Source organism: Salinigranum halophilum, from assembly GCF_007004735.1.
GTDB lineage: Archaea > Halobacteriota > Halobacteria > Halobacteriales > Haloferacaceae > Salinigranum > Salinigranum halophilum.
Window position 1 is genome coordinate 767,076 of the sequence record NZ_SSNL01000003.1, and the last position, 45,371, is coordinate 812,446.

Consider the following 45,371-nt stretch of genomic DNA (forward strand, 5'->3'; position numbering starts at 1 on the left):
ACGCGGCTGACGCTGATCATACGCATGCCGATATCACAAAAGCCGCCAAGCTCATTGGATACGACCCTAACCACACGATTTCGGAGGGCGTAACGAAATTCATCGAATGGTACCAGGCGAATCGAGACTGGTATGAGCCACTCGTGTTGTCGTCGTAAGACGACTGCTGTTGTTGAATTTGTCACGGTTGTTGATTCAGACAGCGTCGAGCGCGACCGTCTAGTTCTACGACACTCTCCACAATTTATAATAAAACGCGACGTCTTTGATGACGAGGAAAACTATCGATGTAGGAACACGGGAGAAAGTCGTCTTACTTGAAGCGGCCTCCAAATAGATTGAACCGTCTTATCCGCTGTAATTCGTCTATGAACAGCGGAGTCGATATCGTTCCCAGGATGTAATTTTGGCCTTCTGAATAGTATCGTGTCCAGATGTCCGGTTAGAATCATATAATAAAATTTTGTAATCAGTCAGCTGATTCGAATTTCCAGCGACTAGAAAACGTATTTATGTGATTACTATCTAGGTGAAGGAAATGCAACACGAGGAGCGCGTATTAGTGACAGGAGGGTGTGGCTCACTCGGTTCTGCTATCGTCGATGAGTTTCTTACGCGCCGCGATGTCGAGCAGGTCTACGTCTTCGATCACGACGAACGGGGGCTGTTCAACGCGGAACAGGACCTCAAGGAGTACTCCGACCGTCTCACGTTCGTTCTCGGCGACGTCCGTGATCAGGAGGCACTCGAACAGGCGTTCGCCGACGTCGACTGTGTGGTTCACGCGGCCGCTCTGAAACACGTCCCGGTCAGCGAACAGAACCCGTACGAGGCGATCAAGACGAACGCCCTCGCCACGCAGAACGTGATCGACGCGGCCCGAGCAACGGGAGTCACGCGCGTGCTCGGCGTGAGCACCGACAAGGCCGCACAGCCGACGTCGACGATGGGTGCGACGAAGATGCTCGCCGAGCGCCTGCTCATGGCGGCCGACCGCGAGACTGACGATGTCGTCTTCGGCGGCGTCCGACTCGGCAACGTCCTCGGCAGCAGCGGGTCCGTCGTCCGCATCTTCGAGAAACAGATCGCAGACGGCGGCCCGGTGACCGTGACCCACTCTGACATGACTCGCTTCATGTTCACCCCGTCGGAAGCAGCCGAGTTCATCGTCGACTCACTCGATACGCTGTCCGGTGGTGAGATGCTCGTGCCGAAGATGGAGTCGGTTCGAATCATGGACCTCGCGGACGCGATGATAGAGACCACAGCGCCCGCTGAACCCGGTTCGGCAGACATCGATATCGACCTCATCGGCATGCGACCGGGAGAGCGACTCCACGAACGGTTGCTCACCGAGACGGAGGCACGAAGTGCGATCGAACTCGAGGACTCGTTCCTCATCCCACCGCAGTCCGAGGCCGGGAACGAACTGGTCTCAGATGGCGGTGCAGAACTCGAGACCCCGTACCGCTCCGACCGCGCGACTCACCTCTCCCGTGACGAGGTCGCTGAACTGCTCTCCGGCCTGTAACGTTCGATGAGCGACAACATCTCTCCCCAGGTGAGCAACGGGACTCCGTCGCCGATCCCGCTCTTCGAGATCGACTGGGATCGAGCCGAGATACAGAACGCCGTCGACTCCATCACCCGCGGTGGGTACTGGGCGAACGGACCGTACGTCGACGAGTTCGAGCACGGCCTGGAGTCGTCGCTCGGCGTCCAACACGCCGTCGTCTGCAACTCCGGAACCACGGCACTCACCGCTGCGCTCGAAGCGTGTGGTATCGGCCACGGCGACGAGGTCATCGTGCCGTCGTTCACCTTCATCTCGACGGCGAACGCCGTCGTCGCCACCGGTGCGACACCCGTGTTCGCCGACATCGAGCCCGAACGGTACGGTCTCGACCCCGACTCGGTCGAAGCCCGACTCACCGCCGACACCGCGGCGATCGTCCCCGTCCACTACGCGGGGCGGGCGTGTCGAATCCACGAGCTCGCGCGGCTCGTCGACGACCACGACCTCACCCTCATCGAGGACGCCGCCGAGGCGCAAGGTGCGCGGGCGGCCGGTGAGTACGTGGGAACCATTGGCGACGTGGGAATGTTGAGCTTCTGTCAGAACAAGATCGTCGCGACCGGTGAGGGCGGTGCAGTCGTCACGGACGACGACGAACTCGCCGAGCGCGTCGGCCTGCTCCGGTCGCACGGCCGCGTCTCGGGGGACTACTTCGGCTCGACCGGCGGCGGCGAGTACACCACGCTCGGGTCGAACTACCGGATGCCCGACATCGTGGCCGCGCTCGGCGTCGCCCAGCTCGACCGGATCGAAGACCTCGTCGCTCGACGTCGTGCCGTCGCCCACGCGTACACCGAGCGTCTCGCGGCAGTCGACGGCGTGACGCCGCCGGCCGACGGCGCGGGTGACGAACGCCACGTCTACCAGCTGTACACGGTCCGGTTCGCCCCGTGGGTCGACCGCGACGCGGTCGCAGAACGGCTGGCCGAACACGACATCGCCTCGAAGGTGTATTTCGACCCGGCCCACCTCTCGACGTACTACCGAACCGAACACGACTGTGAGCCGGGGACGCTGCCGGTGACTGAGGACCTCTCCTCGCGGGTGCTGTCGCTTCCGATGCATCCGAACCTCTCCGAACCGGCGGTCGAGCGCGTCGTGACCACGCTGTCGGCCGCGCTCGACGAACAGCGGTGACGGTGGCTGAAGGGCCACTCGACGGTCGCGCGCGTCGCTGCGGTGCCCAGGCTGACGTTTCGATACGCTGTCGGAACGACTAACTGACAGAGCGGCCGTGGTTCTCACATGACTGAAACCGGTGTCGGCGAGGCCGACAGCGTCGGGACCCTCGACGGTTTCCTCCCGAGTAACGGAGCGTACTTCATCGCGGAAGCGGGCGTCAACCACGACGGCGATCTGGCGCAGGCTCGTGAACTCGTCGATGCAGCGGCCGACGCCGGTGCCGATGCGGTCAAGTTCCAGACGTTCGCTGCGGACCGACTGGTCTCGCCGGACGCGCCCAAAGCCGAGTACCAAGAGGAGACCGACGAGGCCGACTCGCAGTACGAGATGCTCCGGCGACTCGAACTCCCGCCGACGGCACACGACGAACTCATCGAGTACTGCGCCGACCGCGGTATCCAGTTCCTCTCGACGCCGTTCGACCCCGAGAGCGCCGACCTGCTTGACGATTTGGACCTGCCCGCAATCAAACTCGGGTCGGGCGAACTCGACAACGTCCCGCTGTTGCGACACGTCGCCGGGTTCGGCCGACCGCTGCTCATCAGCACGGGCATGGGAACGCTCGAAGAGGTGCAGAGCGCACTCGACACCGTCCGCGAGGCGGGGTCGCCACCGGTCGCGCTGTTTCACTGTACGTCGGCGTATCCGGCCCCGCTCGAAGACGTGAACCTCCGCGCGATGCAGACGATGGACGAGGCGTTCGACGTCCCGGTGGGATACTCCGACCACACGACGGCGGTCGAAACGCCCGCACTGGCAGTCGCGGCCGGCGCGCGCCTCGTCGAGAAACACTTCACGCTCGACAAGACGCTTCCGGGCCCCGACCACGCCGCGTCGCTCGAACCGGACGAACTCGCGCGGGCCGTGTCGCTTGTCCGGGACGCGACAACCGCGCTCGGTCGTCCGGAGAAACGGCCGACAGAGACGGAGACCGCGAACCGCGACGTCATCCGCAAGAGCCTCCACGCGACGACCACGATCGAGCGCGGCGAGCACTTCGACCGCTCGAACGTCTCGGTCGTGCGGCCGGCCGACGGTCTCGCACCGGGCGAACTGGACGCGCTCGTCGGACACCGCACGGCGACGACGCTCGAAGCCGGCGACCCGGTCACCGCCGACACCGTCGAGGGGTGGGACCGGTGAGCGACCGGACGGTCCTCGCGGTCGGCGCGCACCCCGACGACGAGGTACTCGGTCCGGGAGGGACGCTCGCCCGACACGCCGACGCGGGCGACGAGGTGCACCTCCTCATCGTCACCGAGGGGACGACGGCGCAGTACGACGACGAGTCGCTCATCGAGACGAAACGCCGGGAGGCACGGGCGTGTGCCGAGACGCTCGCGGCGACCGACGTCCACTTCGGTGACCTCCCCGACATGCGTCTCGACGACGTACCGCACGTAGAGGTCAACGCCGTCATCGAGTCCGTCGTGGACGAGGTCGCCCCGGACATCGTGTACACGCACGCGCGAAACGAGGTGAATCGGGACCACGTCGCCGTCCACGAGTCGACGGTCGTCGCGACGCGGCCCGGTTCGGGCGTCACGCGAGTGTTGGCGTACGAGACACCGTCCTCGACGGAGTGGACCGGTGGGTCGACGCCGCAGTTCAACCCTTCGGCGTACGTCGACGTGAGCGGCGTCCTCGACAGGAAGATCGAGGCGTTCGGCGCGTACGAGACCGAGACACGGTCGTACCCACATCCGCGCTCCGCCGAGGCGCTCCGCGCGCGCGCACAGACTCGCGGGACGGAAGCCGGGTTCGCGGCCGCGGAGGCGTTCGAGGTCGTCACTGAACGGCTGGAGGTGCCCTAATGGCACCACCACGACGTATCGCCGTCGTCACGGGCACCCGCGCCGAGTACGGCCTTCTCGAATCGTCGATGCGGGGTATCGACGCGCACCCCGAACTCGAACTGCTCACGGTCGTCACCGGGATGCACCTCTCGCCACGTCACGGGATGACCGTCGACGAGGTCGAAGCGGACGGCTTCACCGTCGACGAGCGCGTCCACATGCAGGTCGACGGTGACTCGGGGTTGACGATGGCGAAGTCACTCGGCCTCGGCCTCTCGGGACTGGCCGAGTCGTTCGGTCGGCTCGATCCCGACGTCGTGCTCGTCCTCGGCGACCGCGACGAGGCGTTCGCCGCGGGTGTCGCGGCCGCGCACATGAACATTCCCATCGCGCACGTCCACGGCGGTGACTCGATGGACGGCGCCATCATCGACGACAGTATTCGACACGCGCTGACGAAGTTCGCTCACCTGCACTTCCCGGTCTCCGAGCAGAGCGCCGCGCGCATCGAACAACTCGGTGAAGAACCGTGGCGAGTCACGACGGTGGGCGCACCCGGGCTCGACGACATCCTGGCGGGAGAGTACACGTCTCCGGAGGCGGTCCGAGAGCGATACGGACTCGACACCGCGCGACCGCTGGCACTCGTCGTCCAGCACCCCGTCACGACGGAGGCCGAGGCAGCGGGCGACCAGATGCGGGCCACGCTCGACGCGCTCGAGACGTTCGACGAACTCCAGGTGGTGCTCGTGTATCCGAACTCGGATGCCGGTGGCCAACGCGCCATCGAGGCCATCGAGTCGCACCCGCTCGGCGCGCGTGCGATGACCACGCGGAGCCTCCCCCGACGTGACTTTCTGGGTGTGATGGCCGCCGCGGACGTGATGGTCGGCAACTCCAGCAGCGGGATCATCGAAGCGCCGTCGTTCGGCCTCCCGGTCGTCGACGTCGGGCCGCGTCAGTCAGGCCGACAGCGGGCGGAGAACGTCGTCTCGGTGAGTCACGAGGCGGACGCTGTACGAGAGGCCGTCGAACGCTGCCTGACCGACGACGCGCTGCGTCAGCGCGCGGCGACGTGTGAGAGCCCCTACGACTACGGTGGGGCTGGCGAGCGCATCGTCGACCGCCTCGCCACGGTCGACCTCGACGAGCGTCTCGTGCGGAAGCGCCTGACGTTCTGATTTCGGTCGGCGGCAGACTGCTCGCACGATTTTATATTTTGAATAATAAGTATATTTATCGCGGGGGTTCGGTCAGGCTGACACGCCCAAGGAGTCCCCTCGGCAACAGGCGAGCAACACTATACCACTGCACTACGCACTCTTCCAGGTATGCGAACGGTCTTCGTGAGCCACAACGACCTCGGGCTGGCCTGTCTGGAGGAACTCGATCGAGCGGGTGCGGACCTCCAGGCAGTCCTCACTCGACCGGAACTGGACCGAATCGCCGACCAGACGGACTTCGCGGGGTTCGCCGCGGAGCGTGACGTCGACCTTCACCGCGTCGAGTCGCTCAACACCGACGAGTGGGTCGACCGCCTCACCGACTACGACCCTGACCTCCTGTTCGTCGTCGGCTGGTCGCGACTCGTCGAAGCGCGGATTCTCGATATCCCCTCCGTCGCCGCGTTCGGGATGCACCCTGCGCCACTCCCCCGCGGACGAGGCCGCGCCCCCATCGCGTGGAGTCTCATCAAGGGGCTGGACGAGACGGCACTCACGATGTTCCACCTCGTCGAGGCGGCAGACGCGGGCGATATCGCGGGACAGGTGTCGATTCCGATCGACGAGCGCGACGACGCAGCCTCGCTGTACGAGAAGGTCGTCGATGCCGGTCGAACGCTCGTCCGGGAGGTGTATCCGCGACTCGCCGCGTGCGAGGTTCCACGGACGCCGCAGGACGAAGACGAGGCGACGTGGTGGCCGCGGCGGCGGCCGGAACACGGACGGATCGACTGGACGAAGACACCGCGAGAGATCTACGACTGGATTCGCGGGCAGTCACACCCGTACCCCGGAGCGTTCAGCTTCCTCGACGGCCAGCGGGTGACGATCTGGGCGGCGAACCCGCCATCGGATGAACCGACGTTCGTCAGACCCGGCACGATCCGCTATGTCGATGGAGACGCACTCGGGGTGGGTGCGTGGGAAGGCGTCGTCGAACTCACTCGCATCGAAATCGAGAGGAGCGAACGGCCGGCGAGCGCGCTCGTGACGGAATGCGGTTTCGACGTCGGCGATCGGTTCGAACACGACCTCACAGAGAAGACCTGACCGTAACTTTGTATCGGCTATCAGGTATCCGGTTCCTGTTGGTACACTTCGACTCCCCCGGGGTATCCCTTCGGGTTTCGATTACCAACAAGTCTCCCACCTTTTGGTGTGGTGTAGAACGCATAGAGGAGGTCGTTTATTATATAGTACCGAACCCGCTGTGCGTCGGTGCCGCTCGGGTCAGGGTACGCACGATCTCCGCCCGTGGCTCTTAGAACCTTATCGCGAGTGTCGATATCAAGAGCACCGAGCGGCTTCCCAGTCTCCCGTCTACTCGTCCGCTGTACGACCCGTAGCGCGGATTTTAGATTGGCAAGTCGCTCACCATCTGAACGGTACCGTCCGACAACGTACGCTTTGATAAACTCTCGTGAGGGTTCGACGACTGACGGATACAACACCTCCGCTAGCTGAACAAGCGTGTCGATATCCGTATCTGAAAGTTCTTCGTCCAGCGTGTCGGAACTAAGTACCATCGATGCGACAATTCCCCCGCTGGCGAGCGCGAGTAAGGCGTCTCGCCTCGTCAACTCCATACTTGCTAGTAACATAGTTTTGATTTAGTAAATAAGCGTTGTTAGCCAGTGCGTACCCGGACCACCGATGAGGAGTGAGTCTGTGCGTGGTAAGGACGCTGTTAAGCTAGTTAGAAGAATCCAGTTCGAATCGAAGTGCAGTAAACAGTGCAACGAGTGCGATAAGCCCCAGAAGGAACACTGCGTACTGCCCCTGGGGGCCACCGAGCCTGACGACACCCTCTACGGAATCGCCGAGACGCCGGCCGAACAGTTCAATGGGGACTGTATAGGCTGCTTGATATAAAAAGCTCCCGACATATCCGCCGATGATCCATAGCGAGAGGATGCCCAATACGAGGAGCCGCTCGCTCATCGAGATTGCACGCGGAGGTCTCAACTCTCCCCACCGCCTCCCGATATCAGCGACTGCCCACGCGACTGGGGCCCCGAGTAATGCGAAAACCAGATTTGCAGTGAACGACTGGCTGACCACGATTGAGAACTGCGCGATATTAAACGCGTCAGCAAGCCAGGCAGTGGCTGCAGCGAGTGTAAGCGTCGAGACGAGTGCGACGAACCCGTAATGGGTGAGCCAGCGATACCAGACTAAGTTCTCGTGGTCGGAAACCCACAGTTGACTGCCCACGACTGCTGCGATGAACACGGCGAGCCCGCTTGCAACACCACCGGACCAGTCACCAGCGATTATTCCAGACAAAAGTACACCAAACGAGAGTCCCCATCGCGCGTGAGCTCCAATGGCTACCACTCCGAGGGTGACGAGGAACGCGAACGGTTGGATGAAGACACTTAGTACAGCAGCAAGCGCCCACGAGACTACCGTGTCGAATAGAAGTGCGCTTCCTACTGTCACGGCGATCGTGATGATTCCAGTCGGAAATAATTCGACTGAAAATCTCTCGCGGATGTCTGTGCTACCCATGAGCACAGCCCCCGTGGGTGCACATAGCCGAGACACTCATTTCATTCATCCATCTCTAGATGAGGCATGGTTCGTCGGTAATTAAATTATTCTGAATCGAACGTATTTGAGCTCGCTAGTGGGACAGGGAGATCGCGTTCCCGACTGAGCCTCATCTCCAACATATCGTGGCAACTTGTCATACCTTGATTGGACAGAGGGGGCTAAGGAAGTTCGAAGGTCGCACTACCGTAGTCGAACTCGTTACAGTCACGTCGGGGGAGAGAGAACATCTCTGCTTCTCGATGACGTCCGGCAAGTGTACCTGATTCTGTTGTGAACGCGTACTCACATCCTGCATAGGCGAGTGCACCGACTGTCGTATCGGTGAACGTATCCTCTCCACCGTATGGATACGCAAACGTCGTCACGGGTTGAGAACCTACCAGATTATCCAGCCAGGTAACCGACGATTCGATTTCTGACCGCTGTCTCTTCTCGTCAAGCCGTGCGAGCACTGGATGGGTAACCGAGTGTGCCCCGAGAAGCATTCCAGCATCCACCATCTCTAGTAGTTGTGTCTCTGAGAGATAGTATTCTGACACAGTCGGTGGTTCGTAGTCTGTGAGTCTACCCTCCAGTCTATCGAGCACGCCCTGAACGTCTTCGGGTGCCACGACGAAGTTTAACAGCCGCTTGAACTCGCTCACAGTAGCGCTTGAAGATTGTTCGTCGTACGCGTCTGTGACGCCTCTCGACTCGCCGGATATCGATGGCTCCGTATCCAAGACAGACTCCAGTTCATAGTGAAGTTCATTCGCGGGAAGCGATCCGACAAGCGCGTGAATCCGATGAACTGGGAGGATGCGGTCGTTCACGAACGGGCCAGTCGGCACGAAAAACAACCCCCACAGATTACGTCGCTGAAGTTCCGGAAGGACCCACTCGTGATGGTCGAACAACGCGTCATCGAACGTCAAGACGATGCCGTCGGGTGTGTCTCGGTTACCGCGGAGGAAGTTGATGAACGAATCGCGATCGACGAACCCATACTCTTCTTCGAAGTAGCTGAGTTGTCGTTTAAAATCGTCGAGGGAGAGGTGATAGTAACCGTGCGGAGGGCGATTTGGTGTCGGCCGCACGTAGTGGTACATCACCGCGTTCATCTCGGACATTTTCGTCCCGTGCTGGTAGAGCAATGGTCTTGAGAGTTATCTTCAGTAAGATGACAGTGTTCCGTACGTGTCTTCGGCCTCGTCTTCACCGTCGGCTGCAGTTCTGATATCGATATCTACGTAGTACTGCTCACCGTTAATCTCGATGCGCGCGTTGTCGAACGGGGGGAACGTGAGCGCGCGCAGGCGATTAAGGAAATCGACGGCACGCACTTGTTCGTCGGGGTCGAGCTCACACAGCTCGATGAACTCCTGTTTCCGATAATAGTTCTCTCCAGCCTCGTCCTGCTCTCTCGATTCGACGGTGCCCGCCTCGACTTCCGGCCACACTTCACAAAAGAGTTCGACACATGCTCGCTCGACTCGCTGATAGACGTCCTTGCCGGTGTCGGCGAACGACGTCTCCACTGCTCGTGTCGCGATGACGTCTCCGGTGTCGATACCTTCGTCCATGTAGTGAACTGTTGCACCGGCAGGGAGGTCGTCGACGATACTCCAGACGTTTGGGTTGAACCCTCGTGTCGCAGGGAGAACCCCTGGATGCACATTGAGACAGCCCTTCTCGGGAATCGAAAGGACCTCCGGCGGGACGACATGAGTGAACCCGGCCGCGACGATGAGATCCGGCCCGATTGTCGAGATGAGGTCGAGCTGATTGCTCTCCGTCAGCATCGCCCGCACATTAACTCCGTCGCGGTCGCAGAGCCAGTCGTAGATGTCGCGGCCGTAGTTGTTTGTGCCGAGAAAGACGACGTCCATGTAGGCTGTATTGTCTCCCGGATAATCGGTCTACTGGTCGCACCTCAGATTTCGATACTATCGAGTTTGACGTGGTCACCCGTCTCTATCGCTCGCTGTCCCGCGATAGCGACGCGCATCGTCTTCAGGGTTTCATCTGGGTGAATCGCTGGCTCGCCCGTCTCGACCTGTGTGATAAACTCGGAGAGTAACCGTCGAAACGCACGGAAGTTGTCTCGAATCGGATGACGTGTTGTCTTCTCGGTCCCATAGAAGTCCACATCGAATGCCATCGCCGCGTCACCGAGCGTGTCGATTTGCACGAGCGGGCCATCTGTTTCGATAGCGACCGAACCATGGGGAGCATCGGCCGCCCGGACAGCGACAGGGTCTGCATCAATAACGTTGAAGATCGCATCGAGCATGTGGACGCTGTACCGGTCCCAGTCTTTGATCACCGTCCCACGAACGAGTGTCATCTCCCCGTAGTCGTCGATGTTCGCCCGTGGGGTGTCGAGCTCACGCGCATAGCGCATCCCAGAACACGACATGAGTCGACCGGCTTCGAGGTGGGGGCGCATCCACGCGAGTTCGTCGGTGTCGAGCGACAGGGGTTTGTCGACGAACGTCGGGACCCCCGCCTCGAGGAAGGGTCGGGCGAATCTGGCGTGTGTCTCGTAGTCGTCGCGAGCGATGACGACTGCATCGACGTCGTCGATCATGTCGGTGAACTCGTCGGGCTGTTCGGGAATGTCGGCCGCAGCACAGAGTCGCTCCGTCTCCGCATCGTCCTGCGTCCACGCGTGGGTGACTTGGACGCCGTCGAGTCCGATTTCGGAGGGGTGTTTCTCACGGACGTAGTCGTAGATGACGTCCCACTCGGACTCTGCGAGACCGGCGTCGTCGTAGCCGTTGACGATCGACGAGAACGAGTACGGATGCCCGTTACCCGCGCTAACGCCGATCATCCCGAGCGCGAGTTGGTCGTCTACCACGCCGTCCACCCGCCGTCGAGGACGAGGTTCTGCCCGGTCATCCACTTGCTGGCGTCCGACGCGAGGTAGACGATGATTCCCTTCATGTCCGTCTCGTCACCCATCCGTCCAAGCGGCGTCCGGTGTTCGTACTCGGGGACGAACACCTCGGTGTAGTCGTCGATGTCTTCCATCTCCTCGTTGTAGAACCCGCCCGGACTGATCGAGTTGACGCGAATCCCGTCCGCAGCGAGGTAGGATGCGAGCCACCGGGTGAACTGGATGACGCCGGCCTTCGCCGCGCCATACGTCGGCGGGTTGTTGATGTCCGCATCTCCGTAGACACGGTGGTCGGGCGCGACGACACCGTAGTGGCTCCCGATGTTGACGATGGTTCCGTGGTCGCTCTCACGGATGTACGGGAGTGCCTTCTGTGAGCAGAGGAATGTCTGCGTGACGACTCCCTCGAGAGTGCGTTCCCACTCATCGACAGTGAGGTCCTCGAACGCGACGCCGTACCCGTGGGCATCGTACGCGTTGTTCACGAGGATGTCGATTGCACCGAATTCGTCGACCACTGTCTCGACCATCCGCTCGACGGCGTCCTCGTCGGTCACGTCTACCTCGACGGCCATCGCCTCGCCGTGTTCTGCGGAGAGCTCTTCGGCCTTCTCGACGCACTTCTCGTACGTTCGTGCGGCGACGACGACGTTCGCGCCTGCCTCGGCGAGCGCGTCGCACATCTGTGACCCGAGTTGGCCATACCCTCCTGTGACGATTGCGACCCGTCCCTCGAGGTCGAACAGGTCCCAGACAGATTCAGTCATGTCCGGGTGTGACTCCTGCATCGGGGTCTTTCTTTCGTTCGTGGATGCCCTCCTCGACGAGCACCTTCGCGAACGTGAGGTCGAGCTCGGTGTCGATGTCGACCGAGCGCTCACGCGGCATCAACACTGCCCCGGGCTCGTCGAAGAGGAGTGACGTCCCGTCGTCGGGAAGCGCGTCGATCTCGAATGCGTAGACCGCTCCCGTGAGTTCGTACGCAGTCGGCTGCTGCTGCCGAGGGAGCCAAGGGTCGGCGTTCTCGTGATACGGTGTCGGGACACCGTCGTCGATATCCCAGTAGCGGTGCGGACTCAGCTCTGCTTCCGTGAAGGTCGCGACGGAGTCGTGTGTCTGCGCCTCGTCGACGAGGAGGTCTAAGCAGGCCTCGACGTCTTCGACAGCTCGCAGGGGACTCGTCGGTTCGAGCATGACGAGATACGCGGCGTCCTCGCCTTCCTCGCGCAGCGTTTCGACGAGGTGACGGAGCGCATCGATCACGAGTGCATCGTCCGTCGCGAGTTCTGGTGGACGATCGACGACCTCTGCGCCGAACTCGCGGGCTGTGGACGCGATCTCTGCGTCGTCCGTGGTCACGAGTGTTCTGTCCACGTACTCGGTTTCCCGTGCGACGTCGATCGGCCACGCCACGAGTGGTTTTCCACCGAGGTCGCGGAGGTTCTTTCGCGGAACCGTCGTGCTTCCCCCTCGGGCGGGAATCACCGCGACAACTCGTTCGTCACGTATCATGAACTGGTTCGATTGAATCCGTACGGAGGGTTAATCGTTCGGACTCTCGAAGGTCACGAGATAGTCCAGCCACCGTCGACGACGAGGTTGTGCCCAGTGATGTACTCCGCTGCGTCGGATGCCAGGAACACCACTGCACTGGCGATGTCTTCGGGCGTCGCCATCCGACCGAGAGGTGTACGGCGTTCGTATGCCTCGACGAACGTCTGATCTTGCTCGTCGAACACACCACCCGGGCTCACCGCGTTGACGCGAACGCCTTTCGGGCCGAGATAAGACGCGAGGTAGCGGGTTAGATTGATAATCGCACCTTTGATGGCCGCATACTCGACAGGGCTGGTCATCCCTGTCCCATCGTATACCGTGAAGTCAGGTGCTTGGACGCCATAAATCGAGCCGAAATTTATTATATTCCCACTCCCTTGTTTGGCCATCTGTTTTGTTGCATAGAATGTCGGAATGTAACACCCTGCGAGATGATTATTGACGTTCTCTCGCCAGTCGTCTATATCGACCTGCTCATACCTTCGACCGTACTGGTCGTTCCGGGGATACGCAGCGTTGACGAGTATATCGAGTCCATCGAACTCGTCCACCGTGGTCTCGATCAGTGCCTCGACGTCCGTTTCTGATGTCACATCGGCCTCGACGGCTCGAGCATCGCTGAGGTCTTCTGCGACAGCGACCGCTCGCCGCTGGTCGACATCTGCAACGACGACATGTCCACCCTGCTCGTCAAGCGCGGTACAAATCGCTGACCCAAGTAGTCCCGCACCACCGGTGACCACCACCGATTTATTTTCAATCCCGAATCGGTTTGTCATCAATCGGGTATTGCCAAGTCATGGTGATAATCCCTTACCATTTATTCGCGATTGATTTCACTACTATCTAATAAAATCGAACGACAGTACTAATTCCTCTGGCTATTTCAGCCACCATAATATATTATAATAATCATTGCTCAGATTACATGCTCGAAATTAGTAAGTTCTATGTACCGCCTCTCTCAATCAGTGTCTATAAAATACCATTTCCGGCTGGGGGGGGAGCCGGTTACTCTCGGTAATCAAATATGTCCATAAAGAAATCTAAGAAGGTAGCCGCTGACGAGCCTAATGCCTCAAACGGTCTCGATACGACGGGAACGCTCAGCGGTGACGAATTACTGTTGTCTGAGGCGAGCTCTCAGCAACCGAGCCTCTCGGTAGTGATGCCGACGCTTAACGAGGAGGAGGGCATCGCCGAGTGTATTCAGCGGGTGAAGAACGCGCTCGAAGAGTTGCAGATTTACGGTGAAATCGTTGTTTCTGATTCTTCGACCGACGACACTCCACTCATCGCGGAGGAGATGGGGGCGAGAGTGATTTCCCCTGATAAGAAAGGCTACGGTTACGCCTACCTATTCGCATTCAGGCATGTACGTGGGGATATCATCGCGATGGGTGATGCAGACACGACATACGATTTCGAGGAACTCCCGAAACTCTTCGAACTGGTCGACTCGGGCGAAGCTGACATGGCGATGGGCTCGCGCTTAAATGGAGAAATCCTCCCTGGGTCGATGCCGAAACTTCACAAATACGTCGGGAACCCCTTCCTCACGAAATTCCTCAACTTCTTCTACGGTGCAGGGGTTTCAGACGCGCACTCGGGCATGCGAGTGTTCACCCGCAGTGCGTACGAAGAGATGGAATTACAGACCACTGGGATGGAATTCGCTTCAGAGATGATCATGAAGGCGGGCGAGAAGGACCTCGTTATCAAGGAGCTTCCGATAACGTATCACCCCCGAAAAGGTGAGGCGGAGTTAGAGTCGTTCAAGGACGGATGGCGACACGTTCGGTTCATGCTCGCTAACGCCCCTGGATACCTTTTTTCAGCGCCTGGGCTCATCCTTGCGGTGACTGGTGTGATTACCATGGCAATCGCGGGATTGGGTGTCTCGATTAACGGTGGCACGTTCGGCATCAATTCGATGATCGCGGGCAGTCTGTTCACGCTGGTCGGGACACAGGTTGCCTGTTTCGGAGCGTTCGCCACCGTTGCTGGAGAGCCGATTCGGAAGGCTGAGGACCCGATTACCAACTTCCTCACGACTCACGTCGACTTGGAACACGGGGCTGTGGCGGGTCTGGTCGTCTTCGCTGTCAGTGCTGCTTACATGGCACTGGTTGGGTTCGGGTGGACGTCGAGTGGGCTCATCAGTCCTCCAGTCGTCGTAGCACTGACCACGCTTGTCCTCGGAATCCAGCTCATCTTCACCTCCTTCTTCTTGGGTGTCCTTTCCGAGTAATCGCACAGGTCGGAACTCAGTACCTCGGCCACTCCGTCTCTCCCCCGAGAGTAACCGTCAGCATCTGTCTTTCATTACTACTTGGGGAGCATCATCATTTCTGAGCGGTGCCGCGGAGGCTTTCGCGACGCAAACGAGCGTGGTGAGGGATTAAGGGGAGCAAAGCACGCAATCGGTTCGGTCCGTAATCAATTCCACGGACGACTGTTCACTCATAACATGATTCCACACATACAACCGACCCCCTACAGAGGAGGACATAGCAATCTTGCGGGGGTCCACACTCTGAGGCTCTCCGGGCAGAACCGGCACCGTCACTGGCTTCCGCCGAGAACGATACCACTAAACGTGACGCCATGCGCGTCTTCGTACCCAGACGGTCTAAAGTGTGAGAACACCGACCGTTAGATTATGACGGCTGATCCGATCGGCCGGTAAAACATGTTCGGGATGTGGAACCCATTCCGCTGGAGCCACACAATACTAGTCCTTGAATCGCCGCAGACGGTTCGGCTGAGGCCACTCACATAGAATCGGGGGTGGAAGCCCACGATCTCAGTCGTAAGAGGAAGCCGACAGGTCCAACACGTTCCACGAGCGACGAACCGCCGGTTTCGTCACCGTCCGAGCTATTTTTCAGCGCCCCGTAACGTCCAGTACACTCCCGGTCAGCCAAACGTGTCGTCCGTGGAGGGGCGTCCGTAGGTACGCCCTGAAACCGGGGACGAATGACACTTCGTCGCTCTCGGTGCGCTACGCACCGATGAAACGAAGAGAGTCCACCAATAATTAATGCGGTGTGAGACGGCTTCGGACATAGACCACATGTCCGAAAGGCACGCAGGAACTCTCTCTGTGTGACCGACTTGTCGTCATGCAACCCCACTCGACAGCGGACGAAGTCGTCTCGTGATGACGGAAGACGTGACGCGTCTTCCGAACCATGTGGGCCGAAACCCTTCGCGGGGGAAGGTCCACGACTTCAGTCGGCGGTAACTTACTAACGATACGCTCAGTGTTCATTGCGCGGGGCTGGAGGGAAACCGCCTCAGCTGTCGGAGTCGAGCTGGTCACTCTCGAGTAACGAACGGGCTGCGGACAGGGCGGCTTCAGCCTCTTCAACCGAAACTTGTCGACGCCGATACTGTACTGCTTCATACGCATCGGTCAGCGTTCGCAGAGCGTCACGGTCGAATCCGGCGGCGAGGGTCGCATCGTAGAACTGCCGATGTGTGTAGGGTTGGTCCCCAGAAACGCTCGTCCGGAGTCTGTGCCGAACGGTCGCATACGCACTGGTAACTGCAGTATCGACGTCGCCTTCGTTGAGGCTGTCGACCGCTATATCCAGTGACTGCGGTCCAACGACAGAACCCGTACGAGCCACCGCGGATTTGAAACTCTGCATCCGTGTTGTGTCTCTGGTCCCTTCCGACGATCCACGACGGCGGAGAACGGTGACGAGTCCGAACCCGATGACGAACAGCACAACTCCTCCGACGACAGTCCTACTTCGTGTAGAGATTACTGAAGTAAGATACTCGATTGCCTCCGGAGGTATGAACCGCACCGGTTCTACCTCATCCGAGCGGGAATTAAAAACCTGCTGTGGGGCGGGTAATGTAACCTCGGACGATTCAGATGCGATATTCGTCCCTCGTCCGTCGAACGTGACGACCGCTGTGCTTTCCCGTTCAACAGCTACCAACTGAACACTGAAAGTCCCGTTTGATCCCGTTCGAGTGGTCGCAACCGTCTCCCCACTCCTGGATAATTGGATCGGTTGTGCTTCGAGAGGTACCCCACCCGCCGTCAGCTGGCCGGAGACGGTGACCAGACCGGCTTGTCGCTCCGCGGACACTGCCAGCTGTGGCGCTGTGGGCCTCACTCGAAGCGGACGGACAGTTGGTTGCGCCTCTACGGCCCGTCCATCGACATCGAAACTAACCACGACTGACGACGCCCCCGTAGGCACGTCTGAGGGCAGTGTCGCCTCGAAGGTGAACGACCCGTTGAGGTCCGTCCTCACCTGTCCTAACGACCGCTCTCTGAGCGTTACGTTGAGCGGAACGTCGGCTACTGGTCGCTCCCCAGCGACTACTCGCCCATTGACACGGACTGTCTCATTGAAACCTACAGAGGAGGTTGAACTCGAAACCTCGATTGTTGCGGGGACTCCCTCCACATTGATGGGAACCGGTGTCTGTGTCCCGAGGTACGCACTCTCCTCTGCTGGTACGTACTGGAGATACACTTCTGTCGAATTACGCGCAATGAGCTGTGGACTGTACTCAACGAAGAATTGACCGTCTGCGTCCGTTCTGGCTTCGTATGATTGCTCGCCCACAACGACCGTAATTGTCCGGTCTGCAATCGGCTCGCCCTGGCTCGTCAGCCTCGCTTGTATCCGCATCGGGTTAAGGAACGAACTGCTTGGTTCCGCTTCGGTTACTGTGACCTCCGTCGGAACGAACGTACTTTGCCTGGCGTTCATTTGGCGTTCCGACACCGAGGTCTGAACACGTTCGATGCGGCTCGTGGTCGCTGCGAGGTCAACGTCCGTCTGTTCTTCCAGCTGGGTGTAGTTCGCCTGTAGATAGGTTGCGTTCTCGGTAGCCCATTCACCTAACTGGTTGACCCGACGAGCGAGCTGTCGTGTTCCCGTCTCGTTCCCACCAGAACGGGCCTGGAGATAGTCGACGTACGTTTCATCGAACTCGGCGACTGTCGCGGCGTATTGGTCGTGTGCTCGACTCGCCGCGCGGTAGTTGGCAACGGATTGCTCAGCCTTCTCGTCGTTACGGAGCTCAGCAACGGCTCTGTACTTTTGCAGCACTGATTCGTACTCGTCGCCGAACACTTGTTGCGCCGCTTCGTATTCTTCCTGAGCTATAAGAATCGATCCCTGGTCGTGGTGCGCGACGAGACGACTTTCGAGTCCACTCTGCAACTCGTCGAGAGTGTCCTCGTCGCTGGTCTCATCCGGGTTCTGATGCCGAATTGAGGAATTATTGACCTGTGGATATGTCTGTGGATTCTCACGCGTCTCAGTTATCGAGGAGAACTCACTAGTCGATACGTCGGTTGCTCGATTACTGTCGCCCTGTAAAGGTGTACCCTGTGGGTGCGGTGCTGCCATCACGCTCATGGGTGTCGTGCCGACGAGCACAGCTACGGCTACAGTGACGACCACCAGCGAACGCGTGAGCGTCCAGATGCGCTGCACAGGTGTCTGTCGTGGTGACGGTACATTATCGTTCTCTTTGCCTGTCGGTTACGAACCCGTAGATTCAATTACTGGTGAAAACAATACCATCGAAACGTGAGCCCAACATCGGAGTTCTGGGCAGCTGTAGGGGTGGTCGGTATACTCTACGTTGCCGGAATCCTTGGTAATCTCCCTCTCTTGATCTTCGCAGGTTCAGGCCTGACAGCGTGGCTTCTCATCTCGGCAATGCTAACGAGTTCCACTTTGGTCGAAACCCATGACTCGGTTTCAGTACACGTTGTATCTGATACAAAGCAGGTAGCACTTGGTGAACAAATTAAGCTCCCGGTGACCGTTTCGGCATCTGAACCAGTTAGCCATCCGGTCACGGTCGATGTGGAGTTTCCGGCCGGCATCGACGCGTCGAACGTCACGCTGCAGTTGTCTCCGGGTCAGTACCAAGCGCGGGAGGTCATACCAGTCTCGCTCCCTCTCGCTGGCCGGTTCACGCTCCCGAAGATGACTGTCCGCTACGTGAGTGGGGACGGATTGTTTACGCAATCAGTGTCGCTCGAGAGTGGCGTGACAATTACGGCCACTCCACGCGGTCCTGAGGGTATTCATGTCGGGACCGGTGGCGAACGCACGAAGCTCTTTGGCGGTCATAACGGGCGGTGGTATACGGACCGCGGGGACGATGTCGCTTCGACCCGTGAGTACCAACCGGGCGACGCCTTCAGACGAATCGACTGGAAGGCTACTGCTCGGCTTGATGAACCAATCGTCAGGGAGTTTGACTCCGATCAGGAGCTCCGAATTCACGTTGTGGTCGATGCACAATCACGGCTCCGGGCGGGCACGTCCGGACGGACGAAACTAGATTATCTCCGAGAAGTCGCCATGCGAACTGTTGCTGGTGCGGAGATGAACGACAACCCGCTGAGTCTGACGATTGTCAACGATGACGGGATTCAAACCGCCACTGACCTCGCTCGGACGAACGACCATTATCAACGTGCACGCGATTCGTTGCTCGCTCTTGATACAAGCGTCAGTGGGACACGCGTCGCTCCCCCACCGATTAATAGCGATAATCCAGTGTCGGCTCAGTGGAAAGCCGAGGTCTTCCGGCGCCGAGATGAAACGACGTTCACTAGGACGCTCGGTCCCTATTTCAGACGGGGTGGAAGCTTTGACCCCGGAGAGTCTGACGACCATCTGTTCAATGCCGTGCAACGACACGTTTCTAGGGGGAATGCAGGTGGTACAACCGTCATTTTCACCGATGACGAGCAGCGACGGAGGCTGATGGACATTGTCCAGCTCGCGACGTGGAAACGTGGCAAGGCGACGGTTTGTCTCACTCCGACCGCACTTTTCGACGAAGGCGATGATTCCTCAGCGCATACGTTCGAACGACTTTCTGACTTCGAGGAGTACCGTCGGAGCTTGGATCAACTCCCTGGCGTTGCAGCCCTCGAGGTCGGACCCGATAACCGTCTCAAGAGTGTCCTCAATGGTCGTAACCCATGAACCGCAGACTTATATATGAGGTGCTACTCGAATGGTGACAATGGAACGGTCGGCACCCTCACGCAATCGAATCATGCGTGGGCTTTTGCTGTTCTTCTCGTTTTCTGCAGCGGTAGCTGCCGTCTGGATTGGTAGAGGGATGGACGACAATGCACTCGCGCTCGGCATTGCTGCGGTGGGAGTGGCTGTCGCAGTGATAACGACGGGGCCGTTCGGGGTCGCGACGTACTATCTCGGAGCTGTGGCGACAGGTGATGAGATGACCCCCATCGGAATCGTCCTTCTGGGGCTAGCATCCTTCTTTTTATTATTAGTAGAAACACCATCAGGTGCAAGAGTCAAAACGGGCGTACTGTTGATCCCGTTGATGACACTGTTCGGGATAGGTATCGATTTCAGTAGAGCAGTGTGGGGACCGGTAATCACAGTGTTTTTACTGCTCGGATTGTTGGGCACTGGCATATACGTGTTCCGTCGACTGACAATTGCTCGGCTCGGACTCACGACAGGGGAGCGCAGCCATGAGTGAAGACCGAGCGAACAGGGGCGTCCCCACTGATTCAGTGGCGGCGACAGACGGTCGAAACGATTCCGACAGTCGACGGTCCGACGGCGAGCCGATTGACGACCTCCAAGACGAGATTCGCCGTCTCAGGCAAAAAAATCGGCGTTTGAGAGACAAATATGAAGAAACCCAGCAGACTCGAACCCTCCAAACTGTGCTTGGCCTCGCCGCGGTCGGGCTGCTCGCGGGTGTGACGGCAATCGTTGTACCGAGCACACAGGAGGTGTTGTTCACTATCGCAGCCACCGGGCTGTTTGCAGCAGTGCTCACATACACCCTCACATCCGATCGCTTCGTTCCTGTTGAGGTCGGTGAGGGAATCTACGAGTCTCTTTCGTACAACGAGCAGGCAATCGCTAACAGCTTGGGGCTCTCGGAAGTCCGAGTGTACGTTCCGACAGACTTCGGCCCTCGACTCTTTGTGCCCGAAATAGATGCGTACAATCGTTCAGTTACCGAGTTGCGAGGTGATACTGATACTGTCCACCAACTCCGGGAGCCGTTCGTCGTGAGCGAGTTGGCCTCAGAGTCCGGACTCTCTCTCCGGCCGACTGCGAGTACACTGCTTTCGACGTTCTCCGAGCAGCGCGGTAACTCGCTCCCATCAGAGCCGACAGAGGCAGTCGTGGTGCTCGCGGAAGGGGTGACCGACGTCCTCGAACTCGCACGGGAGGTGCAGACAGATGTAGATGCCAGATCCGGGCGAGCCACATTCGAGGTCCAGGGGCAGCTATTTGGCCCACTAACGCGTTTCGACCATCCAGTTACGTCATTTTTCGGTGCAGGCCTCACGAAAGCACTCTCGAAGCCTGTCGAGGTCTCTCTCAGCGAAACTGATGATGGACCGTTCGTCATTTGTCAGTGGCCTACTGTCGCGGACGAGAGGAACGATACCGACCGGTCACTCTGACCCCACGAAGAAAAATAAAAACCAACCGGTGACGACACTGCCACACTGACTCTCGCTGCCTCCTCACACCCTCTTCAAGCGGAGCCAGAAGTAGATTCGCTGGGTGCGTTTCGCTCTATGAGAGCGTCTTCTGGGAGCTCGACCGATGACAGAACCTCTGCAAGCACTTCTTCTGTCGAACGACCGCGGAGATCCGCGTCCGTATTGAGTACGAGCCGGTGGGCAAGCGCAGGTTCCACGAGCGCCATGATGTCGTCGGGGATGACGTAGTTCCGGTCGTGGATTATCGCTCGGGCTTTCGCACCTCGAAGCAACATCAAGCTAGCCCGGGTCGATGCACCGTGCGCGACGTCGTCCGAGGAGCGAGTCGCATCGATGACGTCGATCAGGTAGTCTTTGACTGCGTCCGACACATGAACTTGCAAGGTCGTCTCTTGTGCAGCGGCGATTTCTGTGGGTGTCACAACCTGTTCGATCTCTCCGGGGCCGAGGTCTGGCTGTGAGTCGAACCGGTCTACAATCCGTCTTTCATTCGTTTTGTCCGGGAGGCCCATGGAGTAACGAAATTGGAACCGGTCACGTTGCGCTTCCGGGAGTTCGTACACGCCTTCCATTTCGATCGGGTTCTGCGTTGCAACCACCATGAACGGTTCAGGCAGTGCGAGCGTTTCACGACCAATCGTCACCTGCCGCTCCTGCATTGACTCGAGGAGTGCTGATTGAGTCTTGGCTGTCGCACGGTTGATTTCGTCGACGAGAACAAGATTCGCAAACACCGGCCCTCGTTGCAGTTCGAAGTCTCCTGTCTGTTTTCGGTACACTTCTGTCCCGGTGATGTCTGCTGGAAGGATGTCCGGTGTCATCTGGATACGGCTGTAATCGAGCCCTGTTGCTCCTGCGAACAGCTTTGCAATCGTAGTCTTCGCGATTCCCGGAACACCCTCTAATAGGATATGACCTTCTGTGAGTAAAGAGATAAATAACCCTTCAATAATCTCGTCGTTTCCGATGAGGACGGTACCGATTTCAGAGTGAACACGGTCGTAGAGCTCGGCGGGAGTCGACATCAGTTGTGTAAGCAGAGTTATTGTAAATACATAATTCCTCGTATCGAATCGGATATTATCAGCGACGAGCGAGTGAGCTATGACTCGGCAGACATTATATTAATATCGTACCGCCCGAGGAACTTACGAAGAGCTGAGTACGACTCAGGTAACAGACCGCCTCGTACGTCGTACGAGGAGTTCGAGTGCGAGTAAGCCAAGGAGGCTACTCAATGCGACTGCCTCCGGCGTCTGACGAAGCCACTGCAGAGCCATCCAGATTGGGGGCTGTTCCTCAGCGTGGGAGTAGTCGAGTAGAATACGCTCGTGACCGGTGAGAATCGCCGACACTAATGCTTGGTTCGATGCCTCGTCCTGCATCGAGTTGATGAACAGACTGGCATCACTTACTGCTACGACCCGACCGTTACCGACAGTCTCAACAGCCATCACCGGATATGACTGCAGCCGCTCGTCGTCGAGGTCGCCGTCACCGTCACTGTCGACGACCGAATAAGACGAGGTGGAGATGAGGACGGATGCATCTCTCGTCGCGTTCGACGAACCAAGGGGTATCAGAGAACCAGTTTCGTTTTCAGTAACGAGTGTTGTCCCATTGTTGAGCATCACCGTTTCTACATTCCGTGTCAGCGGATCTGGCGAAACTTCTGTCGCAAGGGGCATCTCGGCCGTGGGTCCGTGAAACCGGAGGTCTCTCACGATTTTATCATCGAATCGAGTTTCTGCACCGACTCCACTGAGGATTCGGTTGCCGCCTCCGCCGACGTCCTCGGCGACTACGAGCATTCCCCCTGCCCGGACAAACGACCGGATACGGGCGAGGTCTTGGTCGTCGTACTGGTCTGATGGGGCGATAGCGATAATAACTGTAGAACCCGGTTGGGCCTGCGTGTACGGGGTCGTCTCTGTGATTACCTCGACGGAAGCACCAGTCGACGCACCGAGTTCACGAATTGTCGTCGATCCCTCCCATCCTGGATTATACGTCCCAAACGCTTCGGTGGTCGTGCTTCCGGCTATCACGAGAGTGAGGAGCACGGCAAGGATGAGCATCGATAGAACCACTCGTGGCCAAGACCAGTCGGTCATCGGGGCCGGGAGTGATGGCATCGTCAAAACACTCCTTCTGGGAGATACCTCAATATCTCCTGGATTGCGATGTACACCAGCCCGAGGCATCCCAACGCGATCAATATGTAAAACCGCCGCTGCCACTTAGGTGCGACAGCGTCCGGCAGTGCCAGTTGTGTCGTGACGAGCAGGCCGATGAAGGACACAACGAAGAACAGTTCATACGAAAAGGATGAGAACACAACCAAGATTAGAATTGTTGCCATCATCCATCCGAGTTGGGTGGAAACGACGCGGTTGCGAGAGGCAAGCATGATGGACACTAAGTCGACATGGTTCAGGAAACTATCGGTTGATGATATTCTATTCGACTACTCTGGTCACACTGCTGCTGGTGGTACCCTATCAGACCGACCTCAGTTCGGAGTTGTAGTGTCGCGTCGCGAGAACATCATCGTGTGACCGTTTGAGTACGTCTGGTGATATCGAGAGCTCGCGGCCATCGACGCCACAGGGTCCCATGTTAGAACCCATCGGCCCATGTCCATCCGATAGGTCCCGACGTTTGTCCGCAGTAGCACGTATTGATGCTCTTCTTGCAACAGCGTTCCCTCGGTGAGTTCTTGTTCAAGTATTCCGTCGAAGTAGCTCCCAGCAGCGGGTGCTTGATACTGTGGCCCACCATCAGCAGCTGCTCGCTCGAAATCGATGACCTCGTCCCAGTAGTATCGATCCATGTAGACAATACCCTGTGTGTGCTGTTGGGCGAACGCCTTTCCATTGACCTCTCCTTGCGTCAGATAGTGTCGCGCTCCGTCACGATAGTCTGGAGTCGATGCCGCAGAGAGCGGCTGTGAGACGAGGATTATCACAATCGCGATAATCGAGAGGTAATGCAGGTACCGCCTCGGGCTTTTGACTGCGAAGTATCGGCCCACTGCAACGAGGGCACCGAGCCCGGCCGTCGCGAAAAAGAACGTTCGTTGGGTTCCTGCAGCCGCGTCGGAGAACCTACCAGGAAGAACGATTGCGACAGTGCCTCCGGCGATGGCCAGTAATCGTGCAATCTTGGCATCGTATCGGAACTTCAAGAGCCCGAGCCAGACGAGCCCACCGACGGCCAGCGTCGTCAGAACGAAAGAGAACGCGAGCACTTGAAACGCTAGCTGGGGCTCGTAGGGAACCGCAGCTGCCCGCGACAACTCTGGAGGTGGTTCGACGACCCCGATGATTGCCAGAATTCGTGGCAGTGCCCGTGAGATATACTGTGTGAGAAACATCCATTGGATGACCAGTGCGGCTCCTGCGATAAGGGCTAGACTGTACGCAGTTCTCACTGAACGGTTGCCGAACGCCCTGCCGAACGGTGCATGGCTCCCGATAAGCAACAGAAGGCAGACTAACACAACTACAATGACAGCGATCTTGTGTGAGACCATCAATGCGAATAGGAGGACGGAGCTGAGAACGAGGTGGGATATCTTTCTCCGATTCGGGTACGAAATTAGTGTGACCGCGAAGGCTGAAAAGATGAGTCCAGAAAAGAAAATCGGGTTCGGTCGGATTCCGTATTTAATGGTCGCTGGGCCAAGGGTGGTCAGCACCGCCGCAAGCACGAACGTCTGTCGGTGGGACGTAACTCGGTGTGCGATAGCCATCGCCGAAACAGGAATAACGAACGCGGCCAACAGCGGAATGGTCACGAAGGCGCTGTCCGTTGGCAGCCCCAACACGAGAATCGATTCCGCGTTGAACACGCTAAACGCAGTTGCGGCGCTATAGAATTCACTAAGTATCAGTTGTTCGGTTGAGCCTGTCTGAGCAATGATGAGTGCTTGGACAGCGTAAGCGTCCGGATCGAAACTCACCATACTGGCCGGAAACTCGAACGCATAGATGCGATACACCAGTCCGACTGCAATCGCAACCAGAGCGACTGATGTAGAGACGGCACGAGATTGAAGCACAACGCCGGCGAGCAGGAGCACCCCGAATCCGGCAGCAAACGGGAGCCCTGGATAGAGACTCCCTGTCTGATGTGAATAAATAACCCCCCCGGCCAGGGCCACAAAGACGACGACACTAGCCGCTTTTTCGATTCGTCTCAACGTATAAGACGTCAGATTCAACAAGAACATGAAACTATCGAATCCCGAACTGACGAGACACTCCAGACGTGGCTTCGGTGTGCGAGCTATCAGTAATCAATCTTCTCCGCTTGTCCGGGAGCTCGTCAGCTGTCTCGTCACGCCGACGTAGCCATGATATTGAAGAAGTGAAATCCCGACCTCATGCTACTGCAACTGACTGAAAGCGTCTGACTGCACACTTTTCTGAGCGGTTAGAACCCCTCGGTGGATATCCATCGCTGAGCCAGACGTGGGCATCTCGTCGTGGCGCGACGTGCCCTACGCCTCGGCTGAGAGCACCTCGATTGCGGATATCTTGGGGTTGTCGGCCGAGGCGTTGAAGTCGATGTCGAGCGACCCATCGGTGACCTCGACGGTGTACTCTTTGACGGTGGCCGTATTCGGTCCGACGTCTGCGTGGATATCGTATCCGGTGAGTTCGACGGGTTCACCTTCGAGGTTCGCACTCATCACACGCCCCCCGTCGCCCGTGCTACTCTGTGAGCCGAAGTAAATCTCGGCGAGGTGTAACCGGACCGTGTAATTGCCGTCCTCGACCGGGAGGCTGTACTCGGTCCCGGTCGTGTTCGTCCAGAATCGCTCGGTCAGATACAGCCGGTCGTCGGCCGTCCCGGCGATATCGGTCGTTCCGTACTTCGCCTCTGCGTCGGCAACATATCCGGGAGCGTTGAAGTAGTCGTCCGCGGCCCACTGATTCCCGAGTTCGTCAGTGTAAGCGTCCCCTCCAGTGTTGATCCGGTACACTACCGCCTCGTTAGTAGTGGTGGTCGTGACGTCGACAGAGAACGTCTCGCTCGTCGACACTGTGCCGTCGTCAGCGACGACTTCGACGGTGTACGTGCCGTTGTCGCCCACTCCTGGGGAGATGGCGATCGTCCCCGTTCCATCCCCGTTGTCGGTCAGCGAGACGAACTCCGGGGCCTGACTGAGTGACAACGAGAGCGTGTCGTCACCGTCAGCGTCAGAGGCCGTGACGGACACGCCAGTCGAGTCACCTTCGACGATGGTCTGGTCTGCAATCGGTTCGATCGACGGGGCGGTGTTCGCGTCGTCATCGGCTGAGAGCACCTCGATTGCGGATATCTTGGGGTTGTCGGCCGAGGCGTTGAAGTCGATGTCGAGCGACCCATCGGTGACCTCGACAGTGTACTCTTTGACGGTGGCCGTATTCGGTCCGACGTCCGCGTGGATATCGTATCCGGTGAGTTCGACGGGTTCACCTTCGAGGTTCGCACTCATGACACGACCCCCATCGCCCGTACTACTCTGTGAGCCGAAGTAAATCTCGGCGAGGTGTAATCGGACCGTGTAATTGCCGTCCTCGATCGGGAGGCTGTACTCGGTCCCAGTCGTGTCCGTCCAGAACCGCTCGGTCAGATACAGCCGGTCGTCGGCCGTCCCGGCGATATCAGTCGTTCCGTACTTCGCTTCTGCGTCGGCAACATATCCGGGAGTGTTGAAGTAGTCGTCCGCGGCCCACTGATTCCCGAGTTCGTCAGTGTAAGCGTCCCCTCCAGTGTTGATCCGGTACACTACCGCCTCGTTAGTAGTGGTGGTCGTGACGTCGACAGAGAACGTCTCGCTCGTCGACACTGTGCCGTCGTCAGCGACGACTTCGACGGTGTACGTGCCGTTGTCGCCGGCTCCTGGGGCGATGGTGATTGTCCCCGTTCTATCCCCGTTGTCGGTCAGCGAGACGAACTCCGGGGCCTGACTGAGTGACAACGAGAGCGTGTCGTCACCGTCAGCGTCGGATGCACTGACCGAGAGATCAGTCGAGTCACCTTCGACGATGGTCTGATCCGTGATCGGTTCGATCGACGGGGCAGTGTTCGCGTCATCATCGGCTGAGAGCACCTCGATTGCGGATATCTTGGGGTTGTCGGCCGAGGCGTTGAAGTCGATGTCGAGCGACCCATCGGTGACCTCGACAGTGTACTCTTTGACGGTGGCCGTGTTCGGTCCGACGTCCGCGTGGATATCGTATCCGGTGAGTTCGACGGGTTCACCTTCGAGGTTCGCACTCATCACACGCCCCCCGTCGCCCGTACTACTCTGTGAGCCGAAGTAAATCTCGGCGAGGTGTAACCGGACCGTGTAATTGCCGTCCTCGACTGGGAGGCTGTACTCGGTCCCAGTCGTGTCCGTCCAGAACCGCTCGGTCAGATACAGCCGGTCGTCGGCCGTCCCGGCGATATCAGTCGTTCCGTACTTCGCTTCTGCGTCGGCAACATATCCGGGAGTGTTGAAGTAGTCGTCCGCGGCCCACTGATTCCCGAGTTCGTCAGTGTAAGCGTCCCCTCCGGTGTTGATCCGGTACACTACCGTCTCGTTGGTTGTCGGTTCAACCGTGACGTTTACGCTGTCGGTGTCAGAGCTGGTCCCGTCTGAGACGGTGAGCTCAATGACGCCACTGATGGTCTCATCGGTCTCCGTGACAGCAAGTGTCGGCGTTGCACTCTCGTTGTCAGAGAGAACACCAACGGATGGGCCTCCGATCTGGTCCCAAGAGTACGTGAGTGTCTCGTCGGTCGGGTCGCTGGACCCCGTTCCATCAAGCTGGATTGTCTCGCCGGGCGCGACTGTCACATCCGGACCAGCATCAGCCACTGGCGGCTCGTTGACCGGGACAACAGTGACGTTCACCGTGTCGGTATCGGTATCGGTTCCGTCGGTCGCTTCTACTTGGAACGTCAACGTGGTGTTCTGGTCAACGTCGGGCGCGGTGAACGACGCGTTGACGGCCATACTACTCTCTAAGGTGACGCTGGGCCCATCGATTTGCTCCCACACGTACGTGACGACATCACCCTCGTCGGGGTCGGTCGTGTTGGAGGCGTCAAGGACGACTGTGGCCCCTTCGTCGACCGATTGGTCGTCTCCCGCATCAGCTGTTGGCGCTGTGTTGGGAGTGATTTCCGTCACCGAAAGTCGGTCCCACGATGCCGGATGCGTGGAACTGGCACCCCTTGCTGTGCTGATGACTCCTACCGCGAGCCCCCGAGTACTGGTCGCGTACCAGCTTTCCGACATGGTAAGCGTCTGGTCGAAGTACACCCGCTCGCCACCGTTAATCGAGTAGCTCGCTTCGACGGTATCGTTCGATGGGTAGACATCGAGGTATAAGTCGATAGTCTGTCCACTGCCGATTACTTCGCTCTCTGAGAGTACTGCTCTGGAGTTGACGACAGTCCCATTGACCTCGTGGAGGAGCTGTACGCCGCCGGAAGCACTCCCAGTGGCGTCCTGCGCTGTGGCAACAAGCTTGATGTAGTTGTCCTGATCACCAGGCCCGATCTGCATCCCGACAGATTGGTTCGGCTCCGGACTCACACCGTCAGGGAAGGGCGATTCAACCGTCGTCCGAACAGTGAACGGGCTGTCTCCGGTCGCGTTCACCCCATACTGGAAGGCATAGGACTGCGAATTCTGCTCTTCGTACGCGTCGCCGAACGGGATTGCATCGATGGAAATACGCTCGGTTGCGCCGCCGGCACGTACCTGTGAACCGTTGTAGAGGTCTGCATAGTCGGTCCCATTGGTCATCAGGCCCGTGAACCCAACTCCGAACAACGACTCGGGGTGCTGACCGGCAACGAACTGACGTTCGACGGGAAGGTCGTTGTCAAGGCCGTTCAGCGGGTCGATCGCGAAGGGATCCTCCCCGTCGGAGAGGCCGTCGTTGTCGTCATCGGGGTCGAGCGAATCAGGGGAACCGTCCTGATCACCATCGACAGGTTGTGAGGCCTGCGAGCACGGGTTCGTCCCGACCGTATTCTCGTCTTCGTTGGTGTAGCCGTCGTTGTCGGCATCACCGTCAGGGTCGTATTCCGGCGACGTCGGGTCGTCTGCCGTGCACTGTTCGACATCACCTCCACCGTAATCGTTCGGCTCGAAGACCGTGATCGTGTTACTACCATAGGTTGCAGCCCAGACCGTCCCTGGGAACTTGTCGTCGTCACCCTGCGCGTGGACGTCAAGCGGGTTCACCCCAATGTTCTGGAAGATGGGGTCTGAGCCCGTCGCCTCCGTCCCAGCTGGATTGAGCTTGACTCGCTCGACGTCACCAGAGTTCCACATCGCGAGGAGGAGGTCACCTTTCAGCGCACTGTCGAAGTTGGACGCCGTGTAGACATCCATCCCCTGTGGGGTCGGGCCGTAGAACTCGAGTGGTGCACTTGGCGAGGTCTCGTTCGCCGGAGAGATGAAGTCACACTCAACTGGGTTGTGGAGGCCGCTCTCTACTGCTGCGGCGAATTCGCTCGTCGAGTTCCCACGCGTTGGATTCGGATGTCCGGCGTAGTAATCTTCACCCTCAACGTGATACACGCCTGGTGCGGAGTACGCGTCGTCTTCGTTCGGCTCGTTCGTACAGACGCCCTGTGGTCCCTCATCGACGACGATTCCACCCCAGCCGGGATTAGCACCGTTGTCAGTCGCGTACAGCTGGTTGTCCTCATTGAGTGCGATATCGTACGAGTTCCGGTACCCCGGGGAGTACACGTCGACGGGGCTGTCGGAAACCCACATCGCCATGTTCGTGCCATTCTGTCCACCGAACGGTGTCGCAGTGCCCTGTAGCGTCGGCAGGTCGTACAGATACGTCGCGTTCGTGTGGTTTGCGTCCTTTTCGGCCATTCCCTCGATTTGATCGAGGTCTACCGAGAGTATCGCGGCAGAGAGCGCATACTCTGGTGTGAACGCGAAGTTGGCCGACGGTGCACCCTTGTTCGTGTTCCCTCCCGACGCGACGTAGAGCGTATTCGTCTCGGCTTCGTATTGGATGCCGTTTGTCGCGTGGTTCTCCTCTGATCGCGGGAGTCCTCGGACCAGCATGTCGTGGTCCCATCCGGAATCAGTCTTGGTCAATCGAGAGATGACCCCGGAGTTCGTATCGAGCCCACTGTCACCCCCGCTCTCGCCAGCGCCGATTCGCGGATCGCTTGAAGCAGCATAGATAACCGGGTTAGACGCGTTGCCTTCTACGAGGAGCCCGGTCACCTGTCGTTTGTTCACGTTCGGATTGTACGACCCATCGTCGTTGTAGTTCGGGAGCTCCTGAACGGTGGTGATCACCTCCGTATCGACCACTTGGTAATCGTTCGTCCCGTTCCGGGTTATCTCGAACGCTGTGATTTTTCCGTTCTGTTGTGAAACGTACAGCCTGCCATCCGGACCGAAGTCGAGCGAAGTCGGATTGAACGGTTCGACACCGAGTCCACTGATGCCGAATCCTACAGTGGCTGCGGGCACCCCATCACCAGACAAGTCGACAGTTACTGGCGAATTGCTCCCTGAGTGATTGACCACGAGTGTTGCCCTCTTCGCCTGTGTATCCGACGGACTGAACGTGACGTTGACCGTCGTGGATTCTCCGGGGGCAAGTGACACGTCTGCTGGCTCCTCGGCAGAAAACTCACTCGCATTGCGCCCGGTTATCGAGACGTCGTCGAGCGTTATCGAGGGATCGGTGTCGTTCCCGAGGTTGGTCAACTGGACCGTCTCGCTTCCACTTTGGTTCACGACGACATCCCCGAAATCCACCGTCCCAAGCGTCCCCATCGTGTTAGATTGGGGCTCCGCTTCGACGATCTCGATCGCCGATATTTTTGCGTTGTCTACCTCGCTGGAAAGGCTAATATTAATCGCGCTGTCCGTCGGCGTCACAGTAAACGATTTCATCACACCAGTTTCGGTACCCACGTCCGCGATGATGTCGTAGTCGTCGATTACCGGCTGGTCTTCCAGTAAGACGTCGAACACGCGCGAGCCCTCTGCTCCGCCTTCGCTGACGCCGAAGTAGACCTCTGCAAAGTAGAGACGGACTTCATACGTTTCCCCACTTTGGATACCACTGGAAAATGTCCATTGCTGATCACCGTACCGCTCGCTTTGGAATACCTCAGTCGGGGTTCCGTTGGCGACCGAACCATCCAGTGTCACCGTCCCGTCGTACGAACTCGAGGTTTGCCCTCCTGTGGCATACTGACTAGTACCCCCGGCCCAGTCAGATTTCCCATCGATTGAACCTACTGTTCCCCCGCCTGCGTTTATCCGGTACAGGACATCACCGGGAGCAGCCGTGGCCGACCCGGTCAACGACACCGGTCCTACAATCGGTGACAGCACGACTATCATTATCAACCCGAGAACAGCCCCCCTCTGAACGAGGTCCCACCCCGATTTCCACACACCCATCATACCTTTTGTGTCACTGAATCGACCCGTATTAAACTTGTTGATTGGTGAAAGTGTATGGTTATTTGATGTGACTGCCCATCCCGGTCGTCGATGGAGTGACTAACCGAGAGCGTGCCACCCGCCGCGGCTCTCCGCAAAATATCATACACTCTTGGTGTGCTCGGAACGATAATGTCGACGGAGACCAGACTCCCGCAGGCGGATAATAAAATGCAAAAAATATTCTTTTTCGGCCTACTCGGTCACCTACGGATGGTCGATGAGACTGGTGAAGACCAATGTCCCCGTGAACAGGAGGACGAGCAACTGTGTATCTTGGCGTTGAACAAGCGGAGCTGGCTCAGTCCTGAAGCAGGCGGCGCGGAGATTAATCTCGAAAAGACGTTGAAGGAACTGGCCGACCGCGGGCACGAGGTCCACGTGCTGACCGGGTCTGATGGTGGCCGGCCGAAGTTCGAGCGTGACGGCAAAGTTTCGTTCCGCCGGGTCAGTGGTGATAAACGATTTCCGACACCGCTTGACCTGATCGTCTCGTATCTCGTCGTCTCGGTCTACTTTTATTGGCATCTCTATCGCGTCTCTCCCGACGTCGTGTACACCGTATACGCGCCTCTTCCATGGCCGGTGTTCACTCGACGACCCAGAGTCACGATATTCCACCACGTTGCCATCAAATCGTTCATGAAAACGCATCCGTTTCCACAGAACGTCCTCGGCGCTTCGGCACAGTGGCTTGGGGTCCTTCGGGAACGGCATAATCCCACAGTGTGTGTGAGTCAGAGCACCAAAGAGAGTCTCGTTTCTTATGGTCACGATCCGGAGACCGTGTACGAGGTGCGCAACGGCATCGATATCGACCAGTACCACGTCAGTTCTGACTCTCCCGAGCCTCGTATCCTGTTTATGGGTGGATTGGAAGAGTACAAGGGAGCCGACCGTCTCCCGGAGATCCACCAGAGCGTCGTCGAAGAGTGTGAGATGAACGTCTCTCTCGATATTGCTGGACGGGATGGCCCAGTACGCGAACAGGTCGTTGAGTACTGCTCACAGAACGATCATGCACAGTACCACGGGTACGTCTCACTGGAGACCAAGCTCGAACTCCTCGCTTCCGCGTGGGTGCTCGTTGCGCCAAGCCGAATCGAGGGATGGGGAATCGTCGTAATCGAGGCTAATGCGTGCGGGACACCTGCAGTGGGGTCTCGCGTCAAAGGTCTCAAAGATTCGATTCGTGACGGTGAAACCGGCCTCCTTACCGACGGAAGTGACCCCGACACCTTCGCAGCGGACATCTGTCGGATACTGACCGACGATTCACTTCGAAGAGAACTTGGCGAGAACGCGCGCGAGTGGGCAGAAGAACACTCGTGGGAGCGCTCAGCTGCTGAACTCGAAGCTGTCTTCTACGCCCATACGTGACTCCCTCTCGGTTCGACTCCGTTCCGATTGGTTAACGAGTCGCTCGAGCACTGCTGTCGTCTCTTCGACCGAACTCTCCCACGAGAGGCCCTCCTCTTTGATTAGCTGTCGACCGTCTCTCCCGAGCTGTTCTCTGAGTTCACTGTCACCGAGCAGTTCACGTAAGTGTTCAGCAATCGAATCGACGTCCTCGACTGGTGCCACTCTCCCTGCTTTGCTAACGAGGCCCGACGTCTGCTCGAGATCACTCGCGATGACAGGTGTCTGGGTCGAGAACGCCTCCATCAGCGTTCGCGGGAACCCCTCTGAACGACTGGGAAGGACCAAGACATCCGCAGACCGGAATACGGCAGGCATCTCATCGTAGTCCACTAACCCGTGGAAGTGAATCGAATCACTGCTCTCCAGCTCTGCGACGTGGGCTTCTAATTCTTCGCGGAGCGGCCCATCACCGCAGATGCAGAGCTGCGCATCTTCGAACTCGTCTGTGACTTCGTGATATGCGTCGATGGCGTCTCGAGGACACTTCCCCTCAACGAGCCTCCCGACGAACAGTACCGTCTGTCCGTCGTTCTCAGGGATGACAGAGGAGGATGGTCCATCGGGAGAGAATCGATGTCGGTCGATTCCGTTAGAGACTACCTGTATGTCGACAGAGTCGCAGAGATTGCGCAACTCTCGCCGCTCGTGCTCTGTGTAGCAGAAGATGACATCAGCACTGTTGAACGTGTACCGACCGAGGGTTCTCAGGTGGAGCTTCGCAATCCACTGTGGGACGCTCTGCGAAATCAGTGAGTGGTTCGTTATCGCGAAGGGGATATCATTGGAGCGGGCGAGGAACGCAGCGACGTTCGTTGCCATGTAGAAGTGTGCGTGCCCGTGAACGATGTCGAACTCTTCTATGTGAGTGCGAAGGAACTGGAGTGCGCTAACGGAGAACTCGTTTCCTAAAAAGTTGTGTGTCGACGGGCATCGTACTACCTTGTACCCGTCCCGCGTCTCCCACTGTCTGTCTCGAAGGTCTGGCGAGATGGTGAGAACAGTCACCTCATGGCCATTGGCTGCCTGATCACGACTCAAAGCATGTGCGTGGTAGGCCCCTCCCCCCACGACATCCGGATAGATCTCCTGAGCAACCCGGAGTATCTTCATACGAGAACCAACTCGAATTGATTGATATGTCTTATCATCTTTTGTGCGCTGGAATTCGACTGTGGGCTCATGTGCCGCGGTAACACCCGATTAGTTCGTCCACGTGATCCTCCATCGTGTGTTCCAGCGCCCACTGTCTCGCGTTCCGACTCAGAGCGTGCTGTGTTTCGATATCATCGACGAGTGTCCTGACACACTGAGCGAGAGCTGTGGCGTCACCGGCTTCGAATAGCAGCCCCCGTTCACCGTGCTCTACCAGTTCTGGGATTCCACCCATGTCTGAGCCGATAACTGGAAGTCCAGACGCGAGGCTCTCGTAGATTACTAGTGGAGAGTTCTCCATCCACAGAGAAGGGACGACCGCTGCATGCGAACTCACTCGAAGCTCGTGGAGCCGGTCAGATGTCACGTATCCGTGATACCTCACGTTGTCCAGTTCCTGTGCCACCTCTTCGCAGTCCTCGCTCATCGGCCCACTCCCACAGAGGTGCACAGTCACTTGCGGAAGAGCCTCTGCGGCTTCGAAGAGCGTCTCTAACCCTTTCGAGCGCTGTTGTTTTCCTGCATACAGAACCGCGGGCTCCGCTGACGGTTCCGGAGGCTCGTCGATAACAGATGTTACACCGTGTTGAATCCGCGTTGCGGGGATATCCTCGAAGAACCCGCGGTCGAGGTGAACGTCAATGACGTGTTGGCTGGGAGAAACTACGTGGTCTGGAGGGCCCATCACGTGTTTTTTTCCTTTCGCGTACATCCGACAGGGAAACGGAGAGTCGTGACAGACCCCCACTTCATCGCCAGGGAGGGTACGCTCCCGCATGAGACTCGTCTTGGGACAGAGAAGGCCGTAATCGTGGAGCATGTGCACGTATCTTGCATCCGACTTTGCGATTACTTTGCCAATACCCGCTGAAATGCCCATGAGATTGTTCGTGTGAACCACATCAGGCTCGAAATCCGAAATGAACCCCTTGAGGACGCGCCGAGCGTGTGGATTCAGGGTATCAAGCTGATGCCATGCAGCTTTCGCAGGAAGCGAATTTCCGGTTCCCTCGCCGCGATGAGAGAGGTTCAGCGGGAAAAACCGGTACGTCGGAACACCCTCATACATCTCACGTTCTAACGAGAGGCTTCGTGTTCCATCGTAGGGTTTCGTGGTCAGGATCGCCAGCTCATGCCCTCTTGCTTGGAGCGCTTGTGCGACACGGAGTACGTAGTTCTCTGCCCCCCCATTGACTGATGGTGGAAAAACACCATTGACTAAGCAGATGTTCATGTTATTGATCTAGCCTCCCAGAATCTGATGTATGCACCGGTTCTCGGCGCCATCAAAAGGTTCCGACTCAACGTGGTCACACCGAGAGTGGATTTGATGATAACAGTACCGATGCGACTTCTTACTCGTATAACACGGCGTTCGAAACGAATACAAACGGAAGCCGAATCACTGCTGGTCAGACACCAGGTTGATTACTCGCTTGATTAGCCATTGCTGTTCGCCACCACCTGCTTAGGTCACTCAGGGAACTGAATACTCTCGGACCAAAGAGGCTGATCATGAAAAGTACGGCCCGTTGAGTGGTCGGTTTGTATCCGAGTGCAATCCACAAATCACGAATCGCTTCGACGTGTTTCCCGTTTTCGAGCTGGTGGTATCCGCGTTCAGCGTGCCACTTCGAAAAAAACTCCGAACCGATGCTCTCGTCGTTTAATATTGGGGCCGGATACTTCGCGAGGATGTCCTTGCGCTGATTCGCGTGTGCTCGCTTTGACGAGACGTTCTCATCGTGTGAGAGCCGAATTGTGAGTGGTTCATCGACCGCGTCGAATTTATATTGTTTGGCAAGTCTGATACTGAGGTCCCAGTCCTCACCGTGATCCATCATCTCATCAAACCCACCAACAGCACGGAACGCATCTGTGCGAATCATATGTCCCGAATGTGGTGACATTCCCCAGGATGAGAGTACCTCTGGATAGATTTCGCCAATTCTCGATTCCGGTGGTGAGAACTGTTTCAGGACACGTCTTGGCTCACCCGTTGACCAGATCTCTCCACCGGTGTACACGACAGCGTACTCCGATGATAATTGGTTGAAGCGCGCCAACTGCTGCTCGATTTTGTCAGCACGCCAGCGGTCGTCATCATCCAGAATACAGAGATATTCCCCATCAGCGTGGGCTGCTGCCTGGTTCCGACTCGCGGATATCCCCCGCCGTTCAGTGTTGTTGATTGCTGTAACTCGCGAGTCGTCCGTATATTCAGCTAGTGCATTTAATGTTGCCGTGTCGGATGCATCGTCGTTGACGACTATCACCTCCACCTCGCCGTGCGTCTGCCCCAAGACGGTCTGTATCGCTCCGGGTATGTAAGATGAGCGATGATATGTTGGTATTATGACACTAACCAGAGCCATTGTCCGTGTTCGACTCGGACTCGGGATAAATATACTCCTTTAATCGGTCGAACGATATCCAGTTCTCCGATAGTAACACGTGTATGGTTAGAATTATACTATGTACACCTCGTCTACATCGTATGACAAAAGACACAGCGTGGACGGAGAAGATAGCCCGTTCGCTTGCCGATACTCTCCCACCTTCGGCAAAGAACGCTGTTACGCCGGTGTATTATTATTACCAGTCTAAAAGTTCGAACTCAAGCCACCAGTCACCGACTTGTAACCTCACGAAACTGCCGAATGCGCCCGAACACGTACTACTGGTCGTCGTCGACGCGCTTCGACCGGATGCAGCACCGGACATCGGTGTAGAGTTCGGGTCTGCAGTCACGCCGGGAACGTGGACGTTCCCTGCGGTGACGAGTCTCCACACTTCATTGTATCCCCATGAGCATGGATCGGTTGCCCACACGCACCCCGAAGATGAGGAGTTTGCAATGCCACAGCAGTACAGTTCGCGTGAAACGATTGCACATACTTTGGAGTCGGCAGGGTACGAAACCTACGCTGGCTGTGCGTTCATCACTCCTTTCCTGGCCGTGAAATCTTGGTACCAGAGCACCAGAGTCTACGACTTCGAGCGGGCCGAGAACGTCATCAGTGATTACCTGTCGTGGCGCGACGAGCGTCCACAGACGTTCGGCTACCTGCATCTCGGTGACCTGCACAACCCACTCAACCCTCCCGAACAGTACAAGAGACCGTACGATATCGACGAGTCTCTCGACCTTGCGTTCCCAGATCAGTGGGCGGCGGACTTCGACGGAAGCCCCGAGGCGCAGCATTTCCACGAGCAGCGCGTCAAACTCTATCGCGCGGCACTCGACTACGTGTCGGACCAGCTTCGAGATCTCCTCTCGGAGGTCGGTGACGACACACTTGTCGTCGTGACTGGTGACCACGGAGAGTCTCAGTTCGAACACGCGCAGAAGGACCGGGTGATGTCCGATTCCCGTCCGAACTACGGAGTCGGACATGGTGGAACGCCATTCGACGAACTGGCACGCGTCCCGGTCGCTGTCTCAGTTCCTGGTGAAGGGACCGTCGTTCCTACCGGTGGATGGGGGTCGTTGATTGATATCCCCCAGACGATTTCCGAGCGTGTCCTCGAAACACATCACTTCAGCGGATACGACTGGGCAGAAGATATTCCGGTAGAGCGAGCAGTGATCTGCGAGGCGTGTCGATACGGCACCGAACGTAAAGCAATCTACCGCGGGTCGGAGTTTCTTATTCATTCTAAGACGGATAATGTCACGTTCACCGGCACTGTGACAAGTGATGGCGTCTCGTTCAACGGACAGGTTCAGGATGAAGGTGCGCTTCTATCTGAACTACCAGATGCGTGGGACGATTTCGGTTCGGGACACTCGGTCAGCGAGGTTGCAGAATCTCAGTTACGAGCACTCGGGTATAAATAATTCAGCTAGCGTAATGCGTCACCTGACGAAGAACCTCCACCGAACGTTCGCGTCTCCGCTTCCAGTGGTCTCCTCGATGATGAACGATGGATTGTCGGCCGACGCGTTCCAGCCGACGCGCTGGGCGAGTTCCACGTTGTTCGTGGGGTCAGACGCAAACTCGATTGTTCCGTAGTGCTCTCCACCCGCACCACTTCCGAAGTTGGTCACGGCCCGTGACTCACCGGCTGGAATCGTGGTTGTCCCCTCGTCAAAAAGGCGCCATCCGTTTTGATAACGAACCGCGTACCAGGGTGCATCAGGATAATTGACAGTCTCGTTCCCCTGCCCGACAACAGCCTCGTGTGGGACAACGACTCGACTGGTCGATTGGTTCTCGTTGACGACGATTGCATCTCCGCCGACCGAATTGTACGAGATGTCGTTGGAGATGGTACAGGTCTTCGCTCCGTTGATGACGATCCCGTCTCCGTCAACCTGTGTCACGTAACTCGGTGCGATAATCGCCTTGTACCCATCAAAGTACACGCCGTGCGCACCGCTGTGATTGTTCCCGATGTGTGCCTTCGGTGTGATGAAGACACAGCTCGGGCCGCCGGGATCACCGACGTCGATCGTTGCTCGCCCGTTTGCCCCTTCGTACTTCCCAGCGATATACGCCGAAGGCATCGGGTCACGGTACAGTACCGAGACGTTGTGGTCACCGTCGGTGTTTACTCCCTCTCCGATCATCACCTGAGCGGGTGCTTGCGTCCCGTAGGAGTTCTGGAAGACGATACAGTTCGCAGTCGGGGTCGACTGAGGGTCATCAGGCTTGAATCGACAGCGGCGGAACACCGCTTCGTAGGCGCGTGAGTCGAACACCACGCCATCTCCTCTGAAGTCCTTGAGCCACTCGAGAGCAATATCGACGTTCGTGACGTACTCGAAGGAGACGAGACCGGCGTTGTTCCCACCGAGGTTGAACGTCCCTCCGCGCCAAGTGAACCCACGCGTTGCACTGTTCCCCGTGTCACCGACGACGCGGAACATCTGTGACCCGTCGTTGATCGTGGTCGTCATGTGTCCCGACGCGTCAACCCGATACGGGAACCCGACGAAATAGAGGTTGTTTCTGACACGTGAGGCCTCGTCGGGGTCACCCACGATAACAGTGTTCTCGATTACCCATTCGGATTTACTCGGGTGAGCTGCGGGAATGTAGATGTCACCGCCAGGGACAGAGTTCGAGGAGAGCCAGTCGTTGACAGCCTGGATTGCAGCATCGTCAGAGGCGTACCCGTCCGGATTCGCGGAGATAACGTTCCCATTTGCTCCGAGACCGACACAGTGTCCTTGCGAAAGGTTCGCATGAATCGACTGCGGGACGTCTTGTTGGGGGGTGTGAGTTAATCCACCAGTTTCCAGTGAATTGACTAACCGATCAGCAGGTATCCAATCGCTTCCATCACCATAATAGACCGCACCCGCATCGATGGCTTCGAACTTCGCCCCAGACCTAGGCTGGTAGTTACCCTTGTTCGCATCAACGTCACGGATTGGAACGTCCTTATCGATCTGGTTGAAGTTTTCATTGAGCGGTACGTGCCAGTCCCTCGTCCCCTTCTCTGGCATGCTGTATCGGTGGTTGTTAGTTTTCGTCATCTGTGGTTACCTCGATTGTAGTGCGTTTGAGCTGTTATCTTCCGCGGCCGTCCAATATGCTGACAACATTGGATTAGCCATTTTCGACCGACATCCCCGAAATTATCAGTCCTGACTTTACCATTGGATTCAGAAGTCACAATCGGCGAGATGAATTAAATCTTTCCCCGAGACAGCCACTATTTCTGTCAATTATTCATTTTTGATGAGTTACGACAAGGCGGGTTGAGCGCACCCCACCGTCTACCCCTTGTCTATCATATTCGATTATTGACTGTTCTATCGAACCAGTAGGTATAAACATCAATACCATCACCCGTAAGACGAGAGGCAAGCCGTCTGGTGGTCGCATGAGGTTGCCCGTGTTTGTCAAAACGAATCGGAATCTACTATAGTATGAGTCTACAAAAGAAGTTATCTTCTGACGTCCTCGTCACGGTCTTGGTCCGACTGGGGACACGCTTTCAAGGACTAATCTTCATCCCTCTTATCGGCAAGCTTCTGGGCCTCGCTGCCTATGGCGCGTACGTACAGATAATCGCGATTACAGGGTTGCTTGCGACCGTCCTTGACCTCGGACTCCACTCCGCTCTCATCCGATACGGTCAAGAGGAGTCACAGGACGTTGCGGACCTATACTATTCGCTGACAGCGTTCGCAGTCGCGTGTGGGAGTCTCGCTGCGATTCTCCTCATGACTTTCTCGACCTCGCTGTCGGAGCTAACCTTAGGGAATCGCCAATACGCGGAGGCACTGTTAATCGGCTCGACACTCGTCCCGCTCAAGGTGTTCTCCGGGATGGCTCGAAACTACTTCCGGATGGAAATGAACACCAAAATCTACTCTGTAATCGAGGCGATTCGTTCGTATGCTTCGATCGGGGCCGTTGCTCTAGTCATTCTCTACCTGAATTGGGAGCTAGAAGGAGTCATGACCGTTCTAGTGGCGATCGAGTTGGCCCTCGGAGTCGGGATACAGTATCTCATCGGACGGAAGATCGGATACACGATTCCGAGCTTTCAGGAGTTGGAACGGTGTCTCCGCTATTCGATTCCGCTCACAGGGTCGATGATTGCGAGCGAATTGGCCGCACAGGCGGACAAGATCATCGTCGGGTCCTTCCTCGGTGCCTCCGCTGTCGGGATCTATTCGATTTCGTATTCGATTGCCAACTTCATCTCGATTTACAGTTCCTCGGCGTACACCTCGCTCTTCCCCGAGATCAGTCGACTGCTCGAAAACGGAGAACGTGAAAGGTGTGGGAACATTGTCCAAACCAGCGTTCGTTATTATATCGTCATCGCGGTTCCGTCCGCAATCGGCATCTACCTCGTCGGTCCTACCGTAATCAGGCTTATTTCGACACCCGAAGCCGCCGGGCCCGCGAACGCGCTCGTCCCGATTGTTGGACTTGGTATCATCCTCCTCGGACTAGAACGGTTATACGAACTGATTCCCGTCGCCGACGAAGATACCGTGGTCATCTCGAAGATCAAGGGTGTCGCAGCCGTCACGAATATACTAATGAACGTTGCCCTCGTCCCCGTGTACGGTATCACCGGTGCAGCGGTGGCCACCGTTCTCTCGTACGGTGCCAGCTCTGTTCTCGTGTATCGAGAATCTAATATCCGGGTAAAAACTCGTTTTCCCCTGGTTTCGACCGTTAAAACGGCCGCTGCATCGGCCGTCATGTTCGTTGTACTTTATTCGCTCTTGAATCGGAATCTACTCCCCTCCCTCGTGGTGGGTCCACTGGTGTACTTCGTAGTGATGATCGCTATCGATGGTATCGAACTCGCCGAACTCACCGAGGTAATATAGTGTTGGACTACCTCCTGCGACTCACTCGCGCTTCCAGACACTCCCACTCTCGTACAACGTCTCGATAGACGACCTCAAGTTCATTGTCGCACCAGGTTTGAATAACTCATCACGTGAGAGACGAGGCTCGACCGGGCGTTGGAGTTCACCGATCAACTCCTCCGCCGAACGCACGAGTGTTGCGGAGTCGTTCTCCAACAGCAGCGAGGCCCACTCAACCGTTGGGGCCGCTAGCAAATACGTATCTAAGCCGAAGGCGAATCCCTCGTACAACGCTGTTGAAGCCACCCCCACCTGAGCGGTGGATTTTGCGAATAGTTCGTACAGCGAGACTTCTCGCCCATCGAGTACCTGTACGGCCGATTCGACAAGCCATGGATAACGTTCCCTCCAGTCTGATAGCTCGGCTGGATGGAGCTTGTACAGTATGTCGTGGGAAACGTTCGGACTGTTGCACAGCTCTACAGCGATTTGAGAGAGGTCGATTCCAGATTCCCCCGTAGAAATGAACAGGATGTTTTCCTCGGTCTCTATGCCAGCGTATCTCGATATCTCCTGTTCTAGATACGGATACCCCACACTGATGACGCGGTCGCTTGGCAACGGAAGTTCTGCGTTCGTCCCCCACGCATCACCGAATGTCAGCAGGTAGTCCGGAAAGACAGTCTTCGTCCGGTCTTTGGGAAACGAATAGTTGTACGAGTAGTCACTTATCTGTCCGTGTTGAACTTCAACGACAGGAATCGATAAGTCGTGGCAACTCTCGATGAACGACTCTTTCCCTCCGTGTACGACGAGGACCGCTAATGAAGGGTTCAACCGAGATAGAAGGCGGTCGTAGAGCGGTTTTTCGACTCGACGACGGTGGATTACTTTCTTGATAAGTGACTTGATATCGTAGTCCACGTGAAATTCCGACTGGATTCGTTCTTCGAGTTGCTCGACGGCCCGGTGTTCTTCAGTCGACAGGTCGTACCGAATGAGGCCAAATCGATGACAGAACTCGGCCATGAATTCGATCGTATCGACGTACCCGATCTCGTCAGTCCGTTCCGGGGTGACATGTTCACCACCCCAGACGGACTCGATTTGAAATGTCTGTCGGTCGACATTCTCATGCAACGGATCGAGAAACGGGTCCCACCACTCTCCATCGACCTGCATTCGCCTGCCACGACCGTAACATAATATCTCTTGCTGTGACGCAAAGAACGGGTTCCGAACGCCGAGGTTTCGGAGACCAAGATATATGCTCTGTCCGTATTTTTTAAGCGATCTATCGGAGCCGGGGAGCGCGGCTCCCAGTATCTCCAGATCTGCGAGTAACTTCAGCGCCACGTCGTGACGAATCCGTTCCCAGACACGAAGCCCGTTCACCTCCAAAGAGAACAAATCAAGCTCGTCCTCGATCTGTAACAGCTGCTGATGGAACCGGTCATACTCGGTCGAGGTCATGTCTGTCGGCAGGTGACAGAGGCATCGAGTCTCAGCACGTTGCTCATATAGCGGGTTGTTGTCAGACGCTACTCCAATATATACGTGTGTCACTCGGTTCGAGGTTCTGATATCAAATCAGCCGATGGCCACTCATCAGTATAGACGCTCCGAAACACCGGTATCTCAAGAGGCAGTAGCAACCGACTGACTTTTACCCTGCGGCCAATTCGTTCGCGATATGGATGACGACGTCCGGTGGAGTCGTATCGCACCACCGTGGCTTCGATACCTGTCTGCAGACCTGACCGTTGTCTTCGTACTTACAGTACTGGCAGTCGGTGCTGTCTTCACCCCTGTCGTCAGGGATACACCAGTCCGTATCATCGTTGGGCTCCCGTTTCTCCTATTCGTCCCCGGCTATGCGGTCGTGTCGGCGCTGTTTCCCATGGCAGCGCCCGACCTCAGCGACGACGATTCCGATTTGAATTCATCTAGTATCACGGGTCTCGAACGGGTCGCTCTCTCGTTCGGCGTATCGATTGCCATCGTTCCGCTAATCGGACTAGGATTGGATCTGACACCCCTCGGTATTCGACTTGTGCCTGTCGTCCTTTCCATTAGCGTCACGGTGTTTGCATCGACTGTGGTTGCAGCGTACCGCCGCCAGACGCTCCCGCCTGAAGAGCGGTTTTCAGTCCCTTGGCGCGCGTGGGTCGCTGCCGGAAAGGGTGAACTGTTCAAACCAGAGGGGCGGATAGATGGCGTTCTTAACATCCTGCTTGTTGCCTCACTGTTACTCGCCGCAGGGAGTGTCGGCTATGCGGTCACAGTCCCGAAGGAAGGCGATTCATTCTCGGAGTTCTACCTCCTGACCGAGAACGACGAAGGGGAGTTGATCGCTGATGAGTATCCCTCGGAGTTCGTGGCTGGTGAGTCACAGTCTGTGGTGGTCGGTATCGACAATCAAGAACACCAGCCGATGGAGTACACGATTATCGTTGACATCCATAGAGTCCAAGCCGAAAACAACTCGACAGTCGTTCTCGAGCGTGAACGATTACGTACGTTCGAGGTACAGACCGAGCACAACGAGACCTGGCAGCGACAACACTCGATTTCACCAGAGATGCTGGGCGATCGGCTGCGGGTGACGTATCTGCTCTATCGGGGGGACGCTCCAGCGAGGCCAACTCCTGAGAACGCCTATCGTGAAGTCCACCTCTGGATTAACGTCTCGAGTCCCTGACCTCTGGGTTTGCTAGGAGCGAACACTTCTTTGTCTGTTCTAGCTGCTCGCGTCGTGATGTCCTCACTCCCCTGGAGGCGTGGGAATCCCATGACATCAGCGTGTTCACAACGTTGCTGAGGTGAGACAGTACCACCCCGAGGACGATCTCTGAACCGTGTCATTCAGTGCTAATCGGCGCGGAACGATGATTCTCGAGGTCGGGATTACGTGAGCTGGAAATTGGGTTCTAAGCCCCTCTCCTCAGGGAGCGAACGGCGTCTGCTGTGAGTGGGGGAGAGTAAGATAGTTCATATTAGCACAGTCCTCTCAGCCGGGTTTGACTCCTCTTTTTCGACGCCCCATTATCAAATTCAATTTTTTCAAACACAGGCTTTTGTGAATGTTTCCAAAGTTTATATTTGATAGCAAATGGGCCGTGAAGATGCGACTGATACATCCACGACTTCAGACGCTGACGATGATGCTGCCAAAATCCGCCTCGGACGACGCAGTCTCCTCTCGCTACTCGGACTCGCCGGTGTCGCATCTGCCGGTGTCTTACAGACTGGGGGTCCGACCTCGGAGCCGGCGACGAGCACAGTGACCCCAGAATCATTTGGTTACGGTGGACCGGTTACGGCAACGAGTGAAACACCGAGTACAGGGGCGACGAGCCCCACACCGTCGTTGTTCACAGACGCGGTAGCTACCGCCACCGGTACTCCCACTGAGACGGTGACACCCACGGTAACGTCGACGGCAACTGAAACCCGGACTCAGACCCCTCAAGAAACGGAGACGGCGACGGAATCGATGGCGGTCAACGCTGCTGCCGGCGGTGGGGGTGGTGGAGGCGGTGGAGGTGGTGCTCCTGAAGAGCCCAAATCGACGCCGACACCCGACCCAACCGAGACATCCACTCCCACCCCGACATCAACGCCGACACCCGACCCAACCGAGACATCCACTCCCACCCCGACATCAACGCCGACACCCGACCCAACCGAGACATCCACTCCCACCCCGACATCAACGCCGACACCCGACCCAACCGAGACATCCA

Annotated in this window: 35 protein-coding genes (1 of these 35 only partly in view); 15 read left to right on the top strand and 20 right to left on the bottom strand. The window is 57.5% G+C overall.

The window, feature by feature from the left end:
* The 7 genes from E6N53_RS08505 to E6N53_RS08535 form a co-directional block, all read left to right on the top strand.
* Positions 1 to 158 carry the final stretch of an NAD-dependent epimerase/dehydratase family protein gene (locus E6N53_RS08505; protein ID WP_142858384.1) on the top strand. It extends 832 nt beyond the left edge of the window, so the window shows 158 of its 990 coding nt (coding positions 833-990); the start codon falls outside the window, past its left edge; it ends in the stop codon at positions 156 to 158.
* A 380-nt stretch (positions 159 to 538) separates the two neighbouring features.
* Complete coding sequence (locus tag E6N53_RS08510) at positions 539 to 1,531, top strand: SDR family NAD(P)-dependent oxidoreductase (protein ID WP_142858386.1); 993 nt, start codon at positions 539 to 541, stop codon at positions 1,529 to 1,531.
* Between the two features lie 6 nt (positions 1,532 to 1,537).
* Positions 1,538 to 2,713, top strand: coding sequence for a DegT/DnrJ/EryC1/StrS family aminotransferase (locus E6N53_RS08515; protein ID WP_142858388.1), 1,176 nt, complete (start codon positions 1,538 to 1,540; stop codon positions 2,711 to 2,713).
* A gap of 108 nt (positions 2,714 to 2,821) precedes the next feature.
* Complete coding sequence (neuB, locus tag E6N53_RS08520; protein ID WP_142858390.1) at positions 2,822 to 3,901, top strand: N-acetylneuraminate synthase; 1,080 nt, start codon at positions 2,822 to 2,824, stop codon at positions 3,899 to 3,901.
* Complete coding sequence (locus E6N53_RS08525; RefSeq protein ID WP_161596530.1) at positions 3,898 to 4,572, top strand: PIG-L deacetylase family protein; 675 nt, start codon at positions 3,898 to 3,900, stop codon at positions 4,570 to 4,572. The genes neuB and E6N53_RS08525 overlap by 4 nt, the downstream gene beginning before the upstream one ends.
* Entirely contained in the window at positions 4,572 to 5,735 is a 1,164-nt protein-coding gene (gene neuC / locus E6N53_RS08530; RefSeq protein WP_142858394.1) for a UDP-N-acetylglucosamine 2-epimerase, read from the top strand. Before E6N53_RS08525 ends, neuC begins: the two co-directional genes overlap by 1 nt.
* 150 nt (positions 5,736 to 5,885) lie before the next feature.
* Positions 5,886 to 6,827 carry a methionyl-tRNA formyltransferase gene (locus tag E6N53_RS08535; RefSeq protein ID WP_142858396.1) on the top strand — a complete coding sequence of 314 codons (942 nt, stop codon included), beginning with the start codon at positions 5,886 to 5,888 and terminating at the stop codon, positions 6,825 to 6,827.
* 20 nt (positions 6,828 to 6,847) lie between these two features.
* On the opposite strand, the gene E6N53_RS08540 is transcribed toward E6N53_RS08535, so the two are convergent.
* The 8 genes from E6N53_RS08540 to E6N53_RS08575 form a co-directional block, all read right to left on the bottom strand.
* Complete coding sequence (locus tag E6N53_RS08540; protein WP_142858397.1) at positions 6,848 to 7,363, bottom strand: gluconate 2-dehydrogenase subunit 3 family protein; 516 nt, start codon at positions 7,361 to 7,363, stop codon at positions 6,848 to 6,850.
* A 106-nt stretch (positions 7,364 to 7,469) separates the two neighbouring features.
* Positions 7,470 to 8,288 (bottom strand): hypothetical protein, encoded by an 819-nt coding sequence (locus E6N53_RS08545; RefSeq protein WP_142858399.1) that lies wholly within the window; start codon positions 8,286 to 8,288, stop codon positions 7,470 to 7,472.
* A gap of 203 nt (positions 8,289 to 8,491) precedes the next feature.
* Positions 8,492 to 9,442 (bottom strand): polysaccharide deacetylase family protein, encoded by a 951-nt coding sequence (locus E6N53_RS08550; protein WP_161596531.1) that lies wholly within the window; start codon positions 9,440 to 9,442, stop codon positions 8,492 to 8,494.
* 42 nt (positions 9,443 to 9,484) lie between these two features.
* Positions 9,485 to 10,201, bottom strand: a complete 717-nt coding sequence (locus E6N53_RS08555; protein ID WP_142858403.1) for a methionyl-tRNA formyltransferase — start codon at positions 10,199 to 10,201, stop codon at positions 9,485 to 9,487.
* Positions 10,202 to 10,245: 44 nt separating this feature from the next.
* On the bottom strand, positions 10,246 to 11,175 hold the full coding sequence (locus E6N53_RS08560; RefSeq protein ID WP_142858405.1) for a Gfo/Idh/MocA family protein: 930 nt from the start codon (positions 11,173 to 11,175) through the stop codon (positions 10,246 to 10,248).
* On the bottom strand, positions 11,169 to 11,981 hold the full coding sequence (locus E6N53_RS08565) for an SDR family oxidoreductase (protein WP_161596532.1): 813 nt from the start codon (positions 11,979 to 11,981) through the stop codon (positions 11,169 to 11,171). The genes E6N53_RS08560 and E6N53_RS08565 overlap by 7 nt, the downstream gene beginning before the upstream one ends.
* Positions 11,974 to 12,726: an acylneuraminate cytidylyltransferase family protein gene (locus tag E6N53_RS08570; RefSeq protein ID WP_142858409.1), complete on the bottom strand. Its 753-nt coding sequence runs from the start codon at positions 12,724 to 12,726 to the stop codon at positions 11,974 to 11,976. The genes E6N53_RS08565 and E6N53_RS08570 overlap by 8 nt, the downstream gene beginning before the upstream one ends.
* A 53-nt stretch (positions 12,727 to 12,779) precedes the next feature.
* On the bottom strand, positions 12,780 to 13,550 hold the full coding sequence (locus tag E6N53_RS08575; RefSeq protein ID WP_142858411.1) for an oxidoreductase: 771 nt from the start codon (positions 13,548 to 13,550) through the stop codon (positions 12,780 to 12,782).
* Positions 13,551 to 13,801: 251 nt separating this feature from the next.
* Here E6N53_RS08575 and E6N53_RS08580 point away from each other — a divergent pair, with 251 nt between their 5' ends.
* The gene (locus tag E6N53_RS08580) at positions 13,802 to 15,022 is read left to right on the top strand and encodes a glycosyltransferase family 2 protein (protein WP_142858414.1); all 1,221 of its coding nucleotides are present in this window, start codon (positions 13,802 to 13,804) and stop codon (positions 15,020 to 15,022) included.
* A gap of 1,048 nt (positions 15,023 to 16,070) precedes the next feature.
* Here the strand turns inward: E6N53_RS08580 and E6N53_RS08585 are convergent.
* On the bottom strand, positions 16,071 to 18,245 hold the full coding sequence (locus E6N53_RS08585; protein WP_142858416.1) for a hypothetical protein: 2,175 nt from the start codon (positions 18,243 to 18,245) through the stop codon (positions 16,071 to 16,073).
* Positions 18,246 to 18,341: 96 nt separating this feature from the next.
* Between E6N53_RS08585 and E6N53_RS08590 the strand changes: the two genes are divergently transcribed.
* Genes E6N53_RS08590 through E6N53_RS08600 form a run of 3 tightly spaced genes read left to right on the top strand, consistent with a single transcriptional unit; the run spans position 18,342 to position 21,235 of the window.
* A complete protein-coding gene (locus E6N53_RS08590) occupies positions 18,342 to 19,760 on the top strand; it encodes a DUF58 domain-containing protein (RefSeq protein ID WP_142858418.1) in 1,419 nt (472 codons plus the stop codon).
* Positions 19,761 to 19,800: 40 nt separating this feature from the next.
* Positions 19,801 to 20,289, top strand: coding sequence for a hypothetical protein (locus E6N53_RS08595; protein WP_142858420.1), 489 nt, complete (start codon positions 19,801 to 19,803; stop codon positions 20,287 to 20,289).
* Positions 20,282 to 21,235, top strand: a complete 954-nt coding sequence (locus tag E6N53_RS08600; protein ID WP_142858422.1) for a DUF7982 domain-containing protein — start codon at positions 20,282 to 20,284, stop codon at positions 21,233 to 21,235. The genes E6N53_RS08595 and E6N53_RS08600 overlap by 8 nt, the downstream gene beginning before the upstream one ends.
* 74 nt (positions 21,236 to 21,309) lie before the next feature.
* Here the strand turns inward: E6N53_RS08600 and E6N53_RS08605 are convergent, their stop codons facing one another.
* From E6N53_RS08605 to E6N53_RS08625, 5 genes are all read right to left on the bottom strand, one after another.
* Positions 21,310 to 22,302, bottom strand: a complete 993-nt coding sequence (locus E6N53_RS08605) for an AAA family ATPase (RefSeq protein WP_142858424.1) — start codon at positions 22,300 to 22,302, stop codon at positions 21,310 to 21,312.
* Between the two features lie 144 nt (positions 22,303 to 22,446).
* Entirely contained in the window at positions 22,447 to 23,391 is a 945-nt protein-coding gene (locus E6N53_RS08610) for a DUF4350 domain-containing protein (RefSeq protein WP_161596533.1), read from the bottom strand.
* A 23-nt stretch (positions 23,392 to 23,414) separates the two neighbouring features.
* On the bottom strand, positions 23,415 to 23,687 hold the full coding sequence (locus E6N53_RS08615) for a DUF8044 family membrane protein (protein WP_136592384.1): 273 nt from the start codon (positions 23,685 to 23,687) through the stop codon (positions 23,415 to 23,417).
* A gap of 102 nt (positions 23,688 to 23,789) precedes the next feature.
* The gene (locus E6N53_RS08620; protein ID WP_142858428.1) at positions 23,790 to 25,481 is read right to left on the bottom strand and encodes a hypothetical protein; all 1,692 of its coding nucleotides are present in this window, start codon (positions 25,479 to 25,481) and stop codon (positions 23,790 to 23,792) included.
* A 300-nt stretch (positions 25,482 to 25,781) separates the two neighbouring features.
* Positions 25,782 to 31,724 (bottom strand): malectin domain-containing carbohydrate-binding protein, encoded by a 5,943-nt coding sequence (locus tag E6N53_RS08625; protein ID WP_142858430.1) that lies wholly within the window; start codon positions 31,722 to 31,724, stop codon positions 25,782 to 25,784.
* 252 nt (positions 31,725 to 31,976) lie between these two features.
* On the opposite strand from E6N53_RS08625, the gene E6N53_RS08630 reads away from it, so the two are divergent.
* The gene (locus tag E6N53_RS08630; protein WP_161596534.1) at positions 31,977 to 33,143 is read left to right on the top strand and encodes a glycosyltransferase family 4 protein; all 1,167 of its coding nucleotides are present in this window, start codon (positions 31,977 to 31,979) and stop codon (positions 33,141 to 33,143) included.
* Here E6N53_RS08630 and E6N53_RS08635 read toward each other — a convergent pair.
* The 3 genes from E6N53_RS08635 to E6N53_RS08645 all read right to left on the bottom strand — a co-directional run bounded on the left by E6N53_RS08635 (position 33,102) and on the right by E6N53_RS08645 (position 36,712).
* Positions 33,102 to 34,295, bottom strand: a complete 1,194-nt coding sequence (locus E6N53_RS08635) for a glycosyltransferase family 4 protein (RefSeq protein WP_142858434.1) — start codon at positions 34,293 to 34,295, stop codon at positions 33,102 to 33,104. The two genes, E6N53_RS08630 and E6N53_RS08635, sit on opposite strands and share 42 nt — an antisense overlap.
* A gap of 67 nt (positions 34,296 to 34,362) precedes the next feature.
* Positions 34,363 to 35,571 (bottom strand): glycosyltransferase family 4 protein, encoded by a 1,209-nt coding sequence (locus E6N53_RS08640; protein ID WP_142858436.1) that lies wholly within the window; start codon positions 35,569 to 35,571, stop codon positions 34,363 to 34,365.
* A gap of 178 nt (positions 35,572 to 35,749) precedes the next feature.
* Positions 35,750 to 36,712 carry a glycosyltransferase family 2 protein gene (locus tag E6N53_RS08645; protein ID WP_142858438.1) on the bottom strand — a complete coding sequence of 321 codons (963 nt, stop codon included), beginning with the start codon at positions 36,710 to 36,712 and terminating at the stop codon, positions 35,750 to 35,752.
* 122 nt (positions 36,713 to 36,834) lie between these two features.
* Between E6N53_RS08645 and E6N53_RS08650 the strand changes: the two genes are divergently transcribed.
* Positions 36,835 to 38,178 carry a sulfatase-like hydrolase/transferase gene (locus E6N53_RS08650; protein ID WP_142858440.1) on the top strand — a complete coding sequence of 448 codons (1,344 nt, stop codon included), beginning with the start codon at positions 36,835 to 36,837 and terminating at the stop codon, positions 38,176 to 38,178.
* 18 nt (positions 38,179 to 38,196) lie between these two features.
* Here the strand turns inward: E6N53_RS08650 and E6N53_RS08655 are convergent, their stop codons facing one another.
* Complete coding sequence (locus E6N53_RS08655) at positions 38,197 to 39,792, bottom strand: hypothetical protein (RefSeq protein ID WP_142858442.1); 1,596 nt, start codon at positions 39,790 to 39,792, stop codon at positions 38,197 to 38,199.
* Positions 39,793 to 40,218: 426 nt separating this feature from the next.
* Here E6N53_RS08655 and E6N53_RS08660 point away from each other — a divergent pair, with 426 nt between their 5' ends.
* Positions 40,219 to 41,643 (top strand): flippase, encoded by a 1,425-nt coding sequence (locus tag E6N53_RS08660; protein WP_142858444.1) that lies wholly within the window; start codon positions 40,219 to 40,221, stop codon positions 41,641 to 41,643.
* Between the two features lie 21 nt (positions 41,644 to 41,664).
* Here the strand turns inward: E6N53_RS08660 and E6N53_RS08665 are convergent, their stop codons facing one another.
* Positions 41,665 to 43,098, bottom strand: a complete 1,434-nt coding sequence (locus E6N53_RS08665; protein ID WP_142858445.1) for a hypothetical protein — start codon at positions 43,096 to 43,098, stop codon at positions 41,665 to 41,667.
* 220 nt (positions 43,099 to 43,318) lie between these two features.
* On the opposite strand from E6N53_RS08665, the gene E6N53_RS08670 reads away from it, so the two are divergent.
* Entirely contained in the window at positions 43,319 to 44,326 is a 1,008-nt protein-coding gene (locus tag E6N53_RS08670; protein WP_142858446.1) for a DUF1616 domain-containing protein, read from the top strand.
* Between the two features lie 767 nt (positions 44,327 to 45,093).
* Here the strand turns inward: E6N53_RS08670 and E6N53_RS21230 are convergent.
* The coding region (locus E6N53_RS21230) for a hypothetical protein (RefSeq protein ID WP_236642323.1) at positions 45,094 to 45,371 on the bottom strand (278 nt) is incomplete at its 5' end.

Excerpts from the sequence above, each read along its gene's own strand:
- neuB (WP_142858390.1), top strand. The coding sequence starts at position 2,822 with ATGACTGAAACCGGTGTCGGCGAGGCCGACAGCGTCGGGACCCTCGAC.
- E6N53_RS08580 (WP_142858414.1), top strand. The coding sequence starts at position 13,802 with ATGTCCATAAAGAAATCTAAGAAGGTAGCCGCTGACGAGCCTAATGCC.
- E6N53_RS08645 (WP_142858438.1), bottom strand. The coding sequence starts at position 36,712 with ATGGCTCTGGTTAGTGTCATAATACCAACATATCATCGCTCATCTTAC.
- E6N53_RS08605 (WP_142858424.1), bottom strand. The coding sequence starts at position 22,302 with ATGTCGACTCCCGCCGAGCTCTACGACCGTGTTCACTCTGAAATCGGT.
- E6N53_RS08600 (WP_142858422.1), top strand. The coding sequence starts at position 20,282 with ATGAGTGAAGACCGAGCGAACAGGGGCGTCCCCACTGATTCAGTGGCG.
- E6N53_RS08670 (WP_142858446.1), top strand. The coding sequence starts at position 43,319 with ATGGATGACGACGTCCGGTGGAGTCGTATCGCACCACCGTGGCTTCGA.
- E6N53_RS08660 (WP_142858444.1), top strand. The coding sequence starts at position 40,219 with ATGAGTCTACAAAAGAAGTTATCTTCTGACGTCCTCGTCACGGTCTTG.
- E6N53_RS08610 (WP_161596533.1), bottom strand. The coding sequence starts at position 23,391 with ATGACCGACTGGTCTTGGCCACGAGTGGTTCTATCGATGCTCATCCTT.
- E6N53_RS08630 (WP_161596534.1), top strand. The coding sequence starts at position 31,977 with ATGGTCGATGAGACTGGTGAAGACCAATGTCCCCGTGAACAGGAGGAC.
- E6N53_RS08650 (WP_142858440.1), top strand. The coding sequence starts at position 36,835 with ATGACAAAAGACACAGCGTGGACGGAGAAGATAGCCCGTTCGCTTGCC.
- E6N53_RS08545 (WP_142858399.1), bottom strand. The coding sequence starts at position 8,288 with ATGGGTAGCACAGACATCCGCGAGAGATTTTCAGTCGAATTATTTCCG.
- E6N53_RS08575 (WP_142858411.1), bottom strand. The coding sequence starts at position 13,550 with ATGACAAACCGATTCGGGATTGAAAATAAATCGGTGGTGGTCACCGGT.
- E6N53_RS08555 (WP_142858403.1), bottom strand. The coding sequence starts at position 10,201 with ATGGACGTCGTCTTTCTCGGCACAAACAACTACGGCCGCGACATCTAC.
- E6N53_RS08535 (WP_142858396.1), top strand. The coding sequence starts at position 5,886 with ATGCGAACGGTCTTCGTGAGCCACAACGACCTCGGGCTGGCCTGTCTG.
- E6N53_RS08565 (WP_161596532.1), bottom strand. The coding sequence starts at position 11,981 with ATGACTGAATCTGTCTGGGACCTGTTCGACCTCGAGGGACGGGTCGCA.
- E6N53_RS08635 (WP_142858434.1), bottom strand. The coding sequence starts at position 34,295 with ATGAAGATACTCCGGGTTGCTCAGGAGATCTATCCGGATGTCGTGGGG.
- E6N53_RS08570 (WP_142858409.1), bottom strand. The coding sequence starts at position 12,726 with ATGATACGTGACGAACGAGTTGTCGCGGTGATTCCCGCCCGAGGGGGA.
- E6N53_RS08510 (WP_142858386.1), top strand. The coding sequence starts at position 539 with ATGCAACACGAGGAGCGCGTATTAGTGACAGGAGGGTGTGGCTCACTC.
- E6N53_RS08625 (WP_142858430.1), bottom strand. The coding sequence starts at position 31,724 with ATGATGGGTGTGTGGAAATCGGGGTGGGACCTCGTTCAGAGGGGGGCT.
- E6N53_RS08665 (WP_142858445.1), bottom strand. The coding sequence starts at position 43,098 with ATGACCTCGACCGAGTATGACCGGTTCCATCAGCAGCTGTTACAGATC.
- E6N53_RS08515 (WP_142858388.1), top strand. The coding sequence starts at position 1,538 with ATGAGCGACAACATCTCTCCCCAGGTGAGCAACGGGACTCCGTCGCCG.
- E6N53_RS08595 (WP_142858420.1), top strand. The coding sequence starts at position 19,801 with ATGGAACGGTCGGCACCCTCACGCAATCGAATCATGCGTGGGCTTTTG.
- E6N53_RS08655 (WP_142858442.1), bottom strand. The coding sequence starts at position 39,792 with ATGCCAGAGAAGGGGACGAGGGACTGGCACGTACCGCTCAATGAAAAC.
- E6N53_RS08540 (WP_142858397.1), bottom strand. The coding sequence starts at position 7,363 with ATGGAGTTGACGAGGCGAGACGCCTTACTCGCGCTCGCCAGCGGGGGA.
- E6N53_RS08550 (WP_161596531.1), bottom strand. The coding sequence starts at position 9,442 with ATGTCCGAGATGAACGCGGTGATGTACCACTACGTGCGGCCGACACCA.
- E6N53_RS08640 (WP_142858436.1), bottom strand. The coding sequence starts at position 35,571 with ATGAACATCTGCTTAGTCAATGGTGTTTTTCCACCATCAGTCAATGGG.
- E6N53_RS08615 (WP_136592384.1), bottom strand. The coding sequence starts at position 23,687 with ATGCTTGCCTCTCGCAACCGCGTCGTTTCCACCCAACTCGGATGGATG.
- neuC (WP_142858394.1), top strand. The coding sequence starts at position 4,572 with ATGGCACCACCACGACGTATCGCCGTCGTCACGGGCACCCGCGCCGAG.